48 protein-coding genes (2 of these 48 running past the window's edge) are annotated in these 57,671 nt (G+C 52.2%); 15 read left to right on the top strand and 33 right to left on the bottom strand.

The window, feature by feature from the left end; genetic code table 11:
- From ACJJIQ_RS21640 to ACJJIQ_RS21600, 9 genes are all read right to left on the bottom strand, one after another.
- Positions 1-1,346 carry the 5' portion of a glutamate synthase small subunit GltD family protein gene (locus ACJJIQ_RS21640; protein WP_445363006.1) on the bottom strand. The gene continues 73 nt to the left of window position 1, outside the view, so the window shows 1,346 of its 1,419 coding nt (coding positions 1-1,346); the start codon lies at positions 1,344-1,346; its stop codon lies off the left edge, out of view.
- Between the two features lie 20 nt (positions 1,347-1,366).
- On the bottom strand, positions 1,367-5,815 hold the full coding sequence (gene gltB / locus ACJJIQ_RS21635; RefSeq protein ID WP_445363005.1) for a glutamate synthase large subunit: 4,449 nt from the start codon (positions 5,813-5,815) through the stop codon (positions 1,367-1,369).
- A 344-nt stretch (positions 5,816-6,159) separates the two neighbouring features.
- Positions 6,160-7,245: a 3-dehydroquinate synthase gene (gene aroB, locus ACJJIQ_RS21630; protein ID WP_445363004.1), complete on the bottom strand. Its 1,086-nt coding sequence runs from the start codon at positions 7,243-7,245 to the stop codon at positions 6,160-6,162.
- Between the two features lie 67 nt (positions 7,246-7,312).
- Complete coding sequence (aroK, locus tag ACJJIQ_RS21625) at positions 7,313-7,834, bottom strand: shikimate kinase AroK (protein WP_413665828.1); 522 nt, start codon at positions 7,832-7,834, stop codon at positions 7,313-7,315.
- A complete protein-coding gene (locus ACJJIQ_RS21620; RefSeq protein WP_444895446.1) occupies positions 7,834-9,990 on the bottom strand; it encodes a type IV pilus secretin PilQ in 2,157 nt (718 codons plus the stop codon). Before ACJJIQ_RS21620 ends, aroK begins: the two co-directional genes overlap by 1 nt.
- Positions 9,990-10,520 (bottom strand): pilus assembly protein PilP, encoded by a 531-nt coding sequence (locus tag ACJJIQ_RS21615; protein ID WP_445363003.1) that lies wholly within the window; start codon positions 10,518-10,520, stop codon positions 9,990-9,992. The genes ACJJIQ_RS21620 and ACJJIQ_RS21615 overlap by 1 nt, the downstream gene beginning before the upstream one ends.
- Complete coding sequence (locus ACJJIQ_RS21610) at positions 10,517-11,137, bottom strand: type IV pilus inner membrane component PilO (RefSeq protein WP_444895448.1); 621 nt, start codon at positions 11,135-11,137, stop codon at positions 10,517-10,519. Before ACJJIQ_RS21610 ends, ACJJIQ_RS21615 begins: the two co-directional genes overlap by 4 nt.
- A 15-nt stretch (positions 11,138-11,152) precedes the next feature.
- On the bottom strand, positions 11,153-11,725 hold the full coding sequence (locus ACJJIQ_RS21605) for a PilN domain-containing protein (RefSeq protein ID WP_444895449.1): 573 nt from the start codon (positions 11,723-11,725) through the stop codon (positions 11,153-11,155).
- A 1-nt stretch (position 11,726) separates the two neighbouring features.
- Positions 11,727-12,803 carry a pilus assembly protein PilM gene (locus tag ACJJIQ_RS21600; RefSeq protein ID WP_444895450.1) on the bottom strand — a complete coding sequence of 359 codons (1,077 nt, stop codon included), beginning with the start codon at positions 12,801-12,803 and terminating at the stop codon, positions 11,727-11,729.
- A 148-nt stretch (positions 12,804-12,951) separates the two neighbouring features.
- Here ACJJIQ_RS21600 and ACJJIQ_RS21595 point away from each other — a divergent pair, with 148 nt between their 5' ends.
- The gene (locus tag ACJJIQ_RS21595; protein ID WP_445363002.1) at positions 12,952-15,612 is read left to right on the top strand and encodes a penicillin-binding protein 1A; all 2,661 of its coding nucleotides are present in this window, start codon (positions 12,952-12,954) and stop codon (positions 15,610-15,612) included.
- A gap of 63 nt (positions 15,613-15,675) precedes the next feature.
- Here the strand turns inward: ACJJIQ_RS21595 and ACJJIQ_RS21590 are convergent, their stop codons facing one another.
- The 6 genes from ACJJIQ_RS21590 to pilG form a co-directional block, all read right to left on the bottom strand.
- On the bottom strand, positions 15,676-16,155 hold the full coding sequence (locus ACJJIQ_RS21590) for a chemotaxis protein CheW (protein ID WP_413664076.1): 480 nt from the start codon (positions 16,153-16,155) through the stop codon (positions 15,676-15,678).
- A 35-nt stretch (positions 16,156-16,190) separates the two neighbouring features.
- Positions 16,191-22,457 carry a hybrid sensor histidine kinase/response regulator gene (locus ACJJIQ_RS21585; RefSeq protein ID WP_445363001.1) on the bottom strand — a complete coding sequence of 2,089 codons (6,267 nt, stop codon included), beginning with the start codon at positions 22,455-22,457 and terminating at the stop codon, positions 16,191-16,193.
- Positions 22,458-22,596: 139 nt separating this feature from the next.
- A complete protein-coding gene (locus ACJJIQ_RS21580) occupies positions 22,597-24,738 on the bottom strand; it encodes a methyl-accepting chemotaxis protein (protein ID WP_444914978.1) in 2,142 nt (713 codons plus the stop codon).
- A gap of 160 nt (positions 24,739-24,898) precedes the next feature.
- Positions 24,899-25,438, bottom strand: coding sequence for a chemotaxis protein CheW (locus tag ACJJIQ_RS21575; RefSeq protein ID WP_444892581.1), 540 nt, complete (start codon positions 25,436-25,438; stop codon positions 24,899-24,901).
- A 16-nt stretch (positions 25,439-25,454) separates the two neighbouring features.
- Entirely contained in the window at positions 25,455-25,817 is a 363-nt protein-coding gene (gene pilH, locus ACJJIQ_RS21570; RefSeq protein WP_108731421.1) for a twitching motility response regulator PilH, read from the bottom strand.
- A gap of 235 nt (positions 25,818-26,052) precedes the next feature.
- Positions 26,053-26,448, bottom strand: a complete 396-nt coding sequence (gene pilG / locus ACJJIQ_RS21565) for a twitching motility response regulator PilG (RefSeq protein WP_020413651.1) — start codon at positions 26,446-26,448, stop codon at positions 26,053-26,055.
- A gap of 350 nt (positions 26,449-26,798) precedes the next feature.
- Between pilG and gshB the strand changes: the two genes are divergently transcribed.
- The 9 genes from gshB (at position 26,799) to ACJJIQ_RS21520 (ending at position 35,413) form a co-directional block, all read left to right on the top strand.
- A complete protein-coding gene (gene gshB / locus ACJJIQ_RS21560) occupies positions 26,799-27,755 on the top strand; it encodes a glutathione synthase (RefSeq protein ID WP_445364840.1) in 957 nt (318 codons plus the stop codon).
- A 92-nt stretch (positions 27,756-27,847) separates the two neighbouring features.
- Positions 27,848-28,759: an energy transducer TonB gene (locus ACJJIQ_RS21555; protein WP_445363000.1), complete on the top strand. Its 912-nt coding sequence runs from the start codon at positions 27,848-27,850 to the stop codon at positions 28,757-28,759.
- A 34-nt stretch (positions 28,760-28,793) separates the two neighbouring features.
- The gene (locus tag ACJJIQ_RS21550) at positions 28,794-29,378 is read left to right on the top strand and encodes a YqgE/AlgH family protein (protein WP_282930307.1); all 585 of its coding nucleotides are present in this window, start codon (positions 28,794-28,796) and stop codon (positions 29,376-29,378) included.
- A 20-nt stretch (positions 29,379-29,398) separates the two neighbouring features.
- Positions 29,399-29,821, top strand: coding sequence for a Holliday junction resolvase RuvX (gene ruvX / locus ACJJIQ_RS21545; RefSeq protein ID WP_413664071.1), 423 nt, complete (start codon positions 29,399-29,401; stop codon positions 29,819-29,821).
- 77 nt (positions 29,822-29,898) lie between these two features.
- On the top strand, positions 29,899-30,816 hold the full coding sequence (gene hemC, locus ACJJIQ_RS21540; protein WP_445355242.1) for a hydroxymethylbilane synthase: 918 nt from the start codon (positions 29,899-29,901) through the stop codon (positions 30,814-30,816).
- The gene (locus ACJJIQ_RS21535) at positions 30,713-31,600 is read left to right on the top strand and encodes a uroporphyrinogen-III synthase (RefSeq protein ID WP_445362999.1); all 888 of its coding nucleotides are present in this window, start codon (positions 30,713-30,715) and stop codon (positions 31,598-31,600) included. The genes hemC and ACJJIQ_RS21535 overlap by 104 nt, the downstream gene beginning before the upstream one ends.
- A gap of 120 nt (positions 31,601-31,720) precedes the next feature.
- Complete coding sequence (locus ACJJIQ_RS21530; protein ID WP_445362998.1) at positions 31,721-33,049, top strand: uroporphyrinogen-III C-methyltransferase; 1,329 nt, start codon at positions 31,721-31,723, stop codon at positions 33,047-33,049.
- Positions 33,046-34,296 (top strand): heme biosynthesis HemY N-terminal domain-containing protein, encoded by a 1,251-nt coding sequence (locus tag ACJJIQ_RS21525; RefSeq protein WP_444911935.1) that lies wholly within the window; start codon positions 33,046-33,048, stop codon positions 34,294-34,296. Before ACJJIQ_RS21530 ends, ACJJIQ_RS21525 begins: the two co-directional genes overlap by 4 nt.
- Positions 34,297-34,384: 88 nt before the next feature.
- The gene (locus ACJJIQ_RS21520; protein ID WP_445362997.1) at positions 34,385-35,413 is read left to right on the top strand and encodes an alpha/beta fold hydrolase; all 1,029 of its coding nucleotides are present in this window, start codon (positions 34,385-34,387) and stop codon (positions 35,411-35,413) included.
- Positions 35,414-35,609: 196 nt separating this feature from the next.
- Here the strand turns inward: ACJJIQ_RS21520 and ACJJIQ_RS21515 are convergent, their stop codons facing one another.
- From ACJJIQ_RS21515 to proC, 15 genes are all read right to left on the bottom strand, one after another.
- Positions 35,610-35,939: a hypothetical protein gene (locus tag ACJJIQ_RS21515; RefSeq protein WP_413664065.1), complete on the bottom strand. Its 330-nt coding sequence runs from the start codon at positions 35,937-35,939 to the stop codon at positions 35,610-35,612.
- Positions 35,940-36,246: 307 nt separating this feature from the next.
- On the bottom strand, positions 36,247-36,750 hold the full coding sequence (locus tag ACJJIQ_RS21510; RefSeq protein WP_445362996.1) for a hypothetical protein: 504 nt from the start codon (positions 36,748-36,750) through the stop codon (positions 36,247-36,249).
- An 86-nt stretch (positions 36,751-36,836) separates the two neighbouring features.
- Positions 36,837-38,057 (bottom strand): serine hydrolase domain-containing protein, encoded by a 1,221-nt coding sequence (locus tag ACJJIQ_RS21505; RefSeq protein ID WP_445362995.1) that lies wholly within the window; start codon positions 38,055-38,057, stop codon positions 36,837-36,839.
- 184 nt (positions 38,058-38,241) lie between these two features.
- Positions 38,242-39,708 carry a 4-hydroxy-3-polyprenylbenzoate decarboxylase gene (gene ubiD, locus ACJJIQ_RS21500; protein WP_445362994.1) on the bottom strand — a complete coding sequence of 489 codons (1,467 nt, stop codon included), beginning with the start codon at positions 39,706-39,708 and terminating at the stop codon, positions 38,242-38,244.
- A 156-nt stretch (positions 39,709-39,864) separates the two neighbouring features.
- The gene (gene rbp, locus ACJJIQ_RS21495; RefSeq protein WP_020413665.1) at positions 39,865-40,134 is read right to left on the bottom strand and encodes an RNA-binding regulator; all 270 of its coding nucleotides are present in this window, start codon (positions 40,132-40,134) and stop codon (positions 39,865-39,867) included.
- A gap of 275 nt (positions 40,135-40,409) precedes the next feature.
- A complete protein-coding gene (rho, locus tag ACJJIQ_RS21490; RefSeq protein ID WP_108731406.1) occupies positions 40,410-41,669 on the bottom strand; it encodes a transcription termination factor Rho in 1,260 nt (419 codons plus the stop codon).
- A 365-nt stretch (positions 41,670-42,034) separates the two neighbouring features.
- Complete coding sequence (gene trxA / locus ACJJIQ_RS21485; RefSeq protein ID WP_282930316.1) at positions 42,035-42,364, bottom strand: thioredoxin TrxA; 330 nt, start codon at positions 42,362-42,364, stop codon at positions 42,035-42,037.
- A gap of 147 nt (positions 42,365-42,511) precedes the next feature.
- Positions 42,512-43,726, bottom strand: a complete 1,215-nt coding sequence (hemW, locus tag ACJJIQ_RS21480; RefSeq protein ID WP_445362993.1) for a radical SAM family heme chaperone HemW — start codon at positions 43,724-43,726, stop codon at positions 42,512-42,514.
- Entirely contained in the window at positions 43,719-44,336 is a 618-nt protein-coding gene (rdgB, locus tag ACJJIQ_RS21475) for an RdgB/HAM1 family non-canonical purine NTP pyrophosphatase (protein ID WP_444911929.1), read from the bottom strand. Before rdgB ends, hemW begins: the two co-directional genes overlap by 8 nt.
- A gap of 92 nt (positions 44,337-44,428) precedes the next feature.
- Positions 44,429-44,878 carry a DUF4426 domain-containing protein gene (locus ACJJIQ_RS21470; RefSeq protein WP_413664060.1) on the bottom strand — a complete coding sequence of 150 codons (450 nt, stop codon included), beginning with the start codon at positions 44,876-44,878 and terminating at the stop codon, positions 44,429-44,431.
- Positions 44,879-45,018: 140 nt separating this feature from the next.
- Positions 45,019-45,609, bottom strand: coding sequence for a methionine biosynthesis protein MetW (gene metW / locus ACJJIQ_RS21465; protein ID WP_413664059.1), 591 nt, complete (start codon positions 45,607-45,609; stop codon positions 45,019-45,021).
- Positions 45,609-46,793 (bottom strand): homoserine O-succinyltransferase MetX, encoded by a 1,185-nt coding sequence (gene metX, locus ACJJIQ_RS21460; RefSeq protein WP_413665826.1) that lies wholly within the window; start codon positions 46,791-46,793, stop codon positions 45,609-45,611. The genes metW and metX overlap by 1 nt, the downstream gene beginning before the upstream one ends.
- 137 nt (positions 46,794-46,930) lie before the next feature.
- Complete coding sequence (locus tag ACJJIQ_RS21455; RefSeq protein WP_445362992.1) at positions 46,931-48,898, bottom strand: dynamin family protein; 1,968 nt, start codon at positions 48,896-48,898, stop codon at positions 46,931-46,933.
- Positions 48,899-49,131: 233 nt separating this feature from the next.
- Positions 49,132-49,740 (bottom strand): YggT family protein, encoded by a 609-nt coding sequence (locus ACJJIQ_RS21450; protein ID WP_413664057.1) that lies wholly within the window; start codon positions 49,738-49,740, stop codon positions 49,132-49,134.
- A 67-nt stretch (positions 49,741-49,807) separates the two neighbouring features.
- Entirely contained in the window at positions 49,808-50,641 is an 834-nt protein-coding gene (gene proC, locus ACJJIQ_RS21445; RefSeq protein WP_445362991.1) for a pyrroline-5-carboxylate reductase, read from the bottom strand.
- 126 nt (positions 50,642-50,767) lie between these two features.
- Between proC and ACJJIQ_RS21440 the strand changes: the two genes are divergently transcribed.
- Positions 50,768-52,783, top strand: coding sequence for an alpha/beta hydrolase family protein (locus ACJJIQ_RS21440; protein WP_445362990.1), 2,016 nt, complete (start codon positions 50,768-50,770; stop codon positions 52,781-52,783).
- Positions 52,784-52,860: 77 nt separating this feature from the next.
- Here the strand turns inward: ACJJIQ_RS21440 and ACJJIQ_RS21435 are convergent, their stop codons facing one another.
- Positions 52,861-53,148: a hypothetical protein gene (locus tag ACJJIQ_RS21435; RefSeq protein ID WP_445362989.1), complete on the bottom strand. Its 288-nt coding sequence runs from the start codon at positions 53,146-53,148 to the stop codon at positions 52,861-52,863.
- A 38-nt stretch (positions 53,149-53,186) separates the two neighbouring features.
- Positions 53,187-53,891, bottom strand: a complete 705-nt coding sequence (locus ACJJIQ_RS21430) for a YggS family pyridoxal phosphate-dependent enzyme (RefSeq protein ID WP_445362988.1) — start codon at positions 53,889-53,891, stop codon at positions 53,187-53,189.
- 69 nt (positions 53,892-53,960) lie between these two features.
- On the opposite strand from ACJJIQ_RS21430, the gene ACJJIQ_RS21425 reads away from it, so the two are divergent.
- The 4 genes from ACJJIQ_RS21425 to ACJJIQ_RS21410 all read left to right on the top strand — a co-directional run bounded on the left by ACJJIQ_RS21425 (position 53,961) and on the right by ACJJIQ_RS21410 (position 57,258).
- On the top strand, positions 53,961-54,995 hold the full coding sequence (locus ACJJIQ_RS21425; protein ID WP_108731395.1) for a type IV pilus twitching motility protein PilT: 1,035 nt from the start codon (positions 53,961-53,963) through the stop codon (positions 54,993-54,995).
- A gap of 60 nt (positions 54,996-55,055) precedes the next feature.
- Positions 55,056-56,207 (top strand): PilT/PilU family type 4a pilus ATPase, encoded by a 1,152-nt coding sequence (locus ACJJIQ_RS21420; RefSeq protein WP_108731394.1) that lies wholly within the window; start codon positions 55,056-55,058, stop codon positions 56,205-56,207.
- A 182-nt stretch (positions 56,208-56,389) separates the two neighbouring features.
- Positions 56,390-56,638, top strand: a complete 249-nt coding sequence (locus tag ACJJIQ_RS21415) for an SDR family oxidoreductase (RefSeq protein ID WP_445364839.1) — start codon at positions 56,390-56,392, stop codon at positions 56,636-56,638.
- 11 nt (positions 56,639-56,649) lie between these two features.
- Positions 56,650-57,258, top strand: coding sequence for a LysE family translocator (locus ACJJIQ_RS21410; RefSeq protein ID WP_413664051.1), 609 nt, complete (start codon positions 56,650-56,652; stop codon positions 57,256-57,258).
- A 3-nt stretch (positions 57,259-57,261) separates the two neighbouring features.
- On the opposite strand, the gene ACJJIQ_RS21405 is transcribed toward ACJJIQ_RS21410, so the two are convergent.
- On the bottom strand, positions 57,262-57,671 hold the 3' portion of the coding sequence (locus ACJJIQ_RS21405) for a LytR/AlgR family response regulator transcription factor (RefSeq protein ID WP_445362987.1). Its footprint extends 337 nt past the window's final position; 410 of the gene's 747 nt are visible here — the last part of the coding sequence; the start codon falls outside the window, past its right edge; its stop codon occupies positions 57,262-57,264.

The following is a 57,671-nucleotide window of genomic DNA, read 5'->3' as shown; positions in this document are numbered from 1 at the left end:
GAGCCGCGCACCATATCGCCGCCGGCAAACACCTTCTCATTGGAGGTCTGGAATTTGTATTTTTGTTTTTCTGGAGCGACAACACCACCCCAGTCGGCAACTTCAATATTGTGCTGCGGAAACCACTCCGCCGGGCTGGGACGGAATCCAAAGGCCACCAGAACGATATCCGCCGGGATAATTTCTTCAGAACCGGGCACCACCTGAGGGCGACGGCGGCCGTTTTCATCGGGCTCACCGAGCTCCGTAGTAACCACTTTAACCCCGGCCACCTTGCCATCTCCAACGATCTCAACCGGCTGGCGATTGAACAGGAACTGTACGCCCTCTTCCTTGGCATTGGCCACTTCCCGACGTGAGCCGGGCATATTTTCCTCATCGCGGCGGTAGGCACAGGTTACGCTCTTAGCACCCAATCGAATCGAGCTGCGGTTACAGTCCATGGCGGTATCACCACCACCGAGAACCACCACGCGCTTGCCCTCAACCGAAACAAATTCGGAAGCATCGCGCTCCCAGCCCATATTGCGATTTACGTTGGCAATCAGGAATGGCAAAGCATCGTGAACACCGGGCAGATTTTCACCGGGGAAGCCGCCTCTCATATAATTGTAAGTGCCCATCCCCATAAAAACAGCATCGTAGTCATTGAGCAGCTGCTCAAAACTGATGTCCTTACCCACCTCAGTATTGAGACAGAACTCAACGCCCATCTCAGTAAACACTTCCCGGCGCTGCTGCATTACCGACTTCTCCAGCTTGAACTCGGGAATACCAAAGGTAATCAGGCCACCAATTTCCGGGTGCTTGTCGAACACCACCGGCTGCACGCCATTGCGTACCAAAATATCAGCGCAGCCCAGCCCAGCCGGGCCGGCACCAATCACCGCTACTCGTTTACCCGTTTTCTCAACATGGCTTAAGTCCGGGCGCCATCCCAGGGCGAAGGCTGTATCAGTAATGTACTTTTCCGCATTGCCGATGGTGACCGCACCAAAGCCATCATTGAGGGTACATGCGCCCTCACAGAGGCGGTCCTGGGGACACACCCGGCCACAGACTTCCGGCAGAGTATTGGTTTCGTGGCAGAGTTCAGCTGCCTCAATAACATTGCCCTCGCTGATCAGCTTCAACCAGTTGGGAATGTAGTTGTGTACCGGGCACTTCCATTCGCAATAGGGGTTGCCACAATCCAGGCAGCGGTGCGCCTGGCTGGCCACCTGTCGCTCGCTGAAAGGCTCATAAATTTCAACAAACTCGCCGGTGCGGGTGATGATGTCCTTCTTCGGCGGATCGATGCGACTTACGTCGATAAACTGGAAGTCGTTGTTCAGTCTGTCTTTCATACTGTTTCTCCACCCCGCCTTTATTCGCCGCGCTTGCGCACGTCGGAAAGAAGATCTGCAAGGCTCGCCGCCTTTGGTTTAACCAGCCAGAAACGGCTCAAGTAATCATCGAAGTTATCCAATAACTCGGCGCCCCAGGCGCTCTGGGTCTCCGCCGCATACTCTTCGATAACTTCGCGCAGGTGACTCTGGTGTGGCTCGAGAATTTCGCTGCTGATTCGGCGCAGCTCGATCAACTCATGGTTGCAGCGATCGAAGAAATCCCGCTCCATATCCAGGACATAGGCGAAACCACCGGTCATACCGGCGCCGAAGTTAAATCCGGTGCGCCCGAGAACCGCGACCATACCCCCGGTCATATATTCACAGCAGTGATCTCCAGCCCCTTCGACTACCGCAAAGGCACCGGAGTTACGCACGGCGAAGCGCTCACCGGCACAGCCCGCCGCAAATAACTTGCCGCCAGTGGCACCGTAGAGACAGGTATTGCCGACAATACTGGTTTCCTGGGAGGCGAATGAGCTACCTTGCGGCGGTCGTATAACCAGCTTGCCGCCGGCCATGCCCTTACCCACATAGTCGTTGGCATCGCCATCCAGATACATATCCAAACCACCGGCATTCCACACACCGAATGACTGGCCGGCGACCCCTTTGAGGCGCAGTTTCACCGGAGCTTCAACCATGCCCTGGTTACCGTAGCGCTTGGCGATCTCACCAGACAGGCGCGCCCCCAGGGATCGGTCACAGTTGGTCACGTCGTAGCTGAACTCGCCACCTTTAAAGCCTTCGATGGTAGGCAGGATATCCGCCACCATCCGCTCCGCCAGTTCACCCTTATCCCAGGGATCATTCGTCGCGGACTGACAGGTTTGCGGCTTGCTGTCCAACAGCTCATCCGTATGCAACAGAGGCGCGAGATCCAGCTTTTTCTGCTTGTCAGTTTCGCCATCCAGCACGCGCAGTAAGTCCACACGCCCCACCAACTCTTCCAGGCTGCGCACCCCGAGCTTGGCCATCCACTCGCGGGTCTCCTCGGCGACAAAACGGAAGAAGTTCATCGCCATTTCTGCGGTGCCGATATAGTGCTCGTCACGCAGGTCCTTCTTCTGGGTGGCGATACCGGTGGCACAGTTATTCAAGTGACAGATGCGCAGATACTTACAGCCGATCGCCACCATGGGTGCCGTTCCAAAGCCGAAGCTCTCGGCACCGAGAATTGCCGCCTTGATCACATCGAGGCCGGTTTTCAGACCGCCATCAGTTTGTACCCGAACCTTGCCCCGCAGATCATTGGCACGCAGGGTCTGGTGGGTTTCCGCCAACCCCAGCTCCCAGGGCGACCCGGCATAGCGAATCGAGGTTATTGGGCTGGCCGCTGTGCCGCCGTCGTAGCCGGAGATGGTGATCAAATCCGCATAGGCTTTGGCAACACCCGCAGCAATGGTGCCAACCCCGGGCCGCGATACCAGTTTTACCGAGACCAAAGCATCGGGATTGACCTGTTTGAGGTCGTAGATCAGCTGCGCCAAATCCTCGATGGAATAGATATCGTGATGTGGCGGCGGGGAAATCAGGGTCACGCCGGGCACCGAATAGCGCAGCCGCGCGATCAGTTCGTTGACCTTGCCACCGGGCAACTGACCGCCTTCACCGGGCTTGGCGCCCTGGGCTACCTTAATTTGCAATACCTCTGCATTTACCAGGTAGTGCGGTGTTACGCCAAAACGACCGGAGGCAATTTGCTTAATCTTGGAGACTTTATCAGTGCCAAAACGGGCAGGATCTTCACCGCCCTCGCCACTGTTTGAACGCCCACCCAGGCGATTCATCGCTTGGGCCAGGGATTCATGGGCTTCGGGGGACAGGGCCCCCAGGGACATGGCCGCCGTATCAAAGCGACGCAAAATCTGCTCTGCCGGCTCCACATCTTCCAGAGCTACCTGTTCGATGTTCTCCTTGAAGTCCAGCATGTCCCGCAATGTCGCCACGGGGCGCTGGTTAACCAGCTCCGCATAGTCCCGCCACGCGGCATAGTCACCAGTGCTGGCAGCGCGCCGCAGGGTGGTCACCACATCCGGGTTAAAAGCGTGATACTCCTGGCCGTAGACAAACTTGTGCAGGCCGCCGGGGGAGACAGGTTTACGGGCTTTCCAGGCTATATCGGCACGGGCCGCCATATCGGCTTGCAGCTCGGGGAAGCCGGCACCTTCGATGCGAGTGGGCGCTCCGGGGAAACACAGATCCACCACATCCCTGGAAATACCCACCAGCTCGAACAGCAGTGCGCCGCGATAAGAGGCAACGGTGGAAATGCCCATCTTGGACAGGATCTTTAACAAGCCCTTGATAATGCCGTTGCGATAATTTTTCTGCGCCTCAGCGGCATCCAGCAGCAATTCACCGGTATCGATCAGGTGATTGATAATGCTGTAGGAGAAATACGGGTGTACTGCGGTGGCACCGACGCCGACCAAACAGGCCAACTGATGTGCATCGCGGGCACTGGCGGTATCCACCACAACATTGGAGTCACAGCGCAAGCCCGCATGTACCAGGTGGTGGTGCACCGCGCCCGTCGCCAGGAGCGCATCGATTGGCAAGTGCCCCTCTCGAATATCGCGATCGGACAGTACTACAATCACAGCCCCCGCCCGCACTGAGGCCTCAACTTTGGCGCAGAGCTGTTCAATCGCCGACTTGAGATCCTGTTCAGCGGGGTCGTAGTTCAGGTCGAAGATCTCCGCTTCGAAGCCCGGGCGATCAAGTGATAAGAGTGCCGTGTACTTCATATGGGAAAGTACTGGCGAAGACAGGATTACCCGGTCCGCGTGCTCGGGGGTTTCCTCAAATACGGATTTCTCTCGACCCAGGCAGGTCTCCAGAGACATCACCACAGTTTCCCGTAGGGGGTCAATTGGCGGGTTGGTTACCTGGGCAAACTGCTGGCGGAAGTAGTCGTAGAGCGAGCGATTGTAGCGGGACAAAACCGCCATCGGCGTATCATCGCCCATTGAACCGACCGCTTCCTGGCCCGCCTCAGCCATGGGCCGGACGACTTTATCGCGCTCTTCCAGGGAGGAGCTGAACAGCTTTTGGTAAACCTTGAATTGCTGGTGGGAGAAGTTGTTGTCCACCGGTGCGGTGACCAGAGTAGAGCGGATACGGCGTGCTTTATCCTTGAGCCATCGCTTATAGGGCTGTGCCCGCTTGAGCATATTATCGATGTCAGCGGTGTGGTAGAGCTTGCCCTCCTGGGTATCTACCGACAGCATCTGCCCCGGTCCAAGGCGGCCCTTAGCTACAACATTTTCAGGGGCATAGTCGTACACGCCCACTTCGGATGCCACAGTGATCAGGTCATCCTTGGTAATCACCCAGCGCGAGGGGCGCAAACCGTTGCGGTCCAGGGTACACACCGCATAGCGGCCATCGGTCATCACCAATCCAGCCGGCCCATCCCAGGGCTCCATATGCATGGAGATATATTCGTAAAAGGCGCGCAGGTCCGCATCCATTCCTTCAACATTTTGCCAGGCCGGCGGCACTAGCATGCGCACGGCCCGATGTAGTTCCATACCACCCGCCAACAGCATCTCCAGCATGTTATCCAGGCTGGAGGAGTCGGAGCCCTCGCGGTTAACCAGGGGCACCAGTTCATTCAGCTCTGGAATCAGGTCAGTGGCAAATTTACTGGTGCGGGCAACAGACCAGTTGCGGTTGCCGGTAATAGTGTTGATCTCACCATTGTGCGCCAACAGGCGGAATGGCTGGGCCAGGGGCCAGCGGGGCATGGTGTTGGTAGAGAAGCGCTGGTGGAAAACACAGATCGCGGTTTCCAGGCGCGGGTCAGCCAGTTCTGGGAAAAACTTGGGCAGATCAGCCGGAATCATCAGGCCTTTGTAGGAGAGGACACTGGTTGAAAGACTGGCGATATAGACTTCGCTACTTAAGCGCAACTCGGCTTTGCGACGGGCCACATAGAGACGGGCATTGAATTTCGCCTCGCCGAGGGGCTCGTCTGCATTGTTGATCAGCAACTGCTCAAAGTGTGGCAGGCAATCCCGGGCAATAGGGCCCAGGCATTCCGGGTTAGTCGGTACGGTGCGCCAGCCGACGGTCTTTAGGTCCTGAGCTTGCAACTCAGTTTCGAGAATTTTGCGGGCTTTATCGGCTTCGGCTCGATCTAGTGGGAGCATGATTGATCCCACTGCGTAGGTTGCTGTCAGCTCAGCACCAAACAGGGTCTTGGCTTCTGCGCGGAGGAAAGCATCCGGCTTTTGCAGCAAAAGACCGCAACCATCACCGGTTTTACCATCGGCGGCAATACCACCCCGGTGGGTCATGCAAGTGAGGGATTCAATGGCCGTCTGCACTAACTTGTGACTTGCCACACCGTGCAAATGAGCGATCAGACCAAAACCGCAGTTGTCCTTAAACTCATCCAACTGATACAGACTGCTACCCATAGAATTCCTCGTCGCTATCGATTGGGGGACCACTGGCGCTTAAAAAAAAAGAAGTGCCTGTTATGGGCGAATGTCACTTTAAGCTTCGCGCTACGCTCTCCTGCGGTCCCTTGGAAAAAGATCCCGAGATAAAAAAAGCCCTCTGCTGGGGCTTTTTTTGTTGTTATTGGCGGTTTTTTGCCCCGCCTTTCCTTTCGGGGGGGCGCAATATTACTTGTCCAACACTACATTTTCAACTTTTAGCAGTGTATTAGTCTGTCAAATCAAACAAAACCAAACTTATCTTCTAGCAGCTACCCTTTCTGGTACTCAGTCCTATTATTTAAACAATAAGAGCAGGGTTATCACTCGGCACCACAGTTTTTCAGTGCATTTATAATCATTTTTCTGGGGGTATCATCGACAATAATTGCTTCTCCCAGTGCCTTTAGCAGCACCAAACGCAATTTTCCGTCCAGCACCTTCTTATCCACCTGCATTACTTGGAGGAATTCATCGGTTGTCATGCCCTGCGGTGCCTGCTGCGGCAAATCAGCCGCCTCTAGCATCGCTCGCAACCGTTCCACCAGCTCTGCATTGATATCTCCGCGCAACCTGGATAACTCCAGCGCCATAACCATGCCGGCGGCAACGGCCTCACCATGTAACCAACTGCCATACCCCTGCACTGCCTCAATAGCGTGGCCGAAGGTATGGCCAAGATTCAGTATCGCCCTACGACCACTCTCGCGCTCATCACTTGCAACAACATTCGCCTTGTCGGCGCAGCAGCGCTCAATAGCGTAAGCCAGTGAATCGGGCTCCCGAGTTAATAACTTTTGTAAATTCTCTTCGATCCATTCGAAGAATGGGCTGTCACAGATCAATCCGTATTTAATGACCTCGGCGAGGCCTGCGGAAAATTCACGTGCCGGCAATGTGGCAAGGGTATCGGTATCCGCAAGGACAAGGCGGGGCTGGTGGAAGGCGCCAATCATATTTTTACCAAGGGGATGGTTAACGCCGGTCTTTCCCCCAACAGAGGAGTCAACCAAAGACAGCAGGGTAGTCGGTACCTGGATAAAGTTAACCCCGCGCTGATAACAGGCTGCAGCAAAACCGCACATATCTCCAACGACACCGCCGCCCAACGCGATTAGTGTCGTAGTGCGGTTGTGACGCTTTTCCAGCAGCACATCAAAAATTCGATTCACTGTGTCGAGTGATTTAAAAGCTTCCCCATCGGGAAGCTCGACAACATCCACTTTATCGAGCCCTTTTAGCCCTTCCAATAATGTCGCCAAATAAAGAGGAGCAATAGTTTCATTGGTAACAATGCAAACTTGCCGGCCTTTAATGTAAGGGAGGATATATTGCGGGTCACCGAGCAAACCTGAACCAATAATTATCGGATAACTACGCTCGCCGAGTTCTACGTTAAGGCTTTGCATACTGCTCTCAATCCCCTAGTGCTTATCTCAACAGAAGTGAGACGCACTTTAGCACAGACGCTTGGGACTAATCGGACAGCAGGCTGCCTAAGTGTTCTGCGACCAGGAGGGATGCTTGTTTGGGGGAGAGGTCATTGGTGTCGCAAATAATATCTGCAACCTCACGATACAGAGGCTCGCGTTCCTGCAAAATTTCCGCAATACGCTGACGGGGGTTGGGTACACGAAGCAACGGGCGATTGGTATTCTTTGAAGTGCGTTCCAGAAGCTGATCGATATTGGCCTGCAAATAAACTACATGGCCATATTTTTGTAGCTGGCGTCGATTCTCCTCGAGCAAAACTATTCCACCACCGGTACCAATAACCTGGCACTCACCCTGGCAGAGCTCTTCCAATATTTCAGTCTCACGGCGGCGAAATCCCGCTTCGCCTTCCACATCAAAAATCCAGGGAATATCCGCACCAGTGCGCTCTTCCAGCACTTTGTCGGTATCGGCAAAAGGCAGCTGCAATTGCGCTGCCAACAACCTGCCGATTGTAGACTTGCCGGCCCCCATGGGGCCGACCAGGAAAATAGAGCGGGTGATCACTTAGAGTAGAAAGCCTCGTCTTCAAGAATACGCGGTGTGATAAACATCAGGATCTCACGTTTATCGTCCGTACGTATAGTCTTTTTGAACAAGTTGCCTAGATAGGGGATATCGCCTAACAACGGAATTTTGGATACTCCCTCAACAACATTACTTTCAAATACCCCTCCCAGGACGATCGTCTCACCGTTTTGAACCAACACCTTGGTTGCCAGAGTATTTACATTGATCGAAGGTACTTGCCCACCACCTACAGTGACATACTCGCCCACACTATTTTGTTCAAGGTTTAGGTTCATAATAATATTGTTATCCGGAGTAATCTGCGGAGTCACATTGAGTTCCAGCACAGCTTCGCGGAACGTAACAGAAGCAGCGCCAGACGAGGTCGCCTCCAAATAAGGGATCTCAATACCCGACTGAATAATGGCTTCCTGTTTATCGCCCGTAACAACTTTTGGTTGTGAAACAACTTCAGCTACACCGATGTCTTCAAGCGCAGACAGCTCCAGGCTCAAATAAAAATCATTTTTTAGAATAGCGTAAGCAATACTCCCTGCTGGGCTACTCACTCCAAGATCCACCAAGAGTGGGTCAAAGTCACCTGTTAGGCTACCAAGCGCAGTGCCATCATCTAAAGCTAAGCTACCAGAGCCAACACCCGTGGCATCATCAGAAAGATCTGCACTACCTACATAATCCCACTGAACTCCCAACTCTTTTTGGAAGTCACTGTTGGCGGTAACAATCCGAGCCTCGATCATCACCTGGCGGATGGGAACATCGATAACCTCTATCAGCTCACGAAACTGAGCAATCTTGTCTTCTGTGTCAGTAAGGATAATTGTGTTCGTTCGCTCATCAACAATGGCACTTCCGCGCGCGGAAAGGATGCTCATCTGCTGGCCGCCACTACCCCCAGCTATCCCATCGGCCCCACCTTGGCCAGAGAATAAGTTAAAAATTTCGCCAGCATCTGCATAGCGAACGCTAATAAACTCCGTAAGTAAAGGGGCAAGCTCCTGCAACTGTTTACGCGTCTCAAGCTCCTGACGCTCTCGCTCAGCAATTTCTGCAGCTGGCGCCACCATGATAACGCTACCTTCCTGACGCTTATCTAACCCCTTCGCTTTCAGAATAAGGGCCAAGGCCTGATCCCACGGCACACCGTCGAGGCGTAAGGTTATTCTGCCCTGTACTGTATCACTAGCAACCAAATTAAGATCGGTAAAATCGGCAATAACCTGCAAGACGGACCGGACCTCAATATCTTGGAAGTTGAGAGACAACTTCTTCCCATTGAACTGAAATTCCTTCTCCTTCTCACGAATTTCTTGCGCAGATAAAGGCTTAATACTCAATACATACTCTGTATCAGCTTGATAGGCCAAGTAATCATATTCAGTATCATTTGGATCAACTGCAATTACCGTGTTGCGCCCATCATAGTCCACAGTAATATTATTTACAGGGGTGGCGAAATCAGTAACATCTAGTCGCTGACGCAATGACTCAGGTAAGTCCGCACCTAAAAATGTTAGATAAATTTTACCGTTAGTCCGTTCAACATCGATATTAACTGCAGGGTCATTAAGGCTAACAATAACTTTGCCTTCTCCTTCTTCTCCTCGACGAAAATCCACATTATTTACTGCAATGCTTTCCGAGCGCTGAAACTGTTTTTCACCACCGAGGTTCAAGCCACTATCGTGTTCAACTGTATTTTGCACTGGACGATCACGCTCAGAAGACTCTGCACCAATTACTACAATTAACTGGTTACCTTGTCGCTCACTCGAATAAGCGGGAAGCTGATCAAGGTTTACTATGAGACGAGTGCGATCTTCACCGGAAACAACAACTGCACTTCTAGCTGTGCCGATACCTAAAGAATACTTCTTCTGCGGGAGAGCGCTTTCTACGCCGGCAAAGTCTAAAACAATTCGAGCTGGTTGCTCTATCGTATAGCCGGTGGGTTCTGGAGGCACATCATTAAAAGTTAAGCGCAGCTGAACTCGGCTACCCGGCAATTCGGCAAACTGTATGTCATTCAGCTTGTTTACCTGGGCACTAGAAGCTATTGGAAACAGCAATAACCCAAGTAGCAGTAACTGAACCCGAGCCATTAAATAGGCAAACCGTTTTCCGTTCATTATCCGTTGTCCCTCTCTTCCAACGCCAGTGCCCGTGGCCGCTCAATCCAGCCGCCGGTACCATCAGGTATAATCTCAAGAATATCTAACTGGGAGCTTGTTGCATTCACAACGCGACCATGATTCTTCCCCAGGTAATTGCCCACAGTAATCCGGTGAATCCCACCAGTACCATCGTTAATCAGTGCCCAGATTTGACCTTCTCGAGCTAAGCTGCCAACCATCGATAGGAGGTCAATGTTAATTCCCTCCAATAATTCACGCTGCCGAGTCAGGTCTGGAGCAATATCTAATTTTCGCCCTACTATTCGCTTTTCAGACTCCAATACCGGGCGGGTAAAAGGGCTGCGCCTTGCAGCAGCGGTATAGACATAAGGGCTATAAGGTGTAAAAGTGGGGATTGGTTCTATCTGTCCCTTAGGCTTGCGCTCAATTGCAGCCATCCTCTCACGCAACTCGCTATGATCGGTATTTAGACCACAACCAGAAACAAAGGATAGGGCAATCAGTATAGGTAGACTTTTTCTCATCCCTCTTCACCCTGTTCCTTGTATCGATAAGTTTTTGCATTAATGATCATATTGAGAAGCCCTCCATCACTCCGTTCAGTGGAGATATCAAAATCATGAAGGGTAACAATTCTGGGCATTCCAGCTATACCACTAATGAAAGCTCCAAATTCGTGATAACTTCCTTGAACTTCTATCCTAATAGGCAACTCTACGTAAAATTCGCCAACCCGCTCTTGCTCCAACTCAACTTTGCTAATTGTAAGGCCACTACCGCTACCATACTCGTCAATATCCTCGAGTAAGCCTGGAACCTCTGTATCTTTCGGCAATTGTTTTAGTAAAGCACCGAAGGTTTCTTCCATCTCAAACAGCTGGGCCCTATAAGCCTCAAGATTTGCAGCCTCAAATTGCTTTTTTTCGAACTGACTAAAGAGGTCTGATTCTTTATTTACAGAGAATTCAAGCTTGCTATAAATATCTTTAATCAGAAAGTAATAACCAGCACCGATTACCAGTGCCGCACTAAGTACCAGAACAGCAATTCGCCCAGATAGGGGCCAAACACCTATCCGAGTAAAATCAATATCATTGAAGTCAATTTCATTAAGCTGTTTTACAGTATCTGCCAGTGCCATTTCTGAAGTCCTTTACTATTTTGCGCTATCTTGATCATCTTCTTTCTTGCGCCCACTGACCTTCACCGTTAGCTGGAACTCACTTGCCTGATCGCCGTATTGCGGGGTTGCGGTTACACCTGTTAATTGGGGGGCCTCGTACCAATCTGAATGGTCTAAATTTCGCATAAAAGAAGAAACGCGATTATTGGATTCAGCCACACCAAGTAAGTCCAACCGATCACCTTCTCTCTTTAGCTCACTGAGCCATAGCCCTTCGGGGGTTGCCCGCACTATCTCATCAAAATAACGCACTGCAAGAGGTCGATTACCTTGCAACTCCTGAATTACTCGCATTCGATCAATCAGTTCCTGGCGGCGTTTCTTCAGGTCTTTTATTTCTCTCACCTGAATATTAAGAGCGTTAATGCGGGTTTGTAGAATCTGATTTCTTTCATTTTGTCGAACAACCTGTTGATCAACCGTTTTCATCCACAGAAATACCGCCATTGCAGCCGCAATAAAAACCAGCAATGCCAATTGCTGGAATTCTTTTTGCTTTTGAGAGCGGTACTCCTGACGCCAGGGAAGAAGGTTAATTTTTGCCATGTCAGTAGTCCTTCTCCCTCATAGCCAAGCCTGTGGCAATCATCAGGGATGGAGCTTCACTCGCCAAAGCTTGCTGGTTGACTCTTGACGAAACACTCATCCGCAAAAATGGATTAGCGATTAAAGTTGGCCTGCCCAACTTTTCGCTAATCAAATCACCAACTCCCTCCATGGCGGCAACACCGCCACCGAGCAGGATAAAATCTACATCGCTATAGGATGTGGAAGAGTAAAAGAACTGCAGTGAGCGGGTTACCTGTTGCACGACTGCATCACGGAAGGGCTCCAACACTTCAGCAAAATAGTCATCCGGCAGACCACTCCCTCCCTGACGCTTCGCTAAAGTAGCCTCCTCCGCGGATAGACCGTAGCGACGCTGGATCTCATCGGTGAGCTGCCGCCCACCAAAAAGCTGCTCTCGGGTATACACGGTCTTACCGTCCACAAGGACAGATAAAGCACTCATTGTCGCCCCAACATCAATAACGGCTACAACTAGCTGCTCCTGCGGAGGAAGTTGGTCTTCCAATAGAGAGTAAGTTCTCTCTATTGCGTACGCTTCAACATCAACAACACCGGGCTCAAGGTCCGCCTCTCCCAAGGCGGAGATTCGCTGTTCAATGTTCTCTGTACGACAGGCGGCAAGTAGAACCTCCACTTGCCCCTCCCCCTTCTCAGAAGGCCCCTGTACTTCAAAGTCCAGGCTAACTTCCTCTAGCGGATACGGAATATATTGGCCAGCCTCAAATGCAATTTGAGCCTCAAGAGCTTCATCATTGAGATCTGCCGGCATTTCAAGGGTCTTGGTGATCACCGCCGACCCAGACACAGCCACAGCCGCTTGGCGCAGGCGAGTTTTAGAACGTCGTACAACTTTGCGAATAGCCTCAGCCGTCGCCCCCACATCGTTGATATTCTTATCAACTACGGCATTGGGTGGGAGAGGTTCCACGGCGTAACTTTCGACACGATATTTGTCGCCGTTGCGACTTAGCTCCAGCAACTTGACCGCAGTAGAGCTAATATCGAGTCCCAACATGGCCTTGGGGCCTTTGCTCAGAAAAGGGAAAATTCCCATTTTTTCTTATCTTTTCCGTGGGTTATGAGGGTTTGATGTTATAGCACTTTAAATTAACGCTTCAACCTGCATTTGCATAGGTAATAGCGCACAATATTCGTATAATTATTCACCTAATCACTTTGATGAAGTACACAGAAGCAGTTTCATGACCGTAAAAGCCCGCAATCGTCTGCTCGCACTGCTTTGGCTCGGCCTTGCCGGTGTGGCCGCTACAGCAATGGCCCTAGCCAGTATCTACCTCTACCTCAAACCGGGGTTGCCCTCAGTGGAGAGCCTCCGCGATATCCGCTTACAGACCCCTCTGAGGGTCTACTCACGGGATATGAAACTGATCGGTGAGTTCGGTGAAAAGCGGCGCAACCCTATCACGATCGAGCAAACGCCAGAACCCTTTATCAAAGCGATACTTGCCGCTGAGGATGCCAGCTTTTACTCCCACAATGGTGTCTCCATCAAAGGTTTGATGCGGGCCGCCTCGCAGCTGATTAAGACCGGTTCTATCCAGTCTGGTGGTAGTACACTGACAATGCAGGTGGCGCGCAACTTCTTTCTCAGCCGAGAACAGCGTTTTGTGCGCAAGTTCAATGAAATTTTGCTATCACTGCAAATTGAGCAAGAGCTGACCAAGGACGAGATCCTCGCCCTATACATCAATAAGATCTTCCTCGGAAACCGCGCCTACGGTTTCCAGGCTGCAGCTCAGGTCTATTACGGCAAAGATATCAAAGATCTGAATCTGGCCCAGTGGGCTATGATGGCGGGACTCCCCAAAGCGCCATCGACCTTCAACCCTCTCGCCAACCCCTCCCGAGCCCTGGTACGCCGCAACTGGATCCTGATGCGGATGCTCGACCTTGGCTATATCAACCAGGATCAATATAACCAGTCTATTACTGCGCCGGTAACAGCCAGCTATCACAGCCGCGATCTCGACCTGGATGCACCCTATATCGCCGAGATGGCACGGAAGGAGGCAGTAGACCTCTTTGGCGACAACGCTTATACCGACGGCTACCAGGTCATAACAACGGTAGACAGTCGCCTGCAGGAGTCGGCTCGCAATGCGCTTCAGCACGGTCTGGAAACCTATGATGCGCGCCACGGCTATCGCGGCCCAGAACAGCGCCTTGCACCGGAATTGCTGCAAGATAGCGACCAGCTTATCGATTTACTCAACGAGATTCCGATTCTCGGCGGTCTGGAACCCGGCGTTGTCACTGCGGTAGAACCCAAGAAACTTCAGGTTCAACTGAGAGATCGGCGCGTAATTGAATTGCCTTGGAGCAATGGACTCAGTTCTATCAGGCCCTATATTTCTGAGAGCGCCCGGGGCGCACGCCTTCAGTCCGCTGAAAAAATGTTTGCTCCCGGAGATGTCATTCGATTACGCAAGGTCGTTAAGGAAAAGAAAGAGAGCAACTCCAGTAGCGAGATGATCGCCACCGGTGTAGATGAGCCCCTTCAGGCCGATCCGTTTGCGGATCCCGAGAGCGGTGATACCAAGCCTGCCGAACCCCAGGTGACTGAAGAGTGGGTTCTAGCCCAGGTCCCGGAAGCACAGGGCGCCCTGGTATCTATTGAGCCCGAAGATGGGGCTATCCGCGCCCTTGTCGGTGGTTACGACTTCCGCCAGAGCCACTTCAATCGGGCCACTCAGGCTGCCCGGCAACCCGGCTCCAGTTTCAAGCCCTTTATTTACGCCTCGGCGATCGAGCGCGGATATACAGCGGCCAGCATTATCAATGATGCCCCGATTATCTTTGAGGAAACCAACCTGCAAGATGTGTGGCGGCCTGAAAATGACGGGGGGACCTTCCTCGGCCCAACTCGCCTGCGTATGGCTTTGTACAAGTCCCGCAATATGGTCTCAATCCGGTTGCTGCAATCCCTAGGACTGGACTACGCCCTAGGCTTTGTCGAAGGCTTTGGGTTTGAGCGCAGCAAGCTTGCCCGCAACCTGACCATTGCTCTGGGTAGCTCCGCTCTCACGCCCCTGGAGATGGTGCGAGGCTATGCCGCCTTCGCCAATGGTGGCTACCGAGTGGAGCCCTACCTGGTTGACCGGGTATTGGATGTTAATGGCGAAGTCCTGTATCAGGCACTGCCTCTCACTGTGTGCGATAACTGTCCCGAGCCGGGCACAGGCTCTGAAACCCTGTCCGCTGAACCCGTCGATCTCGCGGAATTACAACTGGAAGGACAAGGGGTCGATCAAGGTGAAGAGCCAGCGGAACTACACGTACTGCCCGTTGGCCCCCTCGACCCGAGCAAGAGCCAAGCGCGTCCTCGCGCTCCGCGAGCCATGTCCGCAGAGACGGCATACATAATGGATTCGATGCTTAAAGATGTTATCAAAAAGGGCACCGGGCGCCGCGCTCTGGCGATGAAGCGCGGTGATATTGCCGGAAAGACCGGTACCACCAATGGTCCACGGGATGCGTGGTTCTCGGGTTATAGCCCCTACCTGGCTACCAGTGCCTGGGTTGGCTTCGATTCCTATGGCGAACTGGGTAAAAATGAATACGGTGGCTCAGCCGCCCTGCCTATTTGGATCGATTTTATGAGCAGTGCCCTCGAAGGTCTTCCCGAGCGCCACTTGGCTCAACCAGATGGCATAGTTACGGTACGCATCAACCCTCAAAATGGCTTGCGCACCTCTTACGGGGGCATGTTTGAGATATTCAGGACCAACCGGGTGCCCGGCCGCGAAGTGTATAACCCATATCGCAATCGCTACACCGATGAAGATATGGATATGCCCAGCCAGGATGGCCGGGAGGATTCTTTACCGGAAGAGCTGTTCTAAGCGAACAGCCCAATCAAAAAAGGGGCCTCAGGCCCCTTTTTTGATAATACACTGCAAAACAAGTCAGTCACTGCGATAGCGCAGGCAGGCCCGCTCTAATCCCTGCAGGTCGGGAATAACCGCCTCCTCACCAGAAAGCGCCACATGCATTAACTCTCCAGGGTTTAGCGGCTGCTCTCGCAGCGCCAACTCCTCAGGGGTAACCCGTACCAGGCGCGGAGTGCCGCGCAAGAGCAATGCAAAATACGGCAGCTCACCATCGGGATTTCCCGTGCTCAACACCGCAATACGCCCCTCTTCTGCAACTGCTCCCAAGGCACCACCACGCATCACTTCAAAAGATACCACTGGCAGGCGCTGTTCCCGCCAGATCAGATCTCCCAAATACCACTCAGGTACATCTTGAACTGCCATCGGCGTCTGCATTGCAACAACCTCTGAGAGGCTATCCACCGGCACCAGCAGCTGCCCCTGCTCAAGGGGCAATAACAGGCTGCTCACTTCCTGGGGGACATCTACCGGCAGCGCTTCAACTTCACTCATTGCCTATCTCTATATTATTCCTGATATTTGCCGTCTCAGCTTCCGACAGCTTCGGCATCCGCGTACTCACGAATAGCCGCCAGCAGTACATCTTCCTGGTAAGGCTTACCCAGGTAGTGGTTAACTCCCAGGGACATAGCGTGATCGCGGTGCTTATTACCGGTACGCGAGGTGATCATTACGATAGGAATATCGCGCAGGCGGCTGCTGGAGCGAATATGGCGGGCAACCTCGAAGCCATCCATACGCGGCATCTCAATATCCAGCAAGATCAGATCCGGGATCTTATCCTGCAGCTGGATAACCGCATCCTGACCATCCTTTGCAGTGCTAACCAGATAGCCCTCTCGCTCCAGGAAGCGCGTAGTTACCTTGCGCACTGTAACCGAGTCGTCCACAACCATAACGGTCTGCTGGCGCGCCTCCTGCTCGGACTGCACTTCAGGCTCTTCCTGAATTTGAAGCTGCGGCACTTCCGGCCTTGCCAACTGAGTGGCCTGGCGACGCAGCAGGGCGTGTGCGTCGAGAATCACCACGACGCTACCATCACCAGTTACCGTTGCACCTGATACCCCTTGAACCCCGGAGAACTGCGGGCCGAGGCTTTTCACCACAATCTCGCGACTACCCTTAATGGCATCCACCTGTAATGCCATAGCGTGCCCTTCAGAGCGCACCAACAAAACGGGCAGTTGCATATCATCGACACTGAGCTTGGGTTGAGCACCAGACTTCAGCAGAGTACCGAAATAGCTAACCTGATAGAGTTCCCCGGCGTATTCGAAACGCGCATCATCTGAGCGATAGTAGTGCTCCAGCTCGAATGGGCTGAGGCGCACAATACCTTCGATGGTATTCAGCGGCAGTGCAAACAGGTCATCGCCAATTCGCACCATCAAAGCTCGGTTAACCGAAACTGTGAACGGCAGACGCACGACAAATTCTGTTCCTGCGCCTGCCTCTGAGTTGATATGGACGCTGCCACCAATCTGCTTAAGCTCGGCGGATACAACGTCCATTCCCACACCCCGGCCAGAGATCTGGGTAACTTTTTCTGCAGTGGTAAAACCGGCCTGCAGAATGAACTGAAGAATCTCATTATTCGAGAGCTCAGCATCCGGCCTCATCAGGCCATTTTCCACCGCCTTTTCACGCACCCGGATCAAATTGACACCGGCACCATCATCGCGGATGGTGAGGACAACTTCACTGCCCTCCCTTTTCAGCGCCACATCGATACGCCCACGCTCAGACTTGCCGGCAGCCAAACGCTCCTCTGGCATTTCAATGCCGTGGTCCACAGCGTTGCGCAGCATATGCTCCAGTGGCGCAACCATACGCTCCAACATGGACCGGTCCAGCTCGCCTTCAACGTTGGAGAATCCCAACTCGACCTGCTTGCCCAGCTCAGCACTTACTTGGCGCACGATGCGACGCAGGCGCGGTACCAGACGGGAGAAAGGTACCATGCGGCTGCGCATCAGACCTTCCTGCAATTCGGTATTTACTCGGGACTGCTGGAGCAACAGGGTCTCTGTATCACGCGCCTTGTTATTCAGGGTGGAGCGCAGCTCCATCAAGTCAGATGTGGACTCCAGCAGGGAACGGGATAACTGCTGAATAGACGAGTAACGGTCCATTTCCAGCGGATCGAAGTCGCCGTCCTGTTCTGCCAACTGCTCCTGGCGGAACAGGATCTGAGCCTCGGTCTCGCGGTCCAGGCGGCGCAGCTGTTCGTTGAGACGCACCAGCGTCACATCCATCTCGTCTAGGGCGAGACCGAACTCACTCATCTGCTCTTCAAGACGACCACGGGAAATTGCAGTCTCACCGGCGAGGTTTACCAACTCCTCCAGAAGTTCAGCAGCGACACGCACCATCTCCTGGGGCTGGTTCCGGGTCGGTGCCGCTACCTCCTGCTCTGCATTACCGGCCTTGCGGATAAACGGCAAAACGTTATCGCTTTCCTGACCTACAGCGATCTCGGGCAGCTGCGTAGCAACTACATCAGCATCCGGCTGAGTACTCTCGGCCGCAGTGACTTCATCACCTTGTTCCGCATCCGCTACTAGAACAGTTTCTTGAGGTTGTTCGTCTGAAACTTCAGATTCAATCACTGCTTCTGCAGCTGCCGAGTTAGCCGGCTTCTGATCCGCCCAATCGGTGCTGACCAGCTGTACAAAAGCATCAAGCTGTTCACCAGCCATCCAGGCGCGAACTGTCTCTACTCCATCGGCGAGACGATCGTGGATACCATGGGCATTGGCGAAGAAATCTGCGGAGGGCCGATCGTTGTCGCGCATGCCCTCGATCACCGTTTCAAAACGGTGAGCTACTTCACCCAGCCCCATTAGGCCTGCCATACGTGCACCACCTTTAAAGGTGTGCAATACACGCTTCAGGGCCTCACCTTGCTCGCGACCTTCCGGCTGCTCTTCCCAACTCTGGATCAGTTCCTCCAGCTCATCGGTAAGATCTCCAGCCTCCTCCATAAAGACGTCGACAACATCCGGGTCAATGTCTGCCAGCAGCTTCTGTAAATCGACAGGCTGAGCGGAATCCTGTGATGACACCTCGCTAACCGGTTGCTCGATAACCAGGTCGCCGGCAGGTTCAACTTCCGGTACAGAGAAGGGTTCTTCAAATTGAGAAACATCCTCAACGGCGGCCTCAACTTCTATGGCCTGCAATTGAGGAATTTCCGAATCCTCAGTCTCACCACCGAGAGATTCCCCATCGTGCGACACCTGTAATACAGGTGGCTCAATCCACTCATCAGGGGATGCATCTGAAACCAGAAGCTCGGTTACTTCCGCGGGCTCCGGCGCCTGCTCTTCAGACTCGGCGATAACCAGTGCTTCGCTATCGATTCCCAGTTCATCGAGGTCGTAGTCATCTTCAGCTGAAGAACTGGTTTCCTCACCCTGAGCTAGGTAGCGAAGCGCCTCTTCCACAGCTTCGCTGACTTCAGGGAGGTCTTGTGCTGCTGCTACTGCATCGATTAAATCGAGCAGCTCGTTGTGTCCCTGTTCAAGAGAGGCCCATAACGCGGGCTCTTGCTCAAGATCACCGGCAAGGACTTTGCGATAAACATTCAGCAACAGCTCAGCTAGCTCAGCCAGGATCGGCAACTGCGCCCGGCTGGCCGCCTCCTGCAGAACATTGAGCTCATCAGCGACCAATACAACTCGACTTTTATCTGCCGGGTCGGCGCGCCACTCCGTCAGCATTTGGTCTGCATCAAGCAGCACCCGCATGCCATCAGCCATCAAGACTTCGAGAAGCTGGGGATCGACCGCGCGAGGTTCATTCGCCTCGCGCTCGCGAATCAAGTGACCTACAGAGCGCTCCTGTAATTCAGCAACGCGAGCAAGGAACTGTTCCGATTTCTCTATTGCGAGAGGCTCTGAAGAGCGAATCTGTTCCAGCACCTCACGCACATAGGTGGCGCTATCATTGATCAGATCAAAAATATCTGCATCGATAGGCACCTGATAAATACGCAGCTCCTTAGCGAAGCGCTCCAGTGGCGCCATAATTTCGGCAACCACTTTGACTTCCGCCATATGTGCGGAGCCTTTAAGTGTGTGGAGTGCCCGGTGCATTGGATCACTGGGAACACCATACAAGGGCGCGGCAGCCTGCATGTCCTGCAGATACTCATCTACGACATTGAGGTGCGTCTCTGCTTCCTGAGCAAAAATTTCCCAGAGCTGAGCCAGATCTTCTCCGGTGTCCTCAACAACTTCAACCGCCGCGACACCGCCTGCACTTTGGGCTTCCAGATCAGCGGGCATCTCTCCCGCACTCAGCTGCTCAGCCCAAGCTTGTAACTGCAGGGTAAGCTGCTGATCGGGGTCGCTCTGTCCGTGTTTAAACGCCTCAATCATTGAGGGTAACTTCTGATACACCTGCTCAATCAGGTATACATGGGCAGGCCCGGGCTTCACACTGCCATCGATAACCCGGTTGAGCATATTCTCCACGGACCAGGCCAGCTCACCGATATCCAAGGCCTCGACCATACGGCCCGACCCCTTCAGGGTATGGAAGCCCCGGCGAAACTCTACCAGGGCATCCTGATTGGCAAAATTGGCAGCCCACTCCGGGAAGTAGCAATTGATATGAGCGAGAACTTCCCCGGCTTCTTCCAGGAAGATCTCGATAATTTCATCGTCAATCAGGCTCTCAGTGTCATCACCGAGCTCCTCCGCCGTGTCCGCGACCTCTGCAACTGCAGCAACCGGCTCAACCTCAGCAGGCTCTATTACCGGTGCAGCTTCAATGAAGTCAGCAATCTCAGCAGGCGCGTCCTCAGCCTCAGGAGCCTCTACCCCAGTTTCAACTGCAAGTGTGGGGGCAGCCTCAACCTGAGGAGCCCCATCAGAGAACCAAGACTCCTCCGGAACTGACTCGCCGTCGATTTCCAGATCGGACTCCACAACAGAACCTGCGTCATCGACAGGCAGCTGCAAAGTTATGGCAGATGATTCTTCCGCATTTATTTCAGCTTGAGAGTCCAGAGATTCGTCAGAAACCGCAGTGGCTTCGTCATCGGGGATTAAATCGTAATCAATAAGATCTGGCAGTTCGGGTTCTGATATCGGGGACGCTTCCAGACTGGCGTCGGCCTCACTCTCATCGACGATCTTCAGCGAAACGCCCAAAGCCTCTACGCTATCTTCAGCCAGTGCCAAAAGCATTTCTGCATCAGCCAGACCTTCCGCACGGCGCTCCAGGTAGTATTCAACACTGGTAATGGCATCTGCCAGAGTATCCAGCATTGTCCATTCGGGCTGTTCTCCAGCCTCAATCAGGGAGCTGCCAATATAGCGGTTGCAAGCGGAGATGATTTCACCCGCTCGCTGGTAACCCACCATTTCGAGACCACCACAGACTTCCTGTAAGCGCTGTGGCACACGGCTCAGGTAACTGATATCCCAGTGGCTGGCCACATACTCCATGACCGCTTCTTTTACCGCTTCCAGACCGAGTCTGGCCTCGCGTAATACAGAGTCAGTGGCGTCGCCCATAATGGGCTGCTCATCGTCGACTTTTTTATTGCGATCGACGGTGGCGGCAAGCGCTGAATCGAGCTGAACCAATTCCCCGGCGGCACGCATCAAGTACTCTTCAACGTCAGTACCACGGGAGGCGTCGCGAAGGTCTTCGTAGACACTGCGAGCGCGAACCCGCTGCGCTTCCAATCCCAAAATACCGAGTGTATCCGCGAGGCGCTTGGCCACAGCGGCAGTGTCAGACAGCGAGGGTTGTTCTGTATCGGTTGTACTGGGCTCCAGTGCTTCACGCACCAACTGCAGTTCATCGCGCACTGCAGCAATTGCACTGCCCAGGGCTTCTGGCCCCATCGCCAATACGTCTTCAGTATCCGGGCGAGGCGTACCGGGAACCGCCTTATCTAGTGCGAAGCGCTGGTAGAGTTTCTCGCAGTGCGGCCCATTCGGACCGGCGAGGTAGACATAAAAAAGTAGGTTGCGCAGAAAGTCCTGATCCAGGCGCGCATCCAATACCTTTGCGCCACGCCCCTGCAACAACCTGAATTCAATATCCACCTTGCGCAGTAAATGGCGCAGTGCGGGCTGCACATTAATACGGTGTTCGCCGAGCGCCTCCAAAATACCGAACAGTACTTCCCAGAGGGATTGGCGACAGCTGCCACTGTAGAGCAGCTGCATTTTTTCAATAATCTTGGTGAGGTAAGCCAGGCTTTCGCCGCTGTTTACATCGCGGATCAGACCTGCAGCCGCAACGTGATACATTTTGCGCAACTTGGTGACCAGGTCATTTAGGCGGGCGCTATCGGCGACGAGGGGCTGGCGCTTTCCAATCACCGTTGCCAATGAAGACAATTCTGGCGAGAAAAGTGCTCCTTCACTGATCAATCTCTCGCGGCGCACTGCGCGCAAGTCATTCATCAGGGGAAGTAAGAGAACGGCATTGTCACGACGCTGAAAAGAAACCTTTTCGAGATAAAGGGGCAACTCCAGCAATGCACGCATCAAAAATTCGCGCGTCTCGTCGGTATTTTCAACCGCACCAGTGGCGAGGGCCTGGATAAGTTGCTCCATCTCTTCTGCTAACATCGCGGCACCACTTAGCTGTGCCATATGTAAGCTACCGTGCACCTGGTGCACCAGCGACAAGCTGTTTTGCAGAAGAGAGGCACCCGCATCGGGTTCTACAGCGAACGTCTCAAGAAATTGGCGCGCTTGTGCCAAAGTCTCGTTAATTTCACCGATCAGCCAATCCAAGGCCATGAAGTTCGGATTGTCGTGACTCACGCCAAGTCCCCAATAATTTATTCAGTACTCAAGCGCTACAGTTTTCTGCGAGAAAAACTCGCGGATTTATCGGAAGCAATTCCGTGCGCCCCTTTTGCGCCCGGCCAACTTTCATAATGGCCGGGCATTATTGTGTGGGTTAGGCCAGGGCCCGGTCTTCGCGGGACTCCAATGAATGAGTATCTTCACCTTCAATAGTGAAAGTATCTGTATCCATTTCCGGCAACTCCACGTCATACAGCTCGCTGTTGCTTTCAACACTTTCCTCTTGCGGAAGTTTGAAGCCGGCAACGGATTCGCGCAGTGCACTCGCGGTCTGCGCCAGGTTACCAATGGACTGGGCGGTAGCTTGGGTACCCGCAGAAGTCTGCGAGGTAATTTCCTGAATCACGTTCATCGTGTTGGAAATGTGGCCTGCAGACGAAGCCTGCTGACGAGCAGCGTTAGAAATGTTCTGAATCAACGATGCCAGGTTGTTGGATACACTTTCAATTTCTTCCAGTGCAACACCCGCATCCTGGGCCAGACGAGCTCCACGTACCACCTCACTGGTGGTTTGTTCCATGGAGATTACCGCCTCGTTGGTATCGGACTGAATCGCTTTTACCAGACCTTCGATCTGCTTGGTTGCAGCTGCAGAGCGCTCCGCAAGTCGCTGTACCTCATCCGCAACCACCGCGAAGCCTCGACCGGCATCACCGGCCATGCTCGCCTGGATCGCGGCATTCAATGCAAGAATGTTGGTCTGGTCGGCAATGTCGTTAATCAAACTTACGATATCGCCAATTTCCTGGGAGGATTCACCCAGGCGCTTAATTCGCTTGGAGGTATCCTGAATCTGCTCGCGGATGTTATCCATGCCTTTAATGGTGTTCTGTACCACCTTGGCGCCATTACTTGCGATATGTACCGAGCGCTCGGCTACCTGGGCAGATTCGGAGGCGTTGGCAGATACCTGGTCAATGGTGACCGCCATTTCGTTAACCGCAGCAGAAGCTCCGGCAATTTCCTGTGCCTGGTGCTCAGAGGCCTCGGCGAGGTGCAGTGCAGTCTGCTGGGTTTCCTGGGACAAGCCAGATACTTCCTGTGCAGCACCATTAATCCGCGATACCAGCACACGCAGCTGGTCAATAGTAAAGTTAATGGAGTCGGCAATTGCACCAGTAAAGGCTTCGGTTACCGTTGCAGAGGTGGTCAAGTCACCGTCGGCGAGGTCGGCCAGCTCGTCCAGCAGCTGCATAATCGCGTGCTGGTTACGCTCGTTGGTATCTTCCTCTTTTTTCAGGTTTCGGCGGGTACCGGAGAATGCCATCGCCATCATACCGAAGATCAACAAAACGAAGACCAAAGCCAGTGCAGCAATGGTCAAGTTGTTGGGCTGGCGATCATCTGAAAGGTTTACGATTCGGTCATTCAGCGTACTCAATGCTTCGATCAGCTGGGGAGATGACGCGATAATGCCGTCAGAGGCCTGGCGGGTAGCAAACAGGGCTGGAGTTGCTTCGAAGATATCCCGTACGGAGGTGCTTACGAAGCCGAACAGCTCAGTAATTTCATCCAATGAGTGGCGAGCCTCTTCATCGGTAATACGGGAAATCCCCATCACCACATCGCCGCTCTTCATACCGTCAACCACCTTACCGAAAAGACTGGCGTCGGTATTAAACTGGTCAGCGGCGGCTTCGGCATCATCGCCACCTTGGAGCATTTTATCGATATTTCGACCAATACGCTCCGCACGCCATACCTGCAACTGGGCCTGTTCCACCTGATTTGCCGGGGCGTTGTTAGCCAGCAGAATTTCTACAATATTGTTGTGCTCCGCCTGTAATTCCGGAAGCGAGTCACTCAGCGTTGAAGCGATATCGTTAAGAAATACGATGGTTTCCTGGTTGCCGATAATCGTGTCGACCTGCTCGCGCAAGCTGCGCCAAACCTGATCGTAGGCAGACAGCTGAGCACCCAGGGCGCGGCGACTATTGTCATCCATTCGCTGAAGCTGGTTCCAGGCATTAGCCATTTCTTCGGTAACATTTTCCAGCTCGGTAAAGGCCTCACTATCGCCTGCGGTTGCCGCCGGCGCATAGGAAACTACCTGATAGGAAAGGGCCCGCAACTCGGCGACTTGCTGCAGGTACTCTTTATCCTGCTCGTCTCGAGTCTGTACCAAATAAATACTGACAATAAGCCCCGCCAGCGTGGCGAGTACCAGTAGACCTAATACCAGCGCGGCAGGGTTACTGCGCAGCGCGGAAAAGGAACTCTGGGAGCCTGGTTTCATAATTTACTCCTAGCGGGCCATTGCATTAGGCCGGTTTAATACCACTTTAGTTTTAACGCTTTAATGACAAGACCCCTCAGTCAGTGCTGTACATCCCTGCACTAATTGCGGGCCATCCGGTCGACCACCCTCGGCTACCGGAAAGAAAGAACTGGATTAGTCAGCGTAAAGCTGCATCCATAAAACGCGCATCCTTGATCAGTGCCCGCATATCGAGAACGAGCCAACGATGCTGCTGTAAAACAAACTGGCCGTGCACCATTGGCGCAAATGGTTCACTCAAATCTGTCGGTGCCTCACGGGCATACTCAAACGCCAAGTGCTGCATCCCAAACAATTTATCCACGATAAGCCCCACGTAGGTCTTATCCCTCTCGAGCACCAAAACACGACGTTGCTGGCGCGGACCTGAGAGGTAGCCGCCATAAAAAGCTGCGAGATCAATAAGGGGAAGCAGGCGACCACGAACATTAGATACGCCTTTTACCCAAGGCTGAGCGCCCGGAATAAAGGTGTGTTGTGGCACTTCGAGCAATTCCACAACGTCATCCATGGAGGCGACAAAGTGGTTATCCAGAAGAGAGAAACCGATACCGGTCCAGTAGGGTTTGATTTCCCGGCGGCCAGGCAGGCCAGTGGCCTGCGCTTTGGCGCGCCGTGCAATATCAACCAGAGCTAAATAAGGTGTTTGTGACTGCACTTTTCGCAGCTGGCTATTAGGCCAACACCTCCCCGATCGCATCCAGCAATTTGCTCTCATCGACAGGTTTGGTCAGGTAAGCCCTGGCTCCCTGGCGCATACCCCAGACACGGTCTGTATCCTGATCTTTGGTAGTTACCATAATGATCGGAATTTCACCGGTATTGCTGTCTTTGCTCAATTGGCGGGTGGCCTGGAAACCGTTGAGACCCGGCATCACAATATCCATCAGGATCAGGTCGGGGCGTTCGGCGCGGGCTACTTCAACTCCGCTTTCACCGTTGGGAGCGGTGATTACTGCGTGGCCATTTTTTTCAAGAATGGTTGTCAGCTTATGTGTTTCTGTAGGAGAGTCATCAACTATTAGTACTCTTGCCATCATTTCCCCCATGACATCTTTTCGGCAACAACTACTGCGCTCGGCGGTTTTTGTTGTGATTATCCTCGCTAGCATGTGCCGAGATGCACTATGACTACCGATAGTGTGGGTACAAAAATCAACCGGTCTGTAACAACCGGAAAATCTGTACTCTAATTAAATTTTGGTACCGAGCTTGTGGGCACAATGCCCACAATGGAGTCCGTTATCTATATTTTCTTTTTCTGTAGGCCACTTATGCGGCATGGTGCGGCTTGGCATGAGCGGAAATAGCACCCAGCAGCTCGCTCTTACTAAAAGGTTTGGTCAGATATTGATCGCAACCAACAACACGCCCTTTTGCCTTATCGAACAAACCGTCCTTACTCGACAACATTACAACAGGGGTGGAGCGGAATTCGCTGTTATTTTTTATTAACGCACATGTTTGATAGCCATCCAGGCGCGGCATCATAATATCGACAAAAATGACATCCGGACGGGAGTCCGCGATTTTTGCTAACGCATCAAAACCGTCTGTCGCGGTGACCACGGTACAGCCCGCCTTTTGCAGCAACGTCTCCGCAGTGCGGCGAATTGTCTTACTGTCGTCGATCACCATGACAGTCAGACTTTCCCAGTTAAGCTCCATAGTCTTTTTTGAATCCCCTGTTTACTTATTTTCGGGCACGCGAAAACTTTAGTTGCGCCCTTTTTTCAAACCGCTTGCGGGGTCCGGGCGCCTAGCCTGGCGAAGGTCGCACGCTGAGACGAACTTTTATCACAGAACCCCAGGCGAATCTAGCTGAGTCGACACACTGCAGGCGACGCAGTTCAAATTATCACCACTTATACATTCATTGGAGGTATTGCGTTAAGAAGGTTGCACCTTCGCAAAGCTGCTCTTACCTTATCTATCCAACAACGCTGGTAGCGGCCACAAATTTGGGAGCAAAACCAGTGATAACTGGGATAGAAATACCCAACGATTTGGAAACCCGTATGAATTATTCCCTCGGTGTGGTGATGGACCCCATCGCCCAGATCAATTTTAAAAAAGATACGACGCTTGCACTGTTACAAGCCGCACAAGATTGTGGTTTCCAGCTGTTTTATTTCGAGCAGAGCCATCTTTACCTGGAGAATGGGCGCGCAACTGGGCGCGGCTGCCCTATGCAGGTTTTTGATGATGAGAATCGTTGGTTTTCTCTGGAAGAGTCCAGAGAAATGCCTCTCGGCGAGCTGGATGTAATCCTGATGCGTGTCGACCCCCCCTTTGATAATGAATATGTTTATTCCACTTATATTCTCGAAGCCGCAGAGCGCGAAGGTGCAACGGTAGTCAACAAGCCCCAGGCGCTACGCGACTGCAATGAGAAAATTTTTGCGACAAGTTTCCCCCAGTGCTGCCCACCGGTTCTAGTCAGTCGCGATATGGCCAAGCTGCGGGAATTTCACCGAACTCACCAAGATGTCATTTTTAAACCCCTAGATGGTATGGGCGGTGCGGGCATCTTTCATTGCAAACCGGACGGCGCCAACTTGGGAGCAATTTTGGAAATACTTACCGAGCACGGCCGCCAGCAGATTATGGCGCAGCGTTACATCCCCGAAATCAAAGACGGTGACAAGCGTATCCTGGTCGTTAACGGTGAAGCGATTCCCTATTGCTTGGCGCGAATTCCGGAAGCGGGCGAGACTCGCGGCAATCTTGCAGCCGGCGGGCGCGGCGAAGCACGCCCCCTGACCGATAGAGATCGTTGGATCGTTGAGCAAGTCGCTCCCACTTTGAAGGAAAAAGGTCTGTTATTTGTCGGGCTGGACGTTATTGGTGACTACCTAACAGAAATTAACGTTACCAGTCCCACTTGTGTACGGGAAATTGATGCCGCTTACAATACGGACATAGGCGCGCGACTAATGAGCGGCATCACACACCTGCTGGCACAAAAAAGGTAAACTGGGCGTTTGATAACTCTCAGGGCGGTTTACCACTGAGAACAAGGCTGTGTGAAACGCACGCCCGAATAAGTAGTAGTTGATAATAGATAATGAATTCCTCTGCCAACGCGACACAGTTTCATGCAATGCAGCATGAACGCTTTGTGTTCTCATTATTTCTAGCCGCCGCGTTACATGCGCTAATTGTTTTCGGAGTGGCTTTTGCTGCTCCGAAAGGTGCACAGGCGCCACCGACACTTGAAGTCACACTTTCTTTGCAAAATTCCGCTCAGGCCCCAGAGGATGCTGACTACTTGGCACAGCACAACCAATTAGCCAGTGGTACCGCAGACTCTCGGAAAGAGTTATCCACTAAGCGCCGTGCCGAGTTTGCCGATACGCAAATTCATCGCGTGACGCCTTTGCCACAACAACAATCTGCGCGGCCAGCAGAGCAGCGCCGCCTGTTAATTACCACTGTTGGTGAAAGCCCGATTCAGGCTCCTGAACTTTCGGCAGAAGATAAGTTATCCAAGGAAAAGCGCGGCGACGCACCCAATGACCTGCCATTGAGCAACCCTAAAATAGCTAGCCTAGAGGCGCGTCTCGATAAAATTCGCCAAACTATTGCCGAGCGCCCCCGAGTACGCAGATTGACATCTGTGGCTACCAGAGCCTCAGCCGATGCCGCTTATTTACATGAATGGCGCCAGAAAATAGAAGCTGTTGGCAGTGATAACTTTCCCGAAGAGGCCTTGGAAAAACAAATTAGTGGCGAGTTACGCATGATGGTGCGGTTGCTTCCCACCGGAGCCGTCGAGAAGGTTGTTATTCTTCAATCCTCCGGGGAGCGCATTCTCGATGATGCGGCCCAACAAATTGTGCGCCTGGCTGCTCCCTTCGCTCCCTTCCCAGTAGAGATCAAGAACGAGGTTGATCGACTGGAAATTATCCGTACCTGGCAATTCGAAAGAACCGGGGGTCTTACTACTTCTGCGGGGGATCTGCCCAGCCGAGGCTAAAATGGGCTTTCAACTGGCGGTTTATTACTGATCTATGCCTAATTCGAATATCGATAGCGACCTGACTCACGGAAACTTGCGCGGCCAGTTCCTTCTGGCTATGCCCGGTATGGAGGACCCGCGCTTCAAACACGCTATCGCACTGATTGTTGAGCACAATAGCGACGGTGCCATGGGCATAGTGATCAATATGCCCAGTAAGGTGCACTGGCACGAGGTATTCGAGCAGCTGTCTTTGGAGGATCTCAGCTTGCGCGGTGACGAACCAGTTCTACTGGGCGGCCCCATGTCACCAGAGCAGGGATTTGTACTGCACGGCACCGGCATGCACTTCGACTCTACCACCGAAATCAATTCAGATATCAGCCTGACTGCCTCCAAGGACATCCTCGAATCCCTCGCCGCAGGGCGCGGCCCTGACGATGTACTACTCGCCCTCGGCTACGCAGGCTGGGGGCCCGGTCAGTTGGAGCAGGAGCTGACAGAAAACGCCTGGCTGACACTGCCGGCAGAGCCCGAAACCCTATTCGCCACACCGGTCGAAAAACGCTGGCAAAGCGCCGCCGCCCGCCACGGCATCGATCTTTCCGGCCTCGGCTCCCAAGCTGGCCACGCCTAACAGAAAAACTACTGACCTCTATGAATAAACCCGTCACAGCGCTAGCTTTTGACTTTGGAACCCGCTCTATTGGCGTAGCTTACGGCCAGAGCCTTACCGGTGGAGCACGGGAACTGGCCCCACTGCCCGCCAAAGATGGCAAGCCCAATTGGGACTCCGTCGAAGGCCTGATCAAAGAGTGGCAGCCCCACCTTTTACTGGTTGGCCTCCCCCTCAATATGGATGGCAGTGAAAGTGAATTTGGCGTACGTGCGCGAAAATTCAGCCAGCGCCTGCACGGTCGCTATGGACTACCGGTAGAGCTCATTGACGAGCGTTTAAGCACCCGAGCCGCCAAGGAAGAGGCCAACGAACGCGGACATCGTGGCAACTACGCACAAGACCCTGTGGACTCAATAGCCGCACGGATAATTCTCGAAGACTGGCTGCGCACCAGGGGCTAGCCCCTCGGCTACAGAGAGCCTCACTGCATTGCGACTCTGTTAGAATGGCCGCTTCAACCAATAAGTGATTGAGCCGCATGTCTATAGATCGTATTCGCATTGCCACCCGACAGAGTGCTTTGGCCCTGTGGCAGGCCAACTATGTCAAAGACCGCCTGCAACAAGCGCATCCGAAACTTCTTATCGAGTTACTGCCCCTCACCAGCCGCGGTGACCAGGTTTTGGACATCCCACTAACCAAAGTGGGCGGCAAAGGCCTGTTCGTTAAAGAACTGGAAGTGGCGATGCTCGAAGGCCGTGCGGACATCGCAGTTCACTCGATGAAAGATGTCCCCATGGAATTCCCCGAAGGACTTCACCTGCCGATTATTTGCGAGCGTGAAGACCCCCGCGATGCCTTTGTCAGTAATATTTATGACAGCCTTGATGACCTGCCCGAGGGAGCAGTAGTCGGCACTTCCAGCCTGCGCCGACAATGCCAATTACTTGCCCGTCGCCCGGACCTCAAAGTCACCTTTTTACGGGGCAATGTGAATACTCGACTGGCCAAGCTGGATGCCGGCGATTACGACGCAATCATCCTCGCTGCGGCCGGACTGCTGCGACTTGAAATGCCGGAACGCATCCGCAGCTTCCTGGCAACGGACATCCTGCTCCCCGCTGGTGGACAGGGCGCAGTGGGTATCGAGTCGCGCCGCGATAGCGAACTGGAAGCCTTGATCCAACCGCTCCACTGTCCGGAAACCGCAGCCCGACTCAGTGCGGAGCGCGCCCTGGTTAAGCGCCTCAACGGCGGCTGCCAAGTGCCTATCGGCTGCTACGCCGAGCTGGATGGTGACACCCTGTGGCTGCGCGGACTCGTTGGCAGTCCCGATGGCAAAACCATGATACATGCCGACAATCGTGGCCCTGCCGCTGAGGGAGAGCGCCTGGGTACTGAGCTCGCGGAACAGTTACTGGCCGATGGTGCCGATAAAATCCTCGCCGCTATCTGATATGGGCGATCTCACCTCCGACCTGCTGCAGGGCAAACGTATTCTCAGTACGCGGCCAACGCAGCAGGCTGATAACTGGTGTGCGCTACTGCGCAGCCTGGGGGCCCAAGTAGATAACATCCCCATGCTCGGCATAGAGCTAATTGAGGATCAAGCTGCCATACAGGCCTTAAAAAACTCAATCCTCGACTTCGATCAAACGGATGTCGCGATCTTTGTTTCCCAGAACGCCGTGCACTACGGCGTAGACTGGCTTGAAGATTATTGGCCACAGTTTCCCCAGGGTCCTCGCTTTTTGGCGATCGGCGCAGCAACCGCAAGCGCCCTGGAGAAGCGCGGTATACCCTGTGAGCAAAGTGGCAATACAATGAACTCCGAGGAGTTGCTGCGCCTACCCTGGTTACAGCAGTTGGACAGGAAAAGAGTCCTTATTTTTCGCGGCTCCGGTGGCCGCCCTCTTATCGGCGACACCTTGAGTGATAGGGGTGCGCGAGTAACTTATTGCGAACTCTATCGGAGAGTGCTGCCACCGGAGGCTGCAACCTCCCTAGCTGAGTATAAATTCCAACCCGATATTATCAGTGTGCACAGCGGTGAAACACTCGATAACCTGGTTACCTGTATCCGCCAGATAAACCGCAATACACTCTTTGAAACCGCTCTTATCTGCCCGAGTATACGAGTTGCCACTCGGGCAAATGAGCTTGGTTTTGCCCATTGCTATAGCGCGCTAAATGCCGGCGATAACGCTATGCTGGAAACACTGCGTAAAGCCCTCGGCTGATTTGCTATCGAATTCTCGACCGCTTTGCGCTAAAAATCTTAAAACGGCGTTTAGCCCGCTATTAAGGCTCGCGCCACTCGTTATAATCTGACGACATTTTCCACCTGCGCCGCCATACCCATGACCGATAAAAAAGATCAAAATGTAGCCGCGACCAATGAGCCCCCGGAAAACACAAAGCCTGTAAAAGGCAAAAGTAATTTCGCCAAAGCCTCAGAGGAAAAAGCCTCTACGGGTAAAGCCAGCGGCGGTGCTGCGGCCAGTAAATCCAATGGGCTGTGGTGGTGGCTACTGTTCATCATCATTTTGATTGCTGTGGCCTCACTGGCCTGGTTCAACTCTCCGCAGCTGCGCGAACACCTTGGCGCTTACCTCGACTATCTACCCGGAAAAACGGCAGTCCCGGAGAGCACCACCACTATTACCCCTGCAACGGAAGTGCCGGCTGCCTCTGAAAACACCACCCAAGCGCCGACCTCCAATACCACTTCGGAAACCCCTGCTGCTACCCCAGCCCCAACTGAACCCCAAACCCCCGATTATTCCGGGGAGTTCAGTCAGCTGGAGCAGGCCGATGCCAATTTACGCAATCAACTGGAGCGACAAAATCGCACTATCGCCCAACTGCAGCAGCAACTGGCTTCCATGCAGCGCAGTGTCACCGCACAGGGAAACCGTTTGGGTCAGCTGGGAAATGTAAGCCGCGACGATTGGCAATTGGCTGAGGCAGATTACCTGTTGCGTCTAGCCAACCAACGCCTGCTTCTCGAAGACGATAGTCGCGCTGCGCTGGGGCTTGTCGAGCGCGTGGACGAGATATTGCGCGATGTGGACTTACCGGATCTATACGGAGTACGCCAACAACTTGCCCGCGATATCACCTCACTGAAGCTGGTCCAAAACATCGATCGCCAGGGTTTATACCTCCGTCTCAGCGCCTTGGAAGAACAGCTAATCCGCACAAATATCCAACCACAATTCGATATGGCTTCGGCAGAACAACCCAGTGAAGAGCAGCCCAGCATTGAGGAGAGTGCCCCCCTGTGGAAGCGGGAGTGGCACAACTTCACCCGCTTTATGCGCGAATCGGTGCGCCCCATTGATGGAGACATCAACCCGGTAATGCTATCCCCACAGAGTGAAGCTCGCTTTCGCCAGACTCTGCGCCTTTATATGGAGCAGGCCCAACTGGCATTGCTTCGCGGCGATACCACGGTTTACAGGGACGCTCTGGATAGTGCGCGGTCGCTACTACTCAGTTATGGCACTGCCAGTCCGCAGCGCGATGCGCTGGCCCAACAACTAACGGAACTTAGCAAACAACGTATCCAGGTCGAAATGCCTGACCTCAGCGCCTCCCAGCTTGCCCTGCGCAATTATATTGAGCGTTTACACAAAACATCCGGCACCACCACACCAACTGCCTCGCAACAGGAGGAGAACCAGTGAAAAAACTGTTCTTCACTGCTCTGGTACTACTGCTGCTCGGCGCTTTTCTACCGGAGGCTATTAACAATTATCCCGGCTACCTGGTAATCGGTATTGGCGGTGAGCTGAATAAAGGCTACGAGATGAACCTCTGGTTCGCAATTTTCTCGCTGGCAGCAGCTCTAATTATCCTCTTCTTTGCCATTTGGCTGGCTCGCAGTATCTTTCGCGGATTCCGAGGTAGTGTCGACCGGCTGAGATTTGGTCGCCAGCGTGTAGCGCGCCGACGCCTGACCAGCGGCTTGGTGGAATTTATGGAGGGCAACTGGTCCCGGGCGCGTCGTCAGCTGCTGAAGAGCGCCCCTCGGTCTGAAGCCCCGCTGATCAATTATTTGGCGGCAGCGCGCAGCGCCTTTGAGCTGGGCTTTCGTGAGGAGGCCAATGAATTACTCGCCAAAGCGGAGGCCTGTGGTGAAGATACCCGCCTGGCTGTAGCCCTAAGCCAAGCTCGTATGCAGCTCCTGGATAAACATTACGAGCAGTGTATTGCCAGCCTAGAGCGCGCCAAGCAGCTCGAGCCGAAACATCCTGCCCTGTTACAACTTCTCAAGCAGGCTTATTACCTTCTGGGTGACTGGAGCCGTCTTCGCGCATTACTGCCCGAATTGGAGAAACATGCGAACATGCCCGAAGCTGAGCTGCACCAGCTTGAACTCGAGGTGTATCAACATCAGCTGACCGAAGCAGCTAATCGCAAAGATATCGATAAATTACACGATACCTGGCAAAGCCTGAGTGGCCGCTGGCAACGCAATGAAGCCCTGCGCAGTCTCTACGCACAGCAACTGCATCGGATTGGCGAAGACACAGAGGCAGAGAAGCATTTGCGCTGGCTACTCAATCGAGCTTGGGACCCCAATCTTGCCGAACTCTACGGCTGCCTGGTGGGGGCCGCCCCTGCGGCACAAATATCAGCAGCTGAAGGTTGGCTGAAAGAGTATGGGGAGAGTGCCGCACTGCTAACCTGTCTCGGACGTCTCTCAATGCGCAATGAACTTTGGGGCAAAGCGCAGCAGTATTTCGAGAAAAGCCTGTTGTTGCGCCAAGATCCCGCTACCTCCGCTGAACTGGCTCGCTTATTTCAATCCCTTGGGGAAAAAGACAAAGCAGCAAAACTCTATGAGGAAGGTTTGCTACAAGCAGTCAAGGACTTGCCCCAGTTGCCTATGCCCAGCCAAGGCACTCCCCTACTGGGCGCACACGCCTGAGCCATCCCCCCTGAAAGGCCGACGGGCCTTTCAGCCACCCCCCAATTGCGCCTATAGTGAACTCCCGTTTACCAATAAGGACACGGCTGTGACCCTCTTTGTGCGCTACATAGTTGCCTTACTTTTTACCGCCAGTGTGTTTTTTACCGGCCATGCATCTGCTGAATATTCAATAACGCCTCAAGATAAAGCCTTAACTGATTACGAATATCCCTATCCAGTTCATCACTTTCATTTCGAACAACAGGGGCAGCCACTGGCAATGACCTTTATGGATGTACCGCCTGCAGAGGGTAAAAATGCAAGAGGAACGGTACTCCTGTTGCACGGAAAGAATTTTTCGGCGGCCTACTGGAAGGAGACTATCTCCCAACTCAGTCAGCTAGGGTACCGGGTTATAGCACCTGACCAGATCGGTTTCGGAAAATCCAGTAAACCGCTTACCCAATATACTTTTCAGGGGCTTAGCAACAATACCAAGGTTTTATTGGATAAATTGAAAATAAGAGAGGTTATTGTAGTTGGGCACTCTATGGGAGGTATGCTGGCTACCCGGTTTACCCTGATGTACCCGGAGCGAGTCAAAAAGTTAGCACTTGTAAATCCTATAGGCCTTGAAGACTGGAAGCGATGGGTTCCCTATGAACCTTTGGACCAAGCCATTGCTCGCGAGAAAAAGCAAACTCCAGAATCTATCAAACGCTACATGAGTAAAGCCTACTTTTCTGAGCAGTGGCGCGAAGAATATAACCCGCTACTGGATATTCAAGCTGGCTGGACCCTAGGACCCGATGCGGCTCATATGGCAACCGTGGATGCCCTAACCTCCGAAATGGTATTCACTCAACCGGTACTTTATGAGTTTGCCAATATCAAGGTGCCCACCCTATTGATTATAGGTACCCGAGATCGAACAGCTATTGGCCGCGCCCGCGCGCCTAAAGCTTTACAAGCAAAGTTAGGGCGTTACGATCAATTAGGCAAACGTACAGCAGCAGAAATCCCCAAAGCTGAATTAGTCGAAATGGAAGGGGTTGGACATTTACCCCAATTCGAAGCCTTTCCAACTTATATTGATGTTTTAAGTAAATTTCTTGCAGCTCCTATTGGAAAGTAGGACCTCCTGCCTGCCCAGTAGAAACCCAATCTAGGAAACATATCATTGGCACGGAGGCTGATGTGTAGAACATGCATTTTCATAAAGTTATAGCTTGCACACAAAGAAACTATTAGTAATCAATGATAGTGCAAATGGCGATTTAACATTCAATAAGTCACCGCTTGCAAACTTTCTACGAGAATTTATTTCGTTTTTAAACAGCCCAGGGCAAACCCACAAAAAGTAGCATGGCAAAATAAGTAATTACCCCTTGTAAAAGGGCAATTAGAATAGCTTTTAAAAAACCCGTACCAAGTACCAGCATATAGGCAATAGCAGCTAGGGGAATTGTCATTAAAATTCCAGCGCTATCCGTCACACCCGGCAACATGCCGCCAACAATTCGTTGAATAATTAGGGCCAATAGCAAAGCGAAAAGACAATAAAATACACCCGTATTTTTCGCCCCCAACATGGCAGCTGCCAACTTCAGAGGCAGAACAAGAACTGCCACCATAATAATTACAAAAATAATTAATTCCATTTGTTACCTCTCCATTTAATTTTAGTTATTTACTCACTTCCAACTTCTACCGTTTCCCAACCCCAGGAATTAGATATCCACTTGTTTTCAATGCAGCATGTCGTCATACGCAAAAACACAACCCAGGCATAGCGCGCACTGTCACCCCATGCCAATAAGCTGGCAACAGCATGCAAATTCAGTCGCGAATCATACTTATATAAACCAAAACCACAATAAAGTTCACAAATAAAAAAGCTGGCGCGAATTTCGCTCCAGCTTTGAGAAATAATACATCTAAACTATCAGTTAATAACGATTTGGCAGCTTATTTACGTACCAGGGTCAGGGATGAGGGTAACTGCTCCCCGTTCTTCAAGTAAGTCTCTTCCCGCTGTAACTTGCCGTTACCTAACCAGGTAAAAGTGAGGCTATCCAGACGACTCTTACTGTCCAAAGTAAAATTAGTTACATCCTTGAAAGAGAATGCCAAAGTATCTTCAGCACTATTTTTTTGCCAGCTTAACCTGGGCTGATTACCCTGGGGGCAATAGTGCGTCACTATTAAATTATCGTTATCCAAGTGGTAGGCCGTCAAGGAATGTTGGCGCCCGTTATAGAGCCAACTTTCCAGTACTACGCTTCCCCCAGCTGTATCGGCAAAACTAATAACAAAATCGTCATTTTTTGCCCCTTCCTCTCTCCACTCTCCAGCTAGCCCTTTGATCTTCTCAAAAATTGCCTCTGCACCATTACCCTGGCTGGCAATCACAGGCTGAAATATTGCTATCCCAAAAAATAGAATTATTAGTTTTGATAAATCCCCTATCATATTCCCATCCAACCTTAGAAAAATACACAAATAGAAAGACCTTCCTTAATATAAAAATTTCGGGAGTGGTCATCCTACAGTTGTTTTTATATTTTCATGAGGCGAATAGCAATACGCTTCATCGCATTGGCCGATTTAATATCCATGTCTCTGTTCATCAAGATAATAAAGCCATCCTTACTTTCTGGCTCAAAATACATAGCTACAAATACGCCCAGATCAGTTCCCATGTGCCCAGTAAGGCCATTGCGATCGCGCCAAAAGAAGCGCTGCGAATCTGATACAGACAACGGTAATTGCAGACGAAACATTTCCTGATACATAACATCTGATAAGATCTGAGCTTCAGATTTATCCCGATTATTAAGCAGCGCTAGCAAGAAATTGCTGAGGTCAGCAATGCTTACACGAACACCACCGTCAGGATACTGCGGATTACCACTGTGTGCATACGGGTGAAATTGCTTGTACTCAAAAGGAGGATCAATAAATCGACCAATTAAATAATTCATCTTCTCCGCTTCACTATCTACACACAGGCCGATATATGGTACACATTGCTCTACTTTGTAGGGGACTGCGATAGAGCTCAGATCTACTCCATTGAGTCTCCAATTGGCAGTCTCCATATCCAGGCTGTGGAATAAAGTATTCCGACTATAATTGGCAAGAGACTGGCCGGTTACTGACTCAACCAATAACCCAGCTAAACCGGCAGAAAGATTACTGTATTGTCTGTGCTCCCCGGGGTTATTTGTCAGATAATAATCCCCACTACCGTACAGGCTTTCCCCTTTAACCAGCAGGGAACGTAGATGTTGCTCCAAACTGATAGAGGGATCACGATTTTCAGTGTAAGTGGCGTAGTCAAAATAATCTTTAATTGCTGCAGAGTGACTCGCCAGATGTCTCAGTGTAATTTTTTCCCCTTCTATATGTGGATTGTCGACCTTAAATGGTAAATAGCTATTAATATCCTCATCCAACGCCAATTTACCATCGTCGACCAATTGCAATAGTGTTACGCCCATAATCGGCTTACTTATCGACGCAATATTAAATAACGTATCCTGAGTAACTGGTTTTCCGGCCTCAATATCGGCCATCCCGTATACTTGTTGAAGCGCAAGTTCACCCTCTTTTATTCTAGCAACGGCTATTCCGGGTATAGCTGCCTCATGCATAACTGCAGGAATAAAATCTTCGATATTATCAATTCCGGCACTTTGCTTCTGCTCACTTGGTACGACTAGCAAAAACATGAAAATACCTATCGATATCAGGCCCACTAAATAAATTTTCCTCATTAAAGCAATCCTTATAGTTAATTCAGGGCCACGGTCGAGCCCGTACCTGACTGCGACGCCAGCAGTAACAGCTATAGATGCAAAGAAGGAAGAAAAAATAAAGAGTGACCGCTAAGCGGTCACTCTACTGAGCGCCACCAGAGGCGCTTATTCGGACGGGAGTACTGAGAATATGTCGCCGTGCTTATTCGAGGCCCAATTTAGACCATATTTCATCAATCTTTTTAACCACATTCGGGTCGCGCTCAATAGGTACACCCCACTCACGACTAGTTTCACCTTCCCATTTATTAGTCGCATCAAAACCTATTTTTGAGCCTAAACCGGAGACCGGTGAAGCAAAATCTAAATAATCAATCGGAGTATTTTCTACCATCACCGTATCCCGCGCCGGGTCCATACGTGTGGTCATCGCCCAGATTACATCTTTCCAATCCCTGGCATTGACGTCTTCGTCAGCAACAATAACAAACTTGGTGTACATAAACTGACGCAGGAAAGACCAGACACCCATCATTACCCGCTTGGCGTGACCTGCATACTGCTTCTTCATGGTGACCACGGCGAGACGGTAAGAGCATCCCTCCGGCGGCAAATAGAAGTCGACAATTTCAGGAAATTGCTTTTGTAGGATTGGCACAAAAACCTCGTTTAAAGCCTCTCCTAAAATCGCAGGTTCATCCGGTGGACGCCCGGTATAGGTGCTGTGGTAAATGGGGTTTTTACGGTGCGTAATCTTCTCTACCGTAAATACAGGGAAGCTGTCCACTTCGTTGTAGTAACCGGTGTGGTCTCCATAGGGCCCCTCATCAGCCATATCATCGGGATAGATAAAGCCTTCCAGAACATATTCGGCACTGGCAGGCACCTGAAGATCACTGAGAAAGGCATCGGTCACTTCTGTCTTATCCCCCCGCAACAGGCCGGCAAAGGCATACTCAGACAAAGTATCCGGCACTGGGGTAACGGCCCCCAGAATTGTGGCGGGATCGGCACCCAGGGCAACAGCTACCGGATAGGGTTCACCGGGATGCTTCTTGCACCAGTCCCGATAATCCAGCGCCCCCCCGCGATGACTGAGCCAACGCATAATCAGGCGGTTCTTTCCGATTAATTGCATCCGGTATATGCCCAGATTTTGTCGTTTCTTCTCAGGCCCTCGGGTAATTACTAAGGGCCAAGTGACCAGCGGAGCGGCATCTCCCGGCCAGCAGGTTTGGATTGGCAGCTGATGCAGATCAACCTGATCCCTCTCAAGGACTACCTGTTGGCAAGCTGCACCCTTTACGACTTTTGGCCCCATATTCAGGACCTGCTTAAAGACCGGCAACTTCTCCCAGGCATCGCGGAGATTTTCCGGTGGCTGCGGCTCCTTGAGAAAAGCCAGCAGTTCTCCCACTTCACGCAGTTCGGCAACACTCTCTCTTCCCATCCCCAGGGCGACTCGCTCTGGTGTTCCGAAAAGATTGGCAAGAACTAGGGTCTCAAAGCCTACCGGGTTCTCAAACAACAATGCAGGCCCCTCAGCTCGCAATACGCGATCGGAAATTTCTGTCATTTCCAAAATGGGGTCAACAGGGTGCTTGATTCGTTTTAGTAGGCCGCGCTTTTCCAGCAACTTAATAAAGTCGCGTAGATCTTTATATTTCATGGGCTAACAAGGCGTGACTATAAACCAGAGCGCAGTGTAAAACAGAAGGCGCAGGATGGGTAACAACACACCAACTGGAATGAAGAGAGAGGCGGGAGGGAGTCGCGGCTCGCAAGCCTAGGCTGCGAGCCGCGGAAATAATAAGCTTTTTACAGCTTAGAAGCGGGGGCGACGCGGACGATCTTCGCGAGGCTTAGCTTCGTTAACGCGGATGTTACGGCCAGACAGCGGTTGGTCGTTCATCTCTTCGATAGCTTTGCGCGCTTCATCGTCGTTAGGCATTTCTACGAAACCGAAGCCTTTAGAGCGGCCAGTCTCACGGTCGGTGATAACAGTAGCCCGAGAGATCTCTCCGAATGCACCAAAAGCTTCGTGCAGGTCGTCAGAGGTTACCGCGTAGGCCAGATTTCCAATATAGATATTCACAAAAGGTTCTCACTAGGTGTGTGGGCTGTCGTGCAGTCACAAATGGATAACCAGCTCCACCAGATTAACCATTTGAGATTGGCCCTTTGCGGAGAAATAAACCCCTGGGCCAATTCAGTAAGGCGCGTTGCCTAAAATCCATATCAAGCGCCACAATGTGGAACTTTATATGCCTAATGGCTCGCCTTTTCAACAGTAATAGACGCAATTAATCGTCTTATTCTGCTCCTAATAAATAAAGAGCGCCTTTTTAGGCGCTACTTTATATACAAAAATTATTTCCGTTTCATGGATAGGAAGAATTCGTCATTTGTCTTGAAATCTTTCAATTTATCCACTAGGAATTCAGTCGATGCAACATCTTCCATATCGTGTAACAGCTTACGCAAAATCCACACTCGCTGCAGCTCGCCCTCAGGCATTAACAGCTCTTCCCGGCGAGTGCCGGATCTGCGCACATTAATGGCCGGATATACGCGTTTTTCAGCAATTTTGCGATCCAGCTGCAATTCCATATTACCGGTACCTTTAAATTCCTCGAAAATCACTTCGTCCATTTTCGAGCCGGTATCGATAAGTGCAGTAGCAATAATAGACAGACTTCCGCCTTCTTCAATATTTCGCGCTGCCCCAAAGAAGCGCTTCGGGCGCTCTAAGGCGTGAGCATCAACACCACCGGTTAATACTTTACCGGAGCTAGGAACTGTTGTGTTGTAAGCGCGAGCCAGGCGGGTGATAGAGTCGAGCAAGATAACCACATCTTTCTTGTGCTCAACCAGGCGCTTGGCTTTTTCAATTACCATTTCCGCAACTTGTACGTGACGTGCCGGCGGCTCATCAAAAGTAGAGGCAACAACTTCACCGCGCACGGAGCGCTGCATTTCTGTCACTTCCTCAGGACGCTCGTCAATCAGCAGTACGATCAAATGGCACTCTGGATTATTGCGCGTAATGGCCTGTGCCATATTTTGCAACATAATCGTTTTACCGGCCTTCGGCGGCGCGACAATCAAGCCGCGCTGGCCTTTCCCGATTGGAGCTACAAGATCAATAATACGACCAATCAGGTCTTCGGAGGAGCCGTTTCCGCACTCGAGGGTGAGGCGATCGTTGGGGAATAGAGGAGTGAGGTTTTCGAAAAGAATTTTGTTACGTGCGTTTTCCGGTTTGTCAAAATTAATTTCGTTAACTTTTAATAAGGCAAAATATCTTTCACCTTCTTTCGGTGGGCGAATCTTTCCGGAAATTGAGTCACCCGTACGTAAATTAAATCGGCGAATCTGACTTGGAGATACATATATATCATCCGGTCCCGCAAGATAAGAGGAGTCAGCAGAACGCAAAAATCCAAAACCATCTTGAAGGATTTCTAATACGCCGTCGCCATAAATATCTTCACCGCTTTTGGCGTGGCGCTTGAGGATATTGAAAATAATATCCTGCTTGCGCGAACGGGCCAGGTTTTCAAGGCCCATGCCTTTGGCTATTTCAATCAACTCTTCAATGGGTTTGGTTTTTAATTCGGAGAGATTCATACCAATTGCTTATTAATGTTTCTGTTGTCATATGGCGCGGACACGCCTGAAATTTTGAGGAGGGGTTTGATATTAGAGATTAGCTCGTTTATTTACCCGATACACCTAGGTACCTTTTCCTACCAAGACCACAGTACTCAGTAAACTTTTGCTCTCCATAATCAATTTATGGAGCATTATCAGAACAAGTTCAACTCGAGGAGTATACGCGCCGGGGATGGTCAGGGACCCTGTGGAGGGGCGTTTTGTCAGCTCGTCTCATTTAATTCAAGACCGCTGAACTATTTCAGAATTACAGCCAGTATAACGGGTGTTTCCAATCCTGCAAAGAAATTTACCCCCTTTGCAGGATGGAAACGACAGTCTTACAGCTGACCGTCGATAAACTCAGTCAGCTGTGCGCGGGACAGTGCGCCGACTTTAGTGCCTTCGACATTGCCGCCTTTGAACAGCAGCAGCGTGGGGATACCACGGACATTGTATTTGGCCGGGCTCTCTTTATTCGCATCAACGTCTACTTTTACGATCTTCAACTTATCGCCGTAGTGGCCTGCCAGGTCTTCCAGCACTGGAGCGATCATCTTGCACGGACCGCACCACTGTGCCCAAAAATCTACCAACACCGGGCCTTCAGCTTTGAGAACTTCTGCTTCGAATTCAGCGTCAGATACGTTGACGATTGAGTGCTCGCTCATATTGCATTCCTGTTCTTTAGTTACTCGATGCGTGGGCACCGCCAACGCATCTTCTCACGGTCACAGCGGTGGTTATACAGCTGCGATGCACCATTGCCCTCAAAATTGGGGCGCAAAATGGGATTTCAAGTCTTTCCTGCCACAGACTTACGCCTGCTCCAGGAAGCGCTGCAAAATCTCATCGATGTAGTCAAAGCCAAAAGCCGTGGCAGCAATCCGCTTATCCAGACGCTCTACAAGCTCCATTGCCATCAGGGTAGGCCATTGTTTTTGCAGCTCGGACATCGGCAGCCCGGTGTGGCGGGTAAAAGTATCACTGGGAACACCATCCGCCAGGCGAAGGGCATTCATAAGAAACTCCAGTGGCAAATCCTCATTCTCAACCCTGTCAGTATGGGGTTCAGACAAGGCACTATGCAGCAGCTCGGGATGTTGCCTGGCGATAGACAAGTAGTCCCTCGGAGTGCGTGTGCGACGACTGCGCAGAATTTGCCCAGTTCCAGCTAGGGTTACCTTGCCATGAGCACCGGCACCAATCCCCAGATAATCTCCGAATGACCAATAATTAATATTATGGCGGGATTCAAGTTCGGGTTTGCTATAAGCCGACACCTCGTAACGACGATAGCCCTCGGACGCCAGTAGTTCGCGTCCGCTGCCCTGCATACTGGCTATCAGCTGGGAGCCGGGGGTGACTGGTGGCGCACTGTAGAATGCAGTATTTGGCTCAATCGTTAATTGGTACCAGGAAATATGCTCTGGAGCCAAGGAAATTGCTCGGCGCAAATCGCCAAGGGCTTCCACCTCGGTCTGATTGGGCAATCCGTGCATCAGGTCGAGGTTAATATTGTCAAAGCCCGCACGACGCGCCATTGCCAGGGCACCTTCGGCCTCTTCTCCGCTGTGAATACGTCCCAACTGTTGTAGCTGATTGGAATCGAAGCTTTGCACTCCAATAGAAAGACGATTAACTCCAGCAGATCGATAGCCAGTGAACTTGGCTTGTTCAAAAGTGCCGGGGTTGGCCTCCAGGGTTATCTCGACCCCTTCAGCAAAACCCACCACCTGCTCAGCAGCCTCCAGGATCTGCCCAATTGCTTGGGGGGAGAACAGGCTCGGCGTACCACCACCAAAAAAGATGGACTGCAATTTTCGCCCCTGCACCCAGGGCAACTGGCTGATCAGATCCAGGCGCAACTGCGCCACATACTCGGATTCCGGTAGGGCGTAGTCCGAATTAGCCCGGTCTCTATCAGCCTGGTGGGAGTTGAAATCACAGTAGGGACATTTGCGCACACACCAAGGGATATGGATATACAGGCTTAGTGGTGGCAGCTGTAATTCAGCAATCTGATCAGGCAAGGTCGGCACCCTGCATATTTTGCTGCCATAAAAGCTCAAATTGAGACATAGCCTGGGCCCTGTGGCTCAGTCGATTCTTCAAGTCTCTCGGCAGTTCAGCGGAGGTCATTCCCTCAGATTCAACAAAGAACAGCGGGTCATAACCAAAACCCTGCTCTCCCGCCGGCTCCCGCAAAATTGTCCCGCTCCACTTTGCACTAGATACCAAAGGCACCGGGTCATCCCATTGCCGTACAAAAGCCAGCGCGCAGTGGAAACTGGCAGTGCGATGCTTAGATTCAACATCAACCATGGCCTCCAATAACTTCGCATTGTTTTTTTCATCAGTCGCCCCGGCACCTGAGTAGCGTGCAGAGTAAATTCCCGGCGCACCACTCAATGCATCTACCGACAGCCCGGAGTCATCGGCTAATGCCGGCAGGCCACTGATACGGCTGGCGTGGCGGGCCTTAATCAAAGCATTCTCAATAAAGCTCAATCCGGTCTCATCAACGTCACTTACCCCAAAGTCAGACTGAGGAAGAACCTGTATATCCCATGAGGCGAACAGCTGTGAAAATTCGCGAAGTTTGCCGGCATTACCGCTGGCAAGAACAATTTTATTTACCATATTGCTTCAAACAAAAAGCGGGCCTCGGCCCGCGGTGAATCTTAAAGAAGGGGTTTCGACCAGCTCTCAGCCAGCGGAACCTTGGCAGATGTCTATCGGTTCAATCTGCGACGGAAAGTGATCGTCTCACTTTTACCATTGGGCAGCTTGATATCTACGTTAAAGGTAAGGGTCTCCTCATCCTCAAAGCGCAGGGGTGCGAGATAGTAAACAGCATCCCCTTCCCGAATTTCTTTGAACTTAAGTGGTCTTGACTGCTGGATCAGGTTGGTAGCTGTGCCAGACATCTCAGCGCTGAGGCCATGGGTTCCGCCCTCTTTCTTGACGACAGAGACATTTACATACGCCCGATCTTTTGCTCGAGCCAACTGGTACTGACGGGCGATATCCGGCTGGATAAAATCGCTATTGAACACTGAATAGACTACTCGATAGTCGCCAAAATCAGCGTAGTTCTTAATCGTACGCGCTTCTTGCGCGGCAGCGCCGACAGATAAAAATAGCAAGGCCACAGAAGCAGCCAGGGTAAGGATGCGTTTCACGCTCCACCTCCAGTTGTTATAGGCGCCACCTCTCCCGGTAGGTTTGGTGGTCAATTCCAGTCAGGCCCCCTCAGGAGTGCCTCTCTCGATCTATTTATCGCACCAAAGTCCTCCACAAAAGAGCTGGCGCAAATCTTAGTTTAGCGAGTTAGATGATAGATGGCTGTCTCACCAAACAAATTTGGTAAAAAGTCTTTGAATGCCCGCCCAACCGTGGACTCAGAAACCACTTGCCGATGCAGAATCGCCCAGCCATTTTCTCGGCATAACACCTCAAAGTCTGTAAAAGTACAAAAGTGAATATTGGGAGTGTCATACCATTCGTATGGCAATAAGTCGGATACTGGCATGCGCCCGGAGAATGCGAGGTGCCAGCGGGCCTTCCACTGCCCAAAATTGGGAAACGTAATAATGCAATCCCGCCCAACCCGGAGCATTTCCTCTACCACTAAATGAGGCTGACTCAAGGTTTGCAGTGCCTGGGTCATCACCACAGCATCAAAGCTGCCATCAGCAAAGTTTCCCAGCCCTGTATTCAGATTTTGCTCGACAACATTGACCCCACGGGCCACACATCGCTCTATTTGCTCGGGATCAATCTCCAGGCCATAGCCTTTCACATTTTTATTTCTCCCCAGCTGATCGAGCAGTGCACCATCGCCACAGCCGAGGTCGAGAACCCGGCTGTTGGGAGCGATCCATTCCTGGATCACATCCAAATCTATCCGCATCAGTACACCTCCTCAGCAATTTCTGCCGCAACTCTCTGCATATAGGCACGAAATACACCTTCATAACGACCATTGGGCAGCAGGAAGGCATCGTGTCCCATTGCTGACTCTACTTCGGCATAGCTGACTGGAATATCCGCGTGCATCAGGGCATCGGCGATTTCCCTCGAGCGCTCCGGCGCAAAGCGCCAATCAGAAGTAAATGACACCAATAAAAACCGGCACTTGGCATGGGAGAAGGCCTCTACCGGGTCATCCCCGTATTCCCGAGCTAAGTCGAAGAAATCCAGCGCTCGAGTCATCAGAATGTAAGTATTGGGATCGAAGGTGGTGGAAAAACTGGCTCCCTGGTAGCGCAGATAACTTTGTATCTGAAACTCCACTTCTTCATCCGATCCTTGTTGAAAGCTGCCACTGCGCAATTCTCGACCAAACTTGCGCCCCAACCCATCGTCAGACAGATAAGTGATGTGCCCGATCATACGCGCAACGGCCAGGCCTCTACGGGGTAACTTATCCTGTTGGAGGTAGTGCCCATCACAAAAGTCTGGATCGGATGTTATCGCTTGGCGTGCGGTCTCATTAAACGCGATATTCTGTGCAGATAACTTCATGGCAGAGGCAATCACCACACAATTACGCAGGCGCTCAGGGTATTCCAGTGACCAGCGCATCGCCTGCATTCCACCGAGACTGCCGCCAACAACCGCCGCCCATTGTCGAATACCTAGCATATCCGCCAGACGCGCTTGACTGTGGACCCAGTCGCGGACACGCAGTGATGGAAAATCCGGCCCCCAGGTAGTGCCGGTATCCGGGTTGATGGATACGGGGCCGGTAGATCCGTGGCAACCGCCGAGATTATTAACGGACACCACAAAGAAATGATTAGTATCTATCGGCTTACCCGGACCGATATAGTGGTCCCACCACCCCGGACGCTTATCATCGATACTGTGTCGCCCCGCAGCGTGATGATGCCCAGACAGAGCATGACAGATCAGAACTGCGTTAGTCTTTTCCCTATTGAGTTCACCGTAAGTCTCATAAACCAGAGTGTAATTTTTCAGTACTCGACCACAGGCCAATTCCAGCGGTTCACTAAAGTGATGGCTTTTAGGCTCAACAAGGCCCACGGAGCCTGGGTCACCGGTAGTTGCGGTTTGGGCTTCCGCAGAAGCGATAGGGTTTTCCGTTGGCAAAGCACTGTATCTGTCAGGTTGATAGGTGCTGCCTGGCAAATTGCCGAAGCAGTCAGTGAATAAGATCACTGCAACTTATAACAAATGCCAGTCAGAACCAATATCAATTAGCACCCAATTCAGGTGGTATGGGAGGCCTTCAAGGGGGTTACATTGTGCGCGCGCGGCGCCGGCGCAACCGGCTGTGGTGCAGAGCTGTTGTGCCGCAGTAAATCCTCTAACGCCACCAGCGCCTTATCATTGCGCTGAACCTCATCCTCGAGAGTTCGAAGATCCGTGCGACGACTGCGAGTTTTCTGTTTCAACTCGGTGAGCTTAATCAAATGGCGATTGAGTAATTGTTTCTGATACTGCGCATGCTGTTTAAGAGGCTCAAGAGCCTGCTCTAACCAATTTTCCGCTTTGTTACCCATATCGTCGTACAGCCGACCCACTTCACTGGCAAGCGTGGTAATAAAGCGCTCGCTGAGACGGCTGCGGCGCGCCAATAACAACTGCGGGGATCGCCTCAGCTGAGCGGCCTGGCGATGCAGTCCACGCAACGCGAAGCGAAATTTGCGGATAGTAAAATACTGCTCGGCATCATCCACTTTCTTTAAGCTGGAGCGCTCAAATACAGCGTCGAGCAAGCGATTAGCCTGATCCACTTCCCGCTCGAGGTTAGACATCTGATGGTCTACCCCTTCCATAAAAGTATCGATAGCCCTGGCCATGCCCATGGGCGTCCAACGGCGATTGAGAGTAGCCAGTGTATCGTCAATCAGCGCCTGCAACTGCTGTCTGGATATCGGCGCCAACAAAGAAGTGCTTTGTCGTGTAAGCATTCTATGGCTGGATTTGAGCGTCAGCAATTCCTGATGACAAATCTTATGCTGCTCGCGCACGGTCGTCTGCAACTGTTCCAACTCTGCCAATTGCTCTGAGGTGTTGCCACTATTGCGCTGCAGGTGAGCCAACGCTGCCCGGCCACTATTCAAACGACGCTTGAGTAGATCGCGGGTATCAGCCATCAGGGTGAGAGCTTGATGCAGTGAGCGGTGCTCGGCCATTTTATGCCGGTGCTCCAACAGGCGCTGAACCAGCATCCTTTCAAACTCACCGAAGCGGCTGCTTCGCACCAAATCCGCATCCCGCTGCTGGCGCCCCAACAGAGCCATTTTTGCAGAGACTCCGGCAACACTTTCCTGAGGCAGAGACAAGAGACCGGCCACTTCGCTGCGCATGCGTCGCAACAGCAACTCAGCATCCTCCTCCGGATCATCCCAAAGTACATCCATCTTGTTGAGCAGGGCCATCACGGATGTTCCGCGATGCTCTTGCAATGGCGCCAGGTGAGTCTCCCACATACTCATATCGGTGCCACTTACGCCCGCATCGGCAGCCAGCAGAAAGGCAACCGCCTGGGCCCCGGGCAGTGTACTCAATGTGAGCTCCGGCTCATTGCCGAGGGCGTTCAGTCCCGGGGTATCAATAATACGCAACCCCTGATCCAGCAATGGGTGCGGCAGACAAATCAAAGCAAAACGCCAGGCGGGGATCTCGACTAGGTTCCCCTTGCCATCCAAGTGGCGCCGATCGAAGCCATAACGAGCGGCCTCTTCCGGCATTACTGACTTGGTCGAGGCAACCTTCAATAAAGTCTCCCGGGTCGCCTCGGGATCATTGGCATCAAACTCGTGAGTTACCCACTTTTGCGGAATTCGGCGGAAGCTCTCCAGGCTGGTATTCGTCGCCAGGGTCTCAATCGGAAGCAGCCGCAGACTGGCGCGCTCGCCGCCATCACTGAAAATTTCCGTGGGGCACATAGTGGTGCGCCCCGGTCTTGAGGGCAGTAGACGCTGGCCGTAAGTTTGCGACAACAGGGCATTGAGCAGTTCAGTTTTTCCCCGTGAAAACTCCCCAACTAAAACCAGGGTGAACTGGTCATCTGCAAGTAGGGCGCGGGCCTGCTGTACAACCTGGCAGGCACCAGCGGAATTAGAGAAGTGCTGTTCAAGCCATTGGCTGAAGTGGGCAAACTGGCGATCGAGATTCTTTTTCCAACGGTCGTAGTCAGAAATATGCTGGCGTAAAAGTGCGTCTTCCATTTCACGGTGTTCTTGTTATTGAGACCCGGGACTACCGGCCCCTACTAAGACAAGAGAAAGAGCCGTCAGTCGATAGTATAAGAGTCTAACACCGCGCCAAATACGATCTAGTGCGCACAGGTGAAGAAATGTTCAGCCGGTCACAATTTAAGAAACCTTCGAACAACTGCGCAAGCCCCAGAGGGCGGGGCTTGAAAGATGCAGGGGATATTTTGGGGTTGATCAGAGTCCGGTTAAAAGCCGGGGATATGCCAAAACAGGCTGTACACGAAAGCCGGCATGTTGGCCATTTGGGCAAAACCAATAAGCAGCCTGTTAATCACAGTGAGCAGGATAAAGACAAATATCGGGCTGATATCAATCACCCCCAACGGCGGAATCAAGCGTCGCACAGGTCCGCAAAATGGCTCCAGGAGTTGGTGCAATAAAATTAGAATTGGATGGCCGCTATTCGGCGCAATCCAGCTGGCAACGATGGAGACCAATAAGCCGACAAACACCATCGCTATCACAGTGGAGACACAGCCGATCAACGACCACAGCAGGGCACTGAGGGGGTTAACCAGGCCGTAACCTGCAATCATGGCGCAAGCCATAATCATCGCCCAACCGACTATCAACGCCAGTACTACTGAGGCCATATCGACGCCAAAAAGTCCTGGCACCACTTTGCGCAGCGGCAGCAGCAAAGGGTTGGTAACCTTCACAACTCCCTGAGATATGGGGTTGTAAAAATCCGCACGGCCCAACTGCAATAGGAAACGCAATAACACGGCGAAAAGGAACAAAATGCCCAGTATGCCCACGACATAAACGCCGATATCGCTGAAGGTATTGACCATGGATAAACCCTAAACAAAAAGATTTTCAGCAGCCACCGCTGCACCTACCCAATTGGACCGGAACCTGTTACCGATCCAATTCCTTTGCCATTTCCGTCGCCCGCTCCTCGCAATCGCGCATGGCATCGGCCACTAACTGCGGCAACCCACCCTTCTCGAACCGTTGAACAGCGCGCTCAGTGGTTCCACCTGGTGACATCACATTGCGCTTCAACTGGGCGACGTCAACATCGCTGGCGACCGCCAGTTTGGCGGCGCCCAGGGCAGTTTGCAACACAAGGCGCTCCGCATCTGCTCGAGCAAGGCCACCGGCGGAAGCCGCATCAATCATGGCCTCCATAAACTGGAAAAAGTAAGCCGGTGCCGATCCCGCTACCGCAATCACCTGATCGATGCCGCGCTCTTCCTCAACCCAGTATGAGATGCCTACCGCATCGACGATACGCCCGGCAAGTTCCTTCTGTTCGCCCGTAACCTTGCTATCGGCATAAAGACCGGTAACTCCGGTTTGCACCAGGGCCGGGGTATTAGGCATAGCCCTGACAATAGGGAGGTGCATTCCCATCCAACGGTGGTAAGCCGCGAGCGGAATTCCCGCAGCAAAAGTGATAATCAAGGGCGAGCGATCCACCAAATGGGGTTTCAGTCCCTCACAAAGTTCTCGCATAACTTGCGGTTTCACCGACAGTACAATTACATCGGCATCAACAATAGCGGCAACATTATCGTCACTAATAGCTACCCCATGGCTCTCGGCAAAAGCATTGAGTTTGTCCCGATCACGGCCTGTAGCAGTGATCTGGTCCGCCGGATAACCGGAGGCCACCAAACCACCGATCACTGCCCCCGCCATATTGCCGGCGCCACCAATAAAAACCATCTTAGGGTTCGCTGTACTCACTCATATCACCTTGGGCGGTTACAAAAATTTTGTTGCTTTTCCCCGTTCGGGGCATTCCGCTAATATGTGGCCGCCAGATTCAAATAACAAGAGAGCCATACCAAGTGGCTCCTAACGGAGGACAGTATGCAAAAAGGATGGCGTTCACTGCTTATAGCAGCACTGATCACTGCGACCAGTGCTGCTGGTGCAGTAGAAACTCGCACGCTAAACAACGGCCAATTGATACTGGAAGATGTGCCAAACATTCCCCAAACTATCATCAATGAGCTCAATCGTTACCAGAACGTACGCTCAGCTAGCTTCCGGGGCTGGGATCTTGACGGTAACGGTATCTATGTCAGTACCCGCTTCGGCGAAGTTTCTCAATTACACAAGGTAGAGAATGCAGGTGGCGCTCGCCGACAACTAACTTTTTTCGAAGAGCCGATAGGCGGCATCTCTACCCGCCCGGAGCACAGCCAACTGGCATTCACCATGGATGCCGGCGGCAATGAATACGCCCAGATTTTCCTGTTTGATACAGAAAACGGCACTAGCGAGATGATTACTGATGGTGAGTCTCGCAATGGCAGTATTCTCTGGAATAAGCAGGGCTCAGCTATCGCTTACCAGAGTACTCGCCGAGATGGCAGGGCCAATGATATATGGTTAACCACTTTCGACGGTGACAAAAAAGAAGACCGCTTGATCCTTAAGTCTGAGGATGGCAGTTGGTGGGGCCCCAGTGATTTCTCACAATCCGGCAGCCAAATTTTGGTCATGCAATATATCTCCTCCACTCGATCTAATGTTCATTTGCTGGATCTCGACAGCGGCGAAGTCTCACTACTCGCCGGTACGAGCGATGAAGAGGCTGATTCCCGCAATTTCCCAGCGGGTTTCAGTTATGACAATCGCTCGGTTTATATCATCTCTGATAAAGGGCGCGAATTTACCCAACTGATCCGCAAAGACCTGGAGAGTGGCGATGAAAAGATAATTACCTCCGATATCCCCTGGGATATCAGCAGCTTTATCCTCAGTAAAGACGGTCGCCGCGGCGCTTTTGTCGCCAACGAAAATGGTATGTCCACCCTTTATCTATACGATCCACGCAATGACCGCTACCGCAAGGTCGACTCGCTACCGATCGGTCTTATCGGTGGAATAGAATTTAACCCCGAAGGTGATAAGCTGGCCCTAACCCTTAACACACCTAAAACTCCCTCCGATTCCTTTGTAATGGATCTTGGCCGCCGCCCGCTATCCAGTGGTGACCTTACCCGATGGACATTTAGTGAAGTCGGTGGTCTCGACAGCGAAAGCTTTGTCGAACCCGAACTGGTGCACTATCCCACTTTCGACGAGGAGGATGGAAAGCCGCGTGAAATTCCCGCATTCGTCTATAAGCCGCGCAATGCCAAAGGCCCCGTACCTGTGGTTATTTCAATCCACGGTGGTCCTGAAGGACAGTACCGCCCCATGTTTTCCAGTACATACCAGCTGTGGCTAGAAAAACTTGGTGTTGCTGTAATTGCCCCAAATGTACGCGGGTCCGCTGGTTATGGTAAGAGCTACCTAGCCATGGATAACGGCTACAAGCGCGAGGACTCAGTTAGGGATATCGGTGCTCTTCTGGATTGGATTGCTACTCAGCCTGACCTGGATGCGGAACGCGTTGCAGTGTTTGGCGGCAGCTACGGTGGTTATATGGTGCTGGCCAGTAGTGTTTACTATTCCGATCGTTTAAAAGCAGCAGTGGATATCGTCGGCATCTCTAACTTTGTCACCTTCCTCACCAATACCAAGAGCTATCGTCGCGACCTTCGTCGAGTCGAATATGGTGATGAGCGGGATCCCCAGATGCGCGCTTTCCTGGAAAAAATCAGCCCCAACAACAATGTGGACAAGATCCAGGTGCCAATGTTTGTAGTGCAGGGACAAAATGACCCTCGGGTACCTGTCACCGAGGCTGAGCAAATCGTGGCTGCACTTCGTGAGAATGGCAATCAAGTCTGGTATATGAACGCACTCAATGAAGGGCACGGCTACCGCAAGAAAGAGAACAGTGATGCCTTTACCCAGGTAACAGCTCTCTTCTTTGCCGAACACCTACTGAGTGAAGATCAAAAAAAGCAGCTCAGCTTGAATGAACAATAATTATTTGTTCCCAGAAAAAGAAAACGGCCTTAAGGGCCGTTTTCTTTTTAGAACTTAACTATGTAAGGAGCCCCTGATTAACTAAACAAAAAAGGAAATGTTTCCACAATCGCAATCAAGTTCAGAACAATCGCCAGTATCCAAAGCCAATAGCGGCTCTTATCTCCGAATATCCCAATAACTGCCGAATTCAAAAAACCGGTAACCAATGAGATTTTGGGAGAGATAAATGCAATCAGGCAGATAAAAGCCAACCACTCAAGCGCCACCCAAGTCACCAGCACGCTATTCGTTACAGACAAAGATAGAACTGCGCTCACTGATAAAAGCAGCAGCAATACATCTACAGTCCCAGATTTTGTCATCCCATATCCCAAGAAAGTCTACTTGCGTACTAATTCTGTCATGCAGAATAGTTTCGTGCCCCAAAAATATCTGTGCCGATACGCACAATAGTGGCACCGCAGGCAATAGCAGCCTCCATATCTTTAGACATCCCCATGGATAGAGTATCCAGGGCCTGCTCGGGAAATTCTTCACGAAGACTTTGCAACAGCCCCGCCAACTGGGTGAACGGTTTTTCCTGCTCAAATACATTGTCACGAGCAGCGGGAATCGCCATCAAGCCACGCAGGCACAGCCCTGGCAATATCATCACTTCACGCGCCAGAGCCACCAAATCCTGTGGAGCTATGCCAGACTTGCTCTGCTCGCCATCGATATTCACCTGCAAGCAGATATTGAGTGGTGTCATATTACTGGGGCGCTGTGCCGACAAACGCAGGGCGATTTTTAAGCGATCCACCGTGTGCATCCAATGAAATCGCTCCGCCACAGATCGGCTTTTGTTCGATTGAAGCGGCCCAATAAAATGCCAGTGAATATCCAGGTCGGACAGGACATCCTGTTTTTGCAGGGCTTCCTGTAAATAATTTTCGCCAAAGTGATGCTGGCCAGCAGCAAAAGCAATCCGCAGGTCTTCCGCCGGTCGTGTTTTGGAAACCGCCAACAGGGTAATTTCTGCGGGGTTGCGATCGCAGTTGTTGCAGCATGTCACAATCCGCTCACCTACTGCATTCAGGTTTTCGACGATTGTCTCTTTGCGCATATACTGATGCCCTTACCGATTTGAGCGGCGATTTTACCTGAGCCCAAACAAGAACCATAAGGTAGCAGTATGGATATCACTGAACTCCTCGCCTTTAGCGCCAAGCAAAACGCCTCGGACTTACACCTCTCGGCGGGCCTGCCGCCGATGATCCGTGTCGACGGCGACGTGCGCCGTATCAACCTGCCCTCAATGGAGCACAAGCAGGTACACGGCCTGATCTACGAGATCATGAACGATAAGCAGCGCAAGGATTACGAAGAACTACTGGAAACAGACTTCTCTTTTGAAGTCCCCGGTGTCGCCCGCTTTCGTGTAAATGCCTTTAACCACAACCGGGGTGCCGGTGCCGTATTCCGAACTATTCCCTCCAAAGTTCTCACTATGGAAGACCTGGGAATGGGTCAGGTGTTCAAGCAGATTTCGGATACTCCCCGTGGCTTGGTGCTGGTAACCGGGCCCACGGGTTCCGGTAAGTCCACCACCCTGGCGGCGATGATGGACTACATCAACGACAACAAATACGAGCATATCCTCACCATCGAGGACCCGATCGAATTTGTGCATGAATCCAAAAAGTGCCTGGTGAACCAGCGTGAGGTGCACCGGGATACCCACGGCTTTGCCGAGGCGCTGCGCTCTGCACTGCGTGAAGACCCGGATATCATCCTCGTGGGTGAGATGCGGGACCTGGAGACCATTCGCCTGGCGCTGACTGCGGCAGAGACCGGTCACTTGGTATTCGGCACCCTGCACACCACTTCCGCCGCCAAAACCATTGACCGTGTGGTGGATGTATTCCCGGCGCAGGAGAAAGCCATGGTGCGTTCAATGCTGTCGGAATCCCTACAGGCCGTTATCTCCCAGACGCTGATGAAGAAAAACGGCGGTGGCCGGGTCGCTGCCCACGAAATTATGCGCGGTACCCCAGCCATCCGCAACCTGATCCGCGAAGACAAAATCGCGCAGATGTACTCGGCCATCCAGACCGGAGCCAGCGTCGGCATGCAGACCATGGACCAATGCCTGGAAGACCTGGTGGCACGCCGCATCATCAGCCGCGAAGTGGCTCGCGAAAAAGCCAAGATGCCGGAGAACTTCTAAACGGCCAAAACCCGCCCCCAATCTGGGGAAGAAAAGTCGAGATAAAACGCGGTAATCACCATGGATATTGAAAGACTTCTACAACTGGTTGTAGAGAAGGGCGCTTCGGATTTATTTATCACGGCGGGCGTCCCGCCCTCCATCAAACTGCACGGCCGAGTTGTGCCCTGTAGCAGCACCGCGCTCACGCCAGAGAAAGCGCGCGAGCTGGTGGTGGGAACCATGAACGAGAAACAGCGGCGCGAGTTTGCCGAGCAAAAGGAATTGAACTTCGCGATTGCAGTGCGCAACGTGGGGCGTTTCCGGGTATCGGCCTTCTTCCAGCGCAATCTGGTGGGTATGGTGCTGCGTCGCATCGAAACCAAAATCCCCACTATCGATGGACTCGGACTACCCGACGTACTCAAAGACCTGGCCATGACCAAACGCGGGCTGATTATTTTTGTGGGCGCCACCGGTACCGGTAAGTCCACATCCCTCGCCTCCATGATCGGCCACCGCAATGAGAACACCAAGGGCCATATCATCACCATTGAGGACCCGATCGAATTTATCCACCAGCATCGCGGCTGTATTGTGACCCAGCGCGAAGTGGGCCTGGATACCGAGTCTTTCGATGTAGCCCTGAAAAACACTCTGCGTCAGGCACCAGATGTTATTCTGATCGGTGAGGTGCGCTCCCGCGAAACCATGGACCACGCCATCGCTTTCGCCGAGACCGGCCATTTGTGTCTGTGCACCCTCCACGCCAACAATGCCAACCAGGCCCTCGACCGGATCATTCACTTTTTCCCGGCAGACCGCCACAAACAGTTGTTTATGGACCTGTCCCTCAACCTGAAGGCGATGGTGGCCCAGCAGCTGGTACCGACTCCCGATGGCGATGGCCGCCGTGCCTGCCTTGAGATCATGATCAATACCCCACTGATGTCGGACCTGATCCGCAAGGGCGAAGTGGATAAGATCAAGGAGTTGATGAAGCGCTCTGGTGAGCAGGGAATGCAGACCTTCGACCAGGCACTCTACGAGCTCTACGATGGGGGAGAAATTACCTATGAGGATGCCCTCTCCCACGCCGACTCCGCCAACGATTTGCGCCTGATGATTAAGCTCAAATCCGAATCCGATGCCGAGTACTTAAATAGTGCCGCTGGCGAGTTGAGTCTACAAAATGATTCAGAGTACGGAGACGGTGGTCCTCAGCTCTACTAGCCTCCGATCCAGCCAGATCAAAACCGTTTACAGACATATCAAAGGTCCCCAGCCTGTAAACGATTTTGATCTGGTATAATCCGCTGCGGATATTTCCGCGATGCAAAAGCTGATCCCGCCCAATGCTTGAATGATCTCGCAGGCTCTTTGACTATGCAGCGAGCAAGGGCGCTGTCGATACGCTGACCATCGGGCTCAGCCAGGAGGTTGCCGATGAAGGGATTCGCGTAAATGGTGTAAGGCCCGGATTTATCTATACGGAGATGCACGCTGATGGTGGCGAAGCAGATCGAATTGAGCGAGTAAAGTCTGCGATTCCACTCAAGCGAGGGGGGCGAGCAGAGGAAGTGGCTAAAGCTGTGGCTTGGCTACTCGGTGATGAATCCACCTTTACTACCGGTTCATTTATTGACGTTGCAGGCGGGAAGTAGGACCAAAAAATATGTTAGAAGCACTCTTTTCACTAATTGCAGCAACCGCTCTATTGCTCGGCTCCCCTGGTCCAGCACCACTTGCCCTGGCCGCATCGGGAGCGACATTTGGAGTGAGAAAAAGCGGCGGTTTCCTTATCGGCATCCTGCTTGGCCTGAGTGTCGCCATTGTCGGGGCAACCGCCGGCATCGCCGCACTACTGGCAGCCTGGCCAGAAGCGCGCTTGGCGGTTCAGCTTTGCGGTGCCTTATATATTGGCTATATCGCGATCAAAATTGCCACGGCCCCGGTACTGGAGCAGGGCGAATCGTCGACGGCTCAGCCTCCGTCGCTGCTGGATGGGTTTATTTTTAACTTATTGAATCCCAAGGCCTATGCTGCTTTTCTCGCTATATTCTCCCAATTCTTACTACCGATTGAAGAGAGTGGCCTGAGCTATTTAGCCACAGGCTTGGTCTGTTTACTGGTAGCCGCTGCGGTGGATTTTATCTGGTTGTGCTTAGGAGGAAGCCTGAGGCCGGTTTTTCATAAACCCAGGCAGGCGCGAATAATCAGGGTATGTTTTGCGGTATTAATGGTGGCAGCCGTACTCGCTGTTTTTATCCGCGGAAGCATTTAAGCTCTAACACATCTCTGCGATCAATCCTTTTACCGAAGGCAGCATGCGCCGGCTCACCAGCGGCGCTGCTGTTACGCCATCCAGCTCTACCCGGTAATTTGTACCGTCCCTGCGCAACCCAACAATATATTGCACAGCCACCAATGCGTTGCGGTGAATACGCACGAAACGCTGTCCAAACTCACTCTCAAGCTCTTTTAGAGACTCATCCAGAATGGTCTCTCCAGCGGAGTGATGGGCTACAACATACTTGCTGTCCGCAACCAAACAGCGGATAGAATCTACATCCAGCAACTCCACCCCCAGGCGGCTTATCGCCTTAATACGGCTGCGGCCACTGGGCTCCTCCAGATCCTGCTTGGTTAACAACTGCTGCTGCGGCTTACTCAGACGCTGCGCTTTGGAAACCGCCT

The organism is Microbulbifer maximicatervae (SeqCode) (assembly GCF_052468295.1).
The sequence above is the reverse complement of the archived record's forward strand: the minus strand, read 5'-3'. Positions and strand labels throughout refer to the sequence as shown.

Bases quoted from the DNA above. Each gene is read 5' to 3' on its own strand.
- pilG (WP_020413651.1), bottom strand. From the start codon at position 26,448: ATGGAGCTTAACTGGGAAAGTCTGACTGTCATGGTGATCGACGACAGT.
- ACJJIQ_RS21435 (WP_445362989.1), bottom strand. From the start codon at position 53,148: ATGACAAAATCTGGGACTGTAGATGTATTGCTGCTGCTTTTATCAGTG.
- ACJJIQ_RS21595 (WP_445363002.1), top strand. From the start codon at position 12,952: ATGACCGTAAAAGCCCGCAATCGTCTGCTCGCACTGCTTTGGCTCGGC.
- ACJJIQ_RS21450 (WP_413664057.1), bottom strand. From the start codon at position 49,740: ATGGTCAATACCTTCAGCGATATCGGCGTTTATGTCGTGGGCATACTG.
- gshB (WP_445364840.1), top strand. From the start codon at position 26,799: ATGAATTATTCCCTCGGTGTGGTGATGGACCCCATCGCCCAGATCAAT.
- ACJJIQ_RS21505 (WP_445362995.1), bottom strand. From the start codon at position 38,057: ATGAGGAAAATTTATTTAGTGGGCCTGATATCGATAGGTATTTTCATG.
- ubiD (WP_445362994.1), bottom strand. From the start codon at position 39,708: ATGAAATATAAAGATCTACGCGACTTTATTAAGTTGCTGGAAAAGCGC.
- ACJJIQ_RS21555 (WP_445363000.1), top strand. From the start codon at position 27,848: ATGAATTCCTCTGCCAACGCGACACAGTTTCATGCAATGCAGCATGAA.
- ACJJIQ_RS21620 (WP_444895446.1), bottom strand. From the start codon at position 9,990: ATGAACGGAAAACGGTTTGCCTATTTAATGGCTCGGGTTCAGTTACTG.
- ruvX (WP_413664071.1), top strand. From the start codon at position 29,399: ATGAATAAACCCGTCACAGCGCTAGCTTTTGACTTTGGAACCCGCTCT.
- ACJJIQ_RS21605 (WP_444895449.1), bottom strand. From the start codon at position 11,725: ATGGCAAAAATTAACCTTCTTCCCTGGCGTCAGGAGTACCGCTCTCAA.
- hemC (WP_445355242.1), top strand. From the start codon at position 29,899: ATGTCTATAGATCGTATTCGCATTGCCACCCGACAGAGTGCTTTGGCC.
- ACJJIQ_RS21425 (WP_108731395.1), top strand. From the start codon at position 53,961: ATGGATATCACTGAACTCCTCGCCTTTAGCGCCAAGCAAAACGCCTCG.
- ACJJIQ_RS21420 (WP_108731394.1), top strand. From the start codon at position 55,056: ATGGATATTGAAAGACTTCTACAACTGGTTGTAGAGAAGGGCGCTTCG.
- ACJJIQ_RS21515 (WP_413664065.1), bottom strand. From the start codon at position 35,939: ATGGAATTAATTATTTTTGTAATTATTATGGTGGCAGTTCTTGTTCTG.
- ACJJIQ_RS21535 (WP_445362999.1), top strand. From the start codon at position 30,713: ATGCCGACAATCGTGGCCCTGCCGCTGAGGGAGAGCGCCTGGGTACTG.
- ACJJIQ_RS21590 (WP_413664076.1), bottom strand. From the start codon at position 16,155: ATGAGTGAAGTTGAAGCGCTGCCGGTAGATGTCCCCCAGGAAGTGAGC.
- pilH (WP_108731421.1), bottom strand. From the start codon at position 25,817: ATGGCAAGAGTACTAATAGTTGATGACTCTCCTACAGAAACACATAAG.
- trxA (WP_282930316.1), bottom strand. From the start codon at position 42,364: ATGAGCGAGCACTCAATCGTCAACGTATCTGACGCTGAATTCGAAGCA.
- metW (WP_413664059.1), bottom strand. From the start codon at position 45,609: ATGCGGATAGATTTGGATGTGATCCAGGAATGGATCGCTCCCAACAGC.
- ACJJIQ_RS21410 (WP_413664051.1), top strand. From the start codon at position 56,650: ATGTTAGAAGCACTCTTTTCACTAATTGCAGCAACCGCTCTATTGCTC.
- ACJJIQ_RS21455 (WP_445362992.1), bottom strand. From the start codon at position 48,898: ATGGAAGACGCACTTTTACGCCAGCATATTTCTGACTACGACCGTTGG.
- ACJJIQ_RS21580 (WP_444914978.1), bottom strand. From the start codon at position 24,738: ATGAAACCAGGCTCCCAGAGTTCCTTTTCCGCGCTGCGCAGTAACCCT.
- aroB (WP_445363004.1), bottom strand. From the start codon at position 7,245: ATGCAAAGCCTTAACGTAGAACTCGGCGAGCGTAGTTATCCGATAATT.
- ACJJIQ_RS21600 (WP_444895450.1), bottom strand. From the start codon at position 12,803: ATGGGAATTTTCCCTTTTCTGAGCAAAGGCCCCAAGGCCATGTTGGGA.
- ACJJIQ_RS21550 (WP_282930307.1), top strand. From the start codon at position 28,794: ATGCCTAATTCGAATATCGATAGCGACCTGACTCACGGAAACTTGCGC.
- ACJJIQ_RS21510 (WP_445362996.1), bottom strand. From the start codon at position 36,750: ATGATAGGGGATTTATCAAAACTAATAATTCTATTTTTTGGGATAGCA.
- gltB (WP_445363005.1), bottom strand. From the start codon at position 5,815: ATGGGTAGCAGTCTGTATCAGTTGGATGAGTTTAAGGACAACTGCGGT.
- ACJJIQ_RS21430 (WP_445362988.1), bottom strand. From the start codon at position 53,891: ATGCGCAAAGAGACAATCGTCGAAAACCTGAATGCAGTAGGTGAGCGG.
- ACJJIQ_RS21530 (WP_445362998.1), top strand. From the start codon at position 31,721: ATGACCGATAAAAAAGATCAAAATGTAGCCGCGACCAATGAGCCCCCG.
- rdgB (WP_444911929.1), bottom strand. From the start codon at position 44,336: ATGGTAAATAAAATTGTTCTTGCCAGCGGTAATGCCGGCAAACTTCGC.
- ACJJIQ_RS21440 (WP_445362990.1), top strand. From the start codon at position 50,768: ATGCAAAAAGGATGGCGTTCACTGCTTATAGCAGCACTGATCACTGCG.
- ACJJIQ_RS21615 (WP_445363003.1), bottom strand. From the start codon at position 10,520: ATGAGAAAAAGTCTACCTATACTGATTGCCCTATCCTTTGTTTCTGGT.
- rho (WP_108731406.1), bottom strand. From the start codon at position 41,669: ATGAATCTCTCCGAATTAAAAACCAAACCCATTGAAGAGTTGATTGAA.
- ACJJIQ_RS21610 (WP_444895448.1), bottom strand. From the start codon at position 11,137: ATGGCACTGGCAGATACTGTAAAACAGCTTAATGAAATTGACTTCAAT.